The sequence below is a fragment of the Enterococcus sp. AZ129 genome (assembly GCF_051714505.1).
GTDB lineage: Bacteria > Bacillota > Bacilli > Lactobacillales > Enterococcaceae > Enterococcus > Enterococcus faecalis.
Genome location: NZ_JBIORY010000001.1, coordinates 2,425,001 through 2,482,671, shown reverse-complemented (window position 1 = coordinate 2,482,671; position 57,671 = coordinate 2,425,001). Strand labels below are relative to the sequence as shown.

Annotated in this window: 64 protein-coding genes, 1 rRNA gene and 1 other annotated feature (2 of these 66 running past the window's edge); of the genes, 55 read left to right on the top strand and 10 right to left on the bottom strand. The window is 37.1% G+C overall.

The annotated features are described in order from the left end of the window. A protein-coding gene (locus IGJ90_RS12280) for an SDR family oxidoreductase (RefSeq protein WP_002359155.1) crosses the window boundary here: on the top strand, positions 1-728 show its 3' portion. The gene continues 10 nt to the left of window position 1, outside the view; only the last 728 of its 738 coding nucleotides appear in the window; its start codon lies beyond the left edge, outside the window; its stop codon occupies positions 726-728. Between the two features lie 225 nt (positions 729-953). Here the strand turns inward: IGJ90_RS12280 and IGJ90_RS12275 are convergent, their stop codons facing one another. Both IGJ90_RS12275 and IGJ90_RS12270 read right to left on the bottom strand, forming a co-directional pair. Beyond that, a complete protein-coding gene (locus tag IGJ90_RS12275) occupies positions 954-2,099 on the bottom strand; it encodes a tyrosine-type recombinase/integrase (protein ID WP_438760804.1) in 1,146 nt (381 codons plus the stop codon). A gap of 59 nt (positions 2,100-2,158) precedes the next feature. After that, the gene (locus IGJ90_RS12270) at positions 2,159-2,698 is read right to left on the bottom strand and encodes a helix-turn-helix domain-containing protein (RefSeq protein ID WP_289854384.1); all 540 of its coding nucleotides are present in this window, start codon (positions 2,696-2,698) and stop codon (positions 2,159-2,161) included. A 151-nt stretch (positions 2,699-2,849) separates the two neighbouring features. Here IGJ90_RS12270 and IGJ90_RS12265 point away from each other — a divergent pair, with 151 nt between their 5' ends. The 25 genes from IGJ90_RS12265 (at position 2,850) to IGJ90_RS12145 (ending at position 20,266) form a co-directional block, all read left to right on the top strand. Then, on the top strand, positions 2,850-3,038 hold the full coding sequence (locus IGJ90_RS12265) for a hypothetical protein (protein ID WP_325847804.1): 189 nt from the start codon (positions 2,850-2,852) through the stop codon (positions 3,036-3,038). Positions 3,039-3,119: 81 nt separating this feature from the next. After that, the gene (locus IGJ90_RS12260; RefSeq protein WP_325847803.1) at positions 3,120-3,431 is read left to right on the top strand and encodes a hypothetical protein; all 312 of its coding nucleotides are present in this window, start codon (positions 3,120-3,122) and stop codon (positions 3,429-3,431) included. A 97-nt stretch (positions 3,432-3,528) separates the two neighbouring features. Next, the gene (locus IGJ90_RS12255) at positions 3,529-3,822 is read left to right on the top strand and encodes a hypothetical protein (protein ID WP_438760801.1); all 294 of its coding nucleotides are present in this window, start codon (positions 3,529-3,531) and stop codon (positions 3,820-3,822) included. Between the two features lie 90 nt (positions 3,823-3,912). Continuing rightward, entirely contained in the window at positions 3,913-4,581 is a 669-nt protein-coding gene (locus tag IGJ90_RS12250) for a Rha family transcriptional regulator (protein WP_438760799.1), read from the top strand. 226 nt (positions 4,582-4,807) lie between these two features. Beyond that, positions 4,808-4,981, top strand: coding sequence for a ribbon-helix-helix protein, CopG family (locus IGJ90_RS12245; protein ID WP_438760797.1), 174 nt, complete (start codon positions 4,808-4,810; stop codon positions 4,979-4,981). Positions 4,982-5,199: 218 nt separating this feature from the next. Then, the gene (locus IGJ90_RS12240; RefSeq protein WP_438760795.1) at positions 5,200-5,358 is read left to right on the top strand and encodes a hypothetical protein; all 159 of its coding nucleotides are present in this window, start codon (positions 5,200-5,202) and stop codon (positions 5,356-5,358) included. Beyond that, on the top strand, positions 5,358-5,732 hold the full coding sequence (locus IGJ90_RS12235) for a hypothetical protein (protein WP_438760793.1): 375 nt from the start codon (positions 5,358-5,360) through the stop codon (positions 5,730-5,732). The genes IGJ90_RS12240 and IGJ90_RS12235 overlap by 1 nt, the downstream gene beginning before the upstream one ends. After that, the gene (locus IGJ90_RS12230; RefSeq protein WP_438760791.1) at positions 5,732-5,929 is read left to right on the top strand and encodes a hypothetical protein; all 198 of its coding nucleotides are present in this window, start codon (positions 5,732-5,734) and stop codon (positions 5,927-5,929) included. The genes IGJ90_RS12235 and IGJ90_RS12230 overlap by 1 nt, the downstream gene beginning before the upstream one ends. A gap of 2 nt (positions 5,930-5,931) precedes the next feature. After that, complete coding sequence (locus tag IGJ90_RS12225; protein WP_438760789.1) at positions 5,932-6,285, top strand: phage replisome organizer N-terminal domain-containing protein; 354 nt, start codon at positions 5,932-5,934, stop codon at positions 6,283-6,285. Further along, positions 6,275-7,069 carry a DnaD domain protein gene (locus IGJ90_RS12220; RefSeq protein WP_438760787.1) on the top strand — a complete coding sequence of 265 codons (795 nt, stop codon included), beginning with the start codon at positions 6,275-6,277 and terminating at the stop codon, positions 7,067-7,069. Before IGJ90_RS12225 ends, IGJ90_RS12220 begins: the two co-directional genes overlap by 11 nt. Before the next feature lie 20 nt (positions 7,070-7,089). Then, positions 7,090-7,923, top strand: coding sequence for an ATP-binding protein (locus IGJ90_RS12215; protein ID WP_438760785.1), 834 nt, complete (start codon positions 7,090-7,092; stop codon positions 7,921-7,923). A 572-nt stretch (positions 7,924-8,495) separates the two neighbouring features. Next, positions 8,496-8,828 carry an HTH domain-containing protein gene (locus tag IGJ90_RS12210; protein WP_438760783.1) on the top strand — a complete coding sequence of 111 codons (333 nt, stop codon included), beginning with the start codon at positions 8,496-8,498 and terminating at the stop codon, positions 8,826-8,828. After that, a complete protein-coding gene (locus IGJ90_RS12205; protein ID WP_438760781.1) occupies positions 8,828-8,977 on the top strand; it encodes a hypothetical protein in 150 nt (49 codons plus the stop codon). Before IGJ90_RS12210 ends, IGJ90_RS12205 begins: the two co-directional genes overlap by 1 nt. A 154-nt stretch (positions 8,978-9,131) precedes the next feature. Further along, positions 9,132-9,455, top strand: a complete 324-nt coding sequence (locus tag IGJ90_RS12200) for a phage replication protein (RefSeq protein WP_438760779.1) — start codon at positions 9,132-9,134, stop codon at positions 9,453-9,455. A 15-nt stretch (positions 9,456-9,470) separates the two neighbouring features. Continuing rightward, a complete protein-coding gene (locus tag IGJ90_RS12195) occupies positions 9,471-10,061 on the top strand; it encodes a hypothetical protein (protein ID WP_438760777.1) in 591 nt (196 codons plus the stop codon). After that, positions 10,051-10,389, top strand: a complete 339-nt coding sequence (locus tag IGJ90_RS12190) for a hypothetical protein (protein WP_438760775.1) — start codon at positions 10,051-10,053, stop codon at positions 10,387-10,389. The genes IGJ90_RS12195 and IGJ90_RS12190 overlap by 11 nt, the downstream gene beginning before the upstream one ends. 187 nt (positions 10,390-10,576) lie before the next feature. Next, the gene (locus IGJ90_RS12185) at positions 10,577-10,780 is read left to right on the top strand and encodes a cold-shock protein (RefSeq protein ID WP_438760773.1); all 204 of its coding nucleotides are present in this window, start codon (positions 10,577-10,579) and stop codon (positions 10,778-10,780) included. Positions 10,781-11,096: 316 nt separating this feature from the next. After that, positions 11,097-11,153, top strand: a complete 57-nt coding sequence (locus IGJ90_RS12180) for a hypothetical protein (protein ID WP_229065712.1) — start codon at positions 11,097-11,099, stop codon at positions 11,151-11,153. Between the two features lie 650 nt (positions 11,154-11,803). Continuing rightward, positions 11,804-12,193 carry an ArpU family phage packaging/lysis transcriptional regulator gene (locus IGJ90_RS12175; protein WP_438760771.1) on the top strand — a complete coding sequence of 130 codons (390 nt, stop codon included), beginning with the start codon at positions 11,804-11,806 and terminating at the stop codon, positions 12,191-12,193. Between the two features lie 133 nt (positions 12,194-12,326). Next, positions 12,327-12,842, top strand: a complete 516-nt coding sequence (locus IGJ90_RS12170; protein WP_325847827.1) for a DUF6933 domain-containing protein — start codon at positions 12,327-12,329, stop codon at positions 12,840-12,842. A 374-nt stretch (positions 12,843-13,216) separates the two neighbouring features. After that, on the top strand, positions 13,217-14,530 hold the full coding sequence (locus IGJ90_RS12165) for an NCS2 family permease (RefSeq protein ID WP_002355107.1): 1,314 nt from the start codon (positions 13,217-13,219) through the stop codon (positions 14,528-14,530). Between the two features lie 158 nt (positions 14,531-14,688). Continuing rightward, on the top strand, positions 14,689-15,903 hold the full coding sequence (thiI, locus tag IGJ90_RS12160; protein ID WP_002367322.1) for a tRNA uracil 4-sulfurtransferase ThiI: 1,215 nt from the start codon (positions 14,689-14,691) through the stop codon (positions 15,901-15,903). A 129-nt stretch (positions 15,904-16,032) separates the two neighbouring features. Next, complete coding sequence (locus IGJ90_RS12155; RefSeq protein WP_002365189.1) at positions 16,033-16,680, top strand: redox-sensing transcriptional repressor Rex; 648 nt, start codon at positions 16,033-16,035, stop codon at positions 16,678-16,680. Positions 16,681-16,743: 63 nt separating this feature from the next. Then, complete coding sequence (gene tpx / locus IGJ90_RS12150) at positions 16,744-17,232, top strand: thiol peroxidase (RefSeq protein ID WP_002367321.1); 489 nt, start codon at positions 16,744-16,746, stop codon at positions 17,230-17,232. Between the two features lie 49 nt (positions 17,233-17,281). Continuing rightward, positions 17,282-17,521: a binding site (T-box leader), on the top strand. Between the two features lie 102 nt (positions 17,522-17,623). Further along, complete coding sequence (locus IGJ90_RS12145) at positions 17,624-20,266, top strand: valine--tRNA ligase (protein WP_002372973.1); 2,643 nt, start codon at positions 17,624-17,626, stop codon at positions 20,264-20,266. Between the two features lie 46 nt (positions 20,267-20,312). On the opposite strand, the gene IGJ90_RS12140 is transcribed toward IGJ90_RS12145, so the two are convergent. Together IGJ90_RS12140 and IGJ90_RS12135 are read right to left on the bottom strand one after the other, a co-directional pair. Further along, a complete protein-coding gene (locus tag IGJ90_RS12140; RefSeq protein ID WP_002355114.1) occupies positions 20,313-20,912 on the bottom strand; it encodes a TVP38/TMEM64 family protein in 600 nt (199 codons plus the stop codon). After that, positions 20,905-23,469 carry a YfhO family protein gene (locus tag IGJ90_RS12135; protein WP_025186688.1) on the bottom strand — a complete coding sequence of 855 codons (2,565 nt, stop codon included), beginning with the start codon at positions 23,467-23,469 and terminating at the stop codon, positions 20,905-20,907. The genes IGJ90_RS12140 and IGJ90_RS12135 overlap by 8 nt, the downstream gene beginning before the upstream one ends. 248 nt (positions 23,470-23,717) lie before the next feature. Here IGJ90_RS12135 and IGJ90_RS12130 point away from each other — a divergent pair, with 248 nt between their 5' ends. From IGJ90_RS12130 to IGJ90_RS12115, 4 genes are all read left to right on the top strand, one after another. Continuing rightward, positions 23,718-25,040 (top strand): bifunctional folylpolyglutamate synthase/dihydrofolate synthase, encoded by a 1,323-nt coding sequence (locus tag IGJ90_RS12130; protein WP_002355117.1) that lies wholly within the window; start codon positions 23,718-23,720, stop codon positions 25,038-25,040. Beyond that, positions 25,024-25,683, top strand: a complete 660-nt coding sequence (locus IGJ90_RS12125; RefSeq protein WP_002398690.1) for an HAD family hydrolase — start codon at positions 25,024-25,026, stop codon at positions 25,681-25,683. Before IGJ90_RS12130 ends, IGJ90_RS12125 begins: the two co-directional genes overlap by 17 nt. A 55-nt stretch (positions 25,684-25,738) precedes the next feature. After that, positions 25,739-26,437 (top strand): RadC family protein, encoded by a 699-nt coding sequence (gene radC / locus IGJ90_RS12120; protein ID WP_002365188.1) that lies wholly within the window; start codon positions 25,739-25,741, stop codon positions 26,435-26,437. Between the two features lie 153 nt (positions 26,438-26,590). Further along, positions 26,591-26,791 (top strand): cold-shock protein, encoded by a 201-nt coding sequence (locus IGJ90_RS12115; protein ID WP_002355121.1) that lies wholly within the window; start codon positions 26,591-26,593, stop codon positions 26,789-26,791. A 105-nt stretch (positions 26,792-26,896) separates the two neighbouring features. Here the strand turns inward: IGJ90_RS12115 and rnjA are convergent, their stop codons facing one another. The 3 genes from rnjA to IGJ90_RS12100 form a co-directional block, all read right to left on the bottom strand. Then, entirely contained in the window at positions 26,897-28,582 is a 1,686-nt protein-coding gene (gene rnjA, locus IGJ90_RS12110) for a ribonuclease J1 (protein WP_002355122.1), read from the bottom strand. Between the two features lies 1 nt (position 28,583). Then, positions 28,584-28,796 carry a DNA-directed RNA polymerase subunit epsilon gene (locus IGJ90_RS12105; protein ID WP_002355123.1) on the bottom strand — a complete coding sequence of 71 codons (213 nt, stop codon included), beginning with the start codon at positions 28,794-28,796 and terminating at the stop codon, positions 28,584-28,586. A gap of 304 nt (positions 28,797-29,100) precedes the next feature. Then, on the bottom strand, positions 29,101-29,487 hold the full coding sequence (locus IGJ90_RS12100) for a YbaN family protein (protein ID WP_002355126.1): 387 nt from the start codon (positions 29,485-29,487) through the stop codon (positions 29,101-29,103). A gap of 228 nt (positions 29,488-29,715) precedes the next feature. Between IGJ90_RS12100 and efrA the strand changes: the two genes are divergently transcribed. From efrA to IGJ90_RS12005, 19 genes are all read left to right on the top strand, one after another. After that, a complete protein-coding gene (gene efrA / locus IGJ90_RS12095) occupies positions 29,716-31,443 on the top strand; it encodes a multidrug efflux ABC transporter subunit EfrA (protein WP_010783609.1) in 1,728 nt (575 codons plus the stop codon). Further along, on the top strand, positions 31,440-33,209 hold the full coding sequence (efrB, locus tag IGJ90_RS12090) for a multidrug efflux ABC transporter subunit EfrB (RefSeq protein WP_016633963.1): 1,770 nt from the start codon (positions 31,440-31,442) through the stop codon (positions 33,207-33,209). The genes efrA and efrB overlap by 4 nt, the downstream gene beginning before the upstream one ends. 242 nt (positions 33,210-33,451) lie before the next feature. Next, positions 33,452-33,943 (top strand): gamma carbonic anhydrase family protein, encoded by a 492-nt coding sequence (locus IGJ90_RS12085; protein WP_002367316.1) that lies wholly within the window; start codon positions 33,452-33,454, stop codon positions 33,941-33,943. Between the two features lie 13 nt (positions 33,944-33,956). Then, positions 33,957-35,108: a non-hydrolyzing UDP-N-acetylglucosamine 2-epimerase gene (wecB, locus tag IGJ90_RS12080; RefSeq protein ID WP_002385282.1), complete on the top strand. Its 1,152-nt coding sequence runs from the start codon at positions 33,957-33,959 to the stop codon at positions 35,106-35,108. 73 nt (positions 35,109-35,181) lie between these two features. Further along, entirely contained in the window at positions 35,182-35,859 is a 678-nt protein-coding gene (locus IGJ90_RS12075; protein ID WP_438768198.1) for an HAD family hydrolase, read from the top strand. 207 nt (positions 35,860-36,066) lie between these two features. Continuing rightward, positions 36,067-37,452, top strand: a complete 1,386-nt coding sequence (gene mltG / locus IGJ90_RS12070; RefSeq protein ID WP_002375722.1) for an endolytic transglycosylase MltG — start codon at positions 36,067-36,069, stop codon at positions 37,450-37,452. Between the two features lie 260 nt (positions 37,453-37,712). Further along, complete coding sequence (gene greA, locus IGJ90_RS12065) at positions 37,713-38,192, top strand: transcription elongation factor GreA (RefSeq protein ID WP_002355133.1); 480 nt, start codon at positions 37,713-37,715, stop codon at positions 38,190-38,192. A 150-nt stretch (positions 38,193-38,342) separates the two neighbouring features. After that, positions 38,343-39,074 (top strand): cell wall-active antibiotics response protein LiaF, encoded by a 732-nt coding sequence (liaF, locus tag IGJ90_RS12060; RefSeq protein WP_002381168.1) that lies wholly within the window; start codon positions 38,343-38,345, stop codon positions 39,072-39,074. Beyond that, complete coding sequence (locus IGJ90_RS12055) at positions 39,071-40,174, top strand: sensor histidine kinase (protein WP_002365182.1); 1,104 nt, start codon at positions 39,071-39,073, stop codon at positions 40,172-40,174. The genes liaF and IGJ90_RS12055 overlap by 4 nt, the downstream gene beginning before the upstream one ends. Then, positions 40,149-40,781 carry a response regulator gene (locus IGJ90_RS12050; protein WP_002355137.1) on the top strand — a complete coding sequence of 211 codons (633 nt, stop codon included), beginning with the start codon at positions 40,149-40,151 and terminating at the stop codon, positions 40,779-40,781. The genes IGJ90_RS12055 and IGJ90_RS12050 overlap by 26 nt, the downstream gene beginning before the upstream one ends. Positions 40,782-40,884: 103 nt before the next feature. Continuing rightward, positions 40,885-41,550 (top strand): potassium channel family protein, encoded by a 666-nt coding sequence (locus tag IGJ90_RS12045; RefSeq protein ID WP_002355139.1) that lies wholly within the window; start codon positions 40,885-40,887, stop codon positions 41,548-41,550. Positions 41,551-41,604: 54 nt separating this feature from the next. Beyond that, positions 41,605-41,934, top strand: a complete 330-nt coding sequence (locus tag IGJ90_RS12040; protein WP_002355140.1) for a HesB/YadR/YfhF family protein — start codon at positions 41,605-41,607, stop codon at positions 41,932-41,934. A 207-nt stretch (positions 41,935-42,141) separates the two neighbouring features. Continuing rightward, entirely contained in the window at positions 42,142-43,080 is a 939-nt protein-coding gene (locus IGJ90_RS12035) for a glycosyltransferase family 2 protein (protein WP_002373102.1), read from the top strand. A 146-nt stretch (positions 43,081-43,226) separates the two neighbouring features. Beyond that, positions 43,227-44,360 carry an ABC transporter ATP-binding protein gene (locus IGJ90_RS12030; protein WP_002385276.1) on the top strand — a complete coding sequence of 378 codons (1,134 nt, stop codon included), beginning with the start codon at positions 43,227-43,229 and terminating at the stop codon, positions 44,358-44,360. Further along, positions 44,360-45,235, top strand: coding sequence for a carbohydrate ABC transporter permease (locus IGJ90_RS12025; RefSeq protein ID WP_002355143.1), 876 nt, complete (start codon positions 44,360-44,362; stop codon positions 45,233-45,235). The genes IGJ90_RS12030 and IGJ90_RS12025 overlap by 1 nt, the downstream gene beginning before the upstream one ends. 4 nt (positions 45,236-45,239) lie before the next feature. Then, the gene (locus tag IGJ90_RS12020; RefSeq protein WP_002355144.1) at positions 45,240-46,058 is read left to right on the top strand and encodes a carbohydrate ABC transporter permease; all 819 of its coding nucleotides are present in this window, start codon (positions 45,240-45,242) and stop codon (positions 46,056-46,058) included. Then, positions 46,042-47,331 (top strand): MBL fold metallo-hydrolase, encoded by a 1,290-nt coding sequence (locus IGJ90_RS12015; RefSeq protein WP_002367311.1) that lies wholly within the window; start codon positions 46,042-46,044, stop codon positions 47,329-47,331. Before IGJ90_RS12020 ends, IGJ90_RS12015 begins: the two co-directional genes overlap by 17 nt. A 23-nt stretch (positions 47,332-47,354) precedes the next feature. Beyond that, positions 47,355-48,635, top strand: coding sequence for an extracellular solute-binding protein (locus IGJ90_RS12010; RefSeq protein WP_002359172.1), 1,281 nt, complete (start codon positions 47,355-47,357; stop codon positions 48,633-48,635). A gap of 97 nt (positions 48,636-48,732) precedes the next feature. Beyond that, the gene (locus IGJ90_RS12005) at positions 48,733-50,286 is read left to right on the top strand and encodes a bifunctional metallophosphatase/5'-nucleotidase (protein WP_252654258.1); all 1,554 of its coding nucleotides are present in this window, start codon (positions 48,733-48,735) and stop codon (positions 50,284-50,286) included. A 64-nt stretch (positions 50,287-50,350) separates the two neighbouring features. On the opposite strand, the gene IGJ90_RS12000 is transcribed toward IGJ90_RS12005, so the two are convergent. Together IGJ90_RS12000 and IGJ90_RS11995 are read right to left on the bottom strand one after the other, a co-directional pair. Further along, entirely contained in the window at positions 50,351-51,313 is a 963-nt protein-coding gene (locus IGJ90_RS12000) for a phosphoglycerate dehydrogenase (RefSeq protein ID WP_252654259.1), read from the bottom strand. A 148-nt stretch (positions 51,314-51,461) separates the two neighbouring features. Further along, on the bottom strand, positions 51,462-52,472 hold the full coding sequence (locus IGJ90_RS11995) for an NAD(P)/FAD-dependent oxidoreductase (protein ID WP_002367309.1): 1,011 nt from the start codon (positions 52,470-52,472) through the stop codon (positions 51,462-51,464). A 204-nt stretch (positions 52,473-52,676) separates the two neighbouring features. Between IGJ90_RS11995 and IGJ90_RS11990 the strand changes: the two genes are divergently transcribed. Both IGJ90_RS11990 and IGJ90_RS11985 read left to right on the top strand, forming a co-directional pair. Then, positions 52,677-53,267 (top strand): peptidylprolyl isomerase, encoded by a 591-nt coding sequence (locus IGJ90_RS11990; protein ID WP_002361120.1) that lies wholly within the window; start codon positions 52,677-52,679, stop codon positions 53,265-53,267. 164 nt (positions 53,268-53,431) lie between these two features. Then, positions 53,432-53,638 (top strand): DUF3955 domain-containing protein, encoded by a 207-nt coding sequence (locus tag IGJ90_RS11985; protein ID WP_002355151.1) that lies wholly within the window; start codon positions 53,432-53,434, stop codon positions 53,636-53,638. 33 nt (positions 53,639-53,671) lie between these two features. Here IGJ90_RS11985 and IGJ90_RS11980 read toward each other — a convergent pair whose 3' ends face one another. Next, positions 53,672-54,838, bottom strand: a complete 1,167-nt coding sequence (locus IGJ90_RS11980; protein ID WP_002367308.1) for a MalY/PatB family protein — start codon at positions 54,836-54,838, stop codon at positions 53,672-53,674. 183 nt (positions 54,839-55,021) lie between these two features. Between IGJ90_RS11980 and IGJ90_RS11975 the strand changes: the two genes are divergently transcribed. The 4 genes from IGJ90_RS11975 to IGJ90_RS11960 form a co-directional block, all read left to right on the top strand. Further along, the gene (locus tag IGJ90_RS11975; RefSeq protein WP_002365178.1) at positions 55,022-55,390 is read left to right on the top strand and encodes a CvfD/Ygs/GSP13 family RNA-binding post-transcriptional regulator; all 369 of its coding nucleotides are present in this window, start codon (positions 55,022-55,024) and stop codon (positions 55,388-55,390) included. 64 nt (positions 55,391-55,454) lie between these two features. Continuing rightward, positions 55,455-55,826 (top strand): hypothetical protein, encoded by a 372-nt coding sequence (locus IGJ90_RS11970; protein ID WP_002385270.1) that lies wholly within the window; start codon positions 55,455-55,457, stop codon positions 55,824-55,826. After that, the gene (locus IGJ90_RS11965) at positions 55,810-56,058 is read left to right on the top strand and encodes a hypothetical protein (RefSeq protein WP_025186685.1); all 249 of its coding nucleotides are present in this window, start codon (positions 55,810-55,812) and stop codon (positions 56,056-56,058) included. The genes IGJ90_RS11970 and IGJ90_RS11965 overlap by 17 nt, the downstream gene beginning before the upstream one ends. Before the next feature lie 433 nt (positions 56,059-56,491). Then, a 16S ribosomal RNA gene (locus tag IGJ90_RS11960) occupies positions 56,492-57,671 on the top strand (it continues 381 nt past the right edge of the window).

The window sequence follows — 57,671 nt, the reverse complement described above, 5'->3', positions numbered from 1 at the left end:
TATCAGAAAAAGTTATTGTTATCATGGGCGCTTCCAGTGGAATCGGTGAGGCAACAGCCCGTTTACTTGCCAGAAAAGGAGCGAAGTTAGTCATTGCAGCACGTCGACAAGAACGTTTAATTGCTATAAAAAAAGAACTTCCTGAAGCAACGATTCTCGTGCAACAAGCAGATGTAACGAAAGAAGAAGAAGTTCAGCGTGTAATCAAGCTTACAATGGAAAAATATGGACGAATTGATGTTCTTTTTAACAATGCAGGAGTTATGCCAACGGCGCCTCTTATTGAAGCACCAAAAGGAGAATGGCGTCAAATGCTAGATATTAATATTATGGGTGTTTTAAATGGCATTGCGGCAGTTCTTCCAATTATGGTTGAACAAAAATCAGGGCAGATTATTGCTACTGATTCTGTGGCAGGACATGTCGTTTATCCAGATTCGGCTGTCTACTGTGGAACAAAGTTTGCTGTTCGAGCAATTATGGAAGGATTGCGACAAGAACAAAGAGAGAATAACATTAAATCAACGATTATTTCACCAGGTGCTGTACAAACAGAACTTTATCAAACAATTTCTAATCGAGTAGTAGCTGAAACGTTACATCTAGAACAGTTAAGTTGGGGCTTAAAGGCGGAAGACATTGCGCAAGCAGTGGTCTTTGCCATAGACACGCCAGATCGTATGTCAATCAGTGAAATGGTTGTTCGCCCGACCACACAAACGATTTAATTTAAAAAGTATTCCTAGAAAGGAATACTTTTTTTAATCGTGATTGTTCGTTTTTTACAGAATTTAGAATTTGATATTTACTTATTTGTTGGTTTATTATATGATTAAACACGTTGTTTCATTAATAGTGTTGCTAATTCCGGTTAGAAACCTTTATTTATAAGGATTCTAACTTTTTTTGTTTCCTCTGAATTAGTAAAGGTCTGTGCTTTTGTCTGTGCGTTGTTAAAATCCGACAAATTGAGCGAATTTATCCGCAGTTTTTTCTTTTTCTTCTGGCATAACATGCGAGTAGATACGATCAGTAATTGAAGTGCTAGTATGTCCTAAGCGTTCGGCAACTTCTTTAATAGGTACGCCTGATTGAAGGAGTAAGCTTGCGTGTGTATGTCTAAAATGATGTGGTGTGATTTTAGGCAAATCATATTTTTTTATTAAACAGTTTAGCCATATATTAACTACGTTTGGAGCAAGTAATTCGTTATGCTTACTCGTGAAAATGTATTGTTCTTCGCTAGATGTATTAAAACCCATTTGGAAATAGTCGCTCCTTTGGATTGTGCGCCATTTAGCCATTATTTGAAGTGTTTCATTGTCTAAGCTGATAGAACGTGTACTAGAAGCTGTTTTAGGCGTTTGAATGAGTATATTATTAAATTCATCTTTCGCTACGGTCTTGCCTATATACACGGTCTTATTTGTAGTATCTAGGTCTTTCCATTGCAAAGCTAAAATTTCACTTTTACGGCAACCAGTAAAGGCTAGTAGTCTAAAAAAGGCTAGTTGTTTAAAATTGCCATATTGTTTTAGACAATCAAAAAAATGATTCAATTCGTCTTTAGTATAATATTCCAATTTTGTTTCTTCCTCTTTTCGCTTAGGAAGGATTGTTTTTCGCATAGGATTGCTGTTCATTAGCTCCATGGATTCACCATATCGCATAATTTGAGCAGTGAGTTTTCTATAGAATGAGTATTGCTTGTGTCCTTGATTAAACCATTTATTAACCAAGTCCTGGCATTGTATAACTGTTATCTTATCAAGTTTACAATTACCGAGATAAGGCATTATGTGCTTTTCTGCAAAACGCTTATTCACAGCGACTGATGAGGGTTTAATCGTCAAGCGTTGCTGTGCTAACCATTTCTCGTAAAGTTGTTTAAACGTCAAAACAGAAGGCTTGTTATCCAGTCCATTCTCTTCTATATCTTTCAGAATTTCAGCAAGCGCAATTTGTGCTTGTTTTTTTGTTTTAAATCCTTGTCGCTTACGATAAACGTTTTTACCAGTTTTTGGATGGCGCCCTACATAAGCATTAAACATATAGGCGGTTGTACCGTCTTTTTTTGTATATTTTTTTATTTGTGTCATTGTTTTTCTCCTATCTACCACCACGCCAATAGTATGTAGATGTTAAGGGGAGAGGGATGTTATTTGTTTTTTCGTTTTTCTATTAAACCGAGCGAGACAATCTTTAACACCTCTTTTTCTTCATCGTTAAGAGGTTCACCAGCTAGGGTTAATTCTTTATTTTTCGAATTTAGCATGTTTTCCAAAGAGATATATTTGTTTTTTCGTTCTTCCAAAATATTCTTCATGGTAGATTCCAATATATATTTTTTCATATCAATTTTTGTAAAATTAGTATTTAAGTGAAAGCTAAAAGCATTGTGGTGTTTATCATCGTTGAAATTTTTTAAAATCATTTCGACTTTATCAAGTGAATCATTTAAACAGTCAATATAATAAGCCTCGAAAAATGCTTTTGATAATTCATCATAGAGTTTTTTATTTCCCTTGGATGCGATGCCTTCTGCTAAATGATGAATAATTTCTTCGTTAGGAAGACGTTTACCATTTTCTAATTGAGAGATATGTGATTGTGAAATTCCAGTTAGTTGACTTAATTCAACCATTGTTTTACCACTATCTGTTCTTTTTAGACGTAAAGTTTCTCCAAATTTTGTCATTTTATCACCCCCTCGGTTACTATATTACCATTTTTTGAATTAAATAAAAATATTTTTGTTGTTGAAATATTCATTTTATTGTGATATATTCCTTTTGTAAATATTACAGTTTTTGGAATATTTATTTTTATGAATATAAGGAGGTGAGAAAATGAAAGCAAATCAGGAAATACGCGACCGCATCTTCATGAATCGCCTACGTAACTGGGAAGTAGCAGAAAAAATTGGAATTTCTGATAGCCGTTTTTGTGTTTGGTTACGTACAGAATTAACTTCTGATCGTAAAGCACGAGTAGAAAAAGCGATTGATGAATTATTAGCAGCGCAGAAAGAAAGCTAATGGGGGTTGCGTAAAAAAGCGCAAGCTCCCCCTAACATGAGGGGCATAAAAATATGCAGACCTAAAAAGGAGGGCTAACCAATGGAGCAAGTCGAAACATCACCTTTTGTCGTTGAGGTGTGCCATACGCTTGATAAAAAGCAACTGAATGAAATCAGTAAGCAAGTGTATGAGACTACCTTAGAAGCGATTGAGCGAGCTAGAAAAGATAGCGAGCTCGACAATGACCTCATCTATACGAGAGTAGGTGTAAGGCGGTTTTTAAACAACTGTTCCGAAGCTTATTTAGATGAATTGATAGCAAAAGGATTACCAACAGGAAGGCGTTTATCTGATCGTAAAACCTGCTGGAGTAAGCGTCAACTAAGATCTTGGCTTCTCGAAAATGAATAATAAAAAAACATCACGCCAATAGAAGAGAAGCCGAGATAAGCACATATTTTAGCCAAGTGTCAGTCGCAAATGATTTTTAATTTATAGGAGGTGCAAGATGAGCAATTTAACATTAGCAAGGAAAGAACTGTTTCAGGGGATCAATTGCGATTTATGGATGGACAACAAAGGGAATCCGTACATGACCATTCAACAATTAGCGAATGCGTTGGAATATAAAAGTAAGGACGGTATCGAGAAAATACTCAAACGGAATCCGTATCTAAGAAATAAAGAGTTTTCAGGTACCTACAAATTGTCGGTACCTGGATCAAAAGGAGGAACGCAAGAAACAATCGTATTTACTCGTGATGGCATTATGAAAATTGGTTTCTTATCGCCTAAGCAGTGAGGCAATTAATTAGAAATTATGAAAAGGACCTAAACGAATTTGGAAAAACGACATTTGAAATGTCGAAAATAAATAAAGGGAGGTAGCGAGATGAAAGAGTTAGTATTTTTACATTCGCAATACATTGAGGAAGAACCATATACAACCGATGAGGTTATTGCGAAGTATTCAGAGAATAATTTAAAATCCGTAAAAAATTTAATTCGTGATAATAAAGCAGATTTAGAAGAGTTTGGAATTTTGCCTTTTGAAAAGGTTAAATTAAACGGTCGGGGACGACCAAAAAAGACTTATTTATTAAATGAGGAACAAGCGACCTTGCTTATCACCTATCTAGATAATACCGAACCAGTTCGACGATTTAAGAAAGCGTTAGTGCGACAGTTCTATGACATGAAGAACGAGCTTTATGCTATACGTATGGAACGACAAAAAGAAAAAAGTGTGCGTAAGTCAATGACAGATGTCATCAAAGAGTTGGAGCTTTCCCCGCATTACTACAAACACTATACAGATTTGGTTTATAAAACAGCATTAGGATTTAATGCTAAGCAATTAAGAGAAGCTCGAGAGGTAAGTAAAAAGTCAACGATATTAGATTTTTTAACGTCAGAAGAGATAGAAGCAGTGAACAAACGAGAGCAACAAGTAGCTACATTGCTTACTCTTAAAATGGATTATGACACGATTAAGAGCATTTTAAGTGGTCAAGGTGTTTTATATCAAACAACGCTTAAAATGCCAGCCAAAAAAAATTAAGGAGCAAATACAATGAATAGAGAAAAGAAAAAGCCTTTACTCGAAAAGTCTTGGCGGACAGAGTAAAAGGCACGAAAAAAGGCTTAATATAGCCATCTTTTCTCTAGTATAGCACATTGACAGTAGAATAAAAGCATGCAGTTTATATTTTTTTAGAAAAAGTGCTTGACTTTTTGGAACTCAAATATTAATATGTATTTGTGGAACACAAAAAGTAGGTGATGAAATGGGTCCACGCACTGGTAGACCTAAAAAAGAAAATCCTTTGAATATTGATGTAAAAGTCCGTATCGATAAAGAAATGGATAAAAAAATAAAAGCTTATGCTGAAAAGCACGGGCTTAGTCGAACTGAAGTCATCAGAAAAGGAATCAAACTTATTTTAGGGTCTGATAAATAAAAAGTACACCCCATAACTTCTCAACCGACCAAAGCGATAAGTTACGAGGTGCTATCACCGTATAAACGGCATGCAAATATAATACCACTGTATGCCTTTATACGTCAATGGCATGGCTTGTTTGCTGTGCAAAAAGTATAAGGGTATTTTGCTATACCCTTATTCAAACAAACGAATAAGGGCTTTTTTGTGCCCTCAAAACTGGAGGAAAATACAAAATGAAACGAAATTTAATAATTTTATGCCTTTTAATAGGCGGATTTTTCGGCTTATTACCATTAATCGCAAAATTAACTATTTTCACAGGTTTAGCGGTGTATTTATACATGGCTTATGACGAACATGCTTATCAAATGGAAAACGGAGGGCGCAAATAATGGAAATGAATAGATATGAATCTAGAATTTTGAGACAACTTGATAATTATAAATTAGAAGAAATCAATGTAGGGATAGAAGAATTAGAGGCTAGTATCGATAAAATTCGGTTTGGTAGACATTATAAAGATAAATTAGCTATTTTATATGTTTTAAGAGAACATGCTAAATATAAAGAAACGTGTACAGAAATTCACGATTTAAAAGAGCAGATTTTCAAAGAATGGTTACAAAAGACCGATTTAAAAGAGGCAAGGATCAAAACGTTTAATACATGGGTCAAATATCAAAATCAATTGAAAGGTGCCGAATTTGTTCGTGACAGTTTGAAATACGAACTTGAACAATTGCAATTAATGGAGGTGCTAGTTTGATGAATACAAAACAATTTTGCCCAGAAAAAATTATTGATGAAATAAAAGAAGTGATGATATGCGCGAAGCAATCAACGCCAGAAGAACGAGAGATTTTAATTGAGTGTTTACGTAAGGCAGCACAAAAACAAAAGAAAGAGGTTATCCGCATACCTCTTATAAAGTTAGCTGAGTGGGCTGAATCATTGGAGGGATAATTATGACAAAGTATAAAAATAATCCAAAGAAAAAGCGTTATTACTGGCTACAGTTAAAAGAAGATTTTTTTAATCAAAAGGAAATCAAGTTATTACGGCGTATAGCTGGAGGGGATACCTATATCATCATATATCTTAAAATGCTTTTATTAAGTCTTAGAGATGAAGGAAAGTTGTATTTTGAAGCTATTGGAGATGATTTAATACAAGAGCTTTCTTTAGATTTAAACGAAAAGCCCGGGGACGTTAGAACAACTGTTAATTTTTTAGAACAAAATAATATGCTTAAAGTTCTAAGCAAGTATGAGTATCAGTTAGTAAAAAATAAAGAAATAGGGTGTGAACATGGCGAATAGAAGAATGTTTTCGAAAGATGTTGTTGATTCTGATAAATTTTTAGATATGCCACCGACAGCACAAAACTTATATTTTCATTTAGGCATACATGCTGATGATGACGGTTTTGTTTCATCGCCGAAAAAAGTTCAACGTTCAGCAACTGCAAGTAATGACGATTTAACATCATTAATCAGTAAAGGTTTTATAATTCCTTTTGAAACGGGTGTTGTTGTTATAACCGACTGGCATTTGAATAACCAAATTAGAAAAGATCGATATAAAGAAACGATTTATCAAGAAGAAAAAGCAAACTTATTGCTAACAAATGGCGGTAAATACGACTTTGTAAATAATGCAAACCAAATGGCAACCAGTTGGCAACCAAATGACAACCAAATGGAAACCCAGTATAGGTTAGGTAAGGATAGGTTAGGTAAGGAAAGTATAGGTAAGGGTAGTAGAGAAGAAGGCCTGAAAAAAATCTACCACTACTACGAATCAAATGGATTTGGAACATTAGCACAAAAGACAATGCAAGATTTTGATTATTGGCTTACTGATTTTGAAAAAATAGGTGCTACGCAAGAGAATGCGGTGGAATTAGTTATTCATGCGTTAGGAATAGCAATAGACCGTAATAAACGTAACTACGGTTACGCCAATGCTATATTGAAAGATTGGGAACAAAACAAGTATTTATCAGTTAAAGATGTCGAAGCCAACGACAAGAAAAACAAAGAAGAGCAACAGACTAAAGACCAGTGGGGACAAGATAGTGATTATGCTGATTTAGGCTTTTAAACGAGCTGGGAGGTAAAAAAATGAAACCATTGAAGATTGACCTAAAAGAACATTTTGATATTGTAGGCAGTTGCCCACGGTGTAAAGAACCACTTTATGCTTGGAAATTACGTGATGGTGATTATGGAGTTCGTAGAAGTTTGCCTGCGTGTATGAATTGTCATTATGGTGAGATGCAAAAGAAAGAAGAGTATTTGATAGATACTAAACACAAAGAATCAATTAAACAATTGCATATTAATTACATGAAACAAAGTTCTATTGTTACAGACATCGGCACATGGGAATGTACATTTGATAATTACGAACCTGATAATCAAGAAACAACAATTGCTAAGCGAAAGAGCATAGAATTTTGTAGAAGTTATAAACAAGGCAATAACAAGCATTTATTGCTAGTTGGTGGTGTTGGGGTAGGAAAAACACATCTAGCTATGAGTGTCTTAAAAGAGATACTGGAACAATCAAACTATACAAAAAAATGCCTTTTTATCAATTATCAAGAGTTATTAAATCAATTGAGATACTCTATGAGTGATAATCAAGTGAAGAAACTTATAGTAGGTGGAACAATGAATGAAATAAAAAAGGCGGATGTGCTAGTTATTGATGATGTGGGAAGCAATTTGGGCCAAGTTGGGAAAGTAAAAAAAGCAAGTGATTACGATACCGAAATAATGACCTCAATAACAGAGGCTAGACAAAATATGGCAACTATCTATACAACTAATTTAAGTTCAGAACAGCTTAAGTTTTCCTATGGAAATAGAGTTTTATCAAGAATGTTGAGGAATAGTAAAGGTTACATCGTAACGTTTAAAGAAACAAGAGATAAAAGAAGTATGAAAAAATAGAGGCTCACATTCGATTTAAGGGGTTTTGGTTTGTTTTGAGTAAAATACCTTATCTATAGATTAGAACGCCTTAAATTGAATATATGAGCTGTTAAATGGTGTTTATCTAATTATGGTACACGATTTACGATTGGGAGAAAAGAAGAACTAAAAAATCTTCCGTTTCTTCCGCCCTAAAAAAGAGCTTTACAAAACCAAACATTAAATTTTAAATATAGAACCTCACAAAACCTTACTTTTTTACTTATTAGAGCTAAGTATCAAATAGCGACCTAGCTAAAAGATGGCCAAGAGATGATGTAGCGATTCGCTAGGTCGCTATCACTTTGAATGATAACGAGGTAACTATTAGTAACTCTGTTTTGAAATCAATAGCCAAGTCGAAAATTTCGACCTGGCGAGAAGTTGAAGTTTTGTTAATAAAAAGGGGAAGCAATTTGGGCCCTTCCAAAGTACTAAAACGGTCCTTTGGTTAACGAAAAAGTATACTAGCTTACAAAGATAGTATTTCATGGATTATGTAGCATGGCCGAAAATTCGGCTGCCAAAAAAAGATAAGGAGAGATAAGCGCATGAAGCTGTTAACAGTATTAGAAAGTGATGTCCTTGATCTTATACCTATAGGCGGAGGCAGAAGAATTTCAATTAAGGAAATCGGACAATTACTGAATGTGGAAGAACGGGTTATCTATGAAACAATCAATCGATTGCGTAAAAAAGGCGTACCAGTATGTGCAAAGAGAAATGGAGAAAAAAGAGGGTATTTTATCGCTACGAATGAAGAAGAGCGTAGAGAAGGTTTGTCGGCATATAAAGCACAGGTTAAAGACATGACAAAATTAATCAATCAAATAGAGAGAGCAAATTTAGAACATTGGCAAGAGAATATAGAGAGGGCGAAATAATGGGAAATACAATCATTTTTATTAATCACAGAGGCGAAAAACAAGAGATATCAACGAATATCCATTTTGGGGAGATAACGCTAAAAATTCAAGATGATGTAGTTACCTATAAAAGTGAGGTTTCAGGAGAAAGAATTATCAAAAAATAGCTATATTTTATCATGAATTTATACCGCAAACGAATTAATTATGTTATAATAATGACAAGTGAATGATATGTCTGACTGGATAACCCAGAGGGCTATATTTTCCCATTTAGTTGGGAAATATAGCCCTTTTTTTATTTGAATAAGGAGGGAAAGTATGCTTGATTTGAATGTTAGACAAAAGAAATTTTTACGAGCTTTGTTAGAAAGTGACACTGTTTCTCAAGCTTGTAAAAAAGCTAATATACAGGAAGCTACAGGGCATAAGTATTTGGAAGATAGATTATTTTTAGAAATTTATCAACGGTTAAAATGTAAACGAATGCGCCAAGTAACGAATCGTATACAAAGAGCCTCAGGAGATGCTTTAACCGTATTAGTGGAAATGATGAGTGATCCAGCGCAAGTACCAGAAATACGCATTGAATCTGCTAGAATTGTTCTTAAGTACGCATATCATGGACTAGAAGTAGATAAATAGAGAGGAGTAACACATATGAGTTTAAAAGAAGTAATTACAAAGTTAAGCGAGTTAGGAAAACAAGCAAAAACAATTCGTGAGAATTTGGCGAAAGAGATAGAATCTAATAAGCAAAAGTATGCACCAGAGTATTGCCATGAAGTAAATGAAAAAGTAAAAGCGGAAGTAAATAGCAAACTTGAGCGACTGAAAGCAGATGCTCAAAATTTGGTAGATAAAGAGATTGCTTTGCGCTATTCAGAATTAGATGCTAGTTATTTTAAAAATATCACACCAGAACAGTTTGCAGAGTTAGAAATGATTAGTAAAAGTGATGTAACTATTTTAGAAATGAAAAAATATTATGAAAAGTTTTCGGATAATTATGCTATTTTAAGACGCCTAGAAAAAATTGCAATAGATAAAGGGTATCGTGTTTTAGGGCGCTCTTATTTAGCCGATATTGAACAAGTCGAAGAATTGGAACGAGCTTTTCCACATTTTATTAATGCTATCCATTCAGGAGATGCTATGCGTTTATTGACATCAGAAAGTTTAGTTAATAATGCAGTAGAAGAGTATACAATGTATATGGATAAGTCAGTAGAGATAGTAAGTGGGCAATAAGGCTATTCATCCTAAAGAAAAAGCAAGACAAGTTCAGTATTTACTACGTGCGTTATTCACGGGAGATTATTACTTGAATCGTTCAAAAGGTGTTTTTTATATTCGTGTACCTAAAAAAAGAGGTGCACCATATGGAAATAAAAACGCGCTAGGAAACAAAGGCGGTGGTGCTCCTTTAGGTAATTTAAATGCTGAAAAGACAGGATTATATACTGATTTGAAGTATCGGCTACAAATGGCAGAAATTGAGAAACGATTGATTGAATCTGGATGCTGGAGTAAAGAAGCGATGATTACTTATGCAAAACAGATAAAGAATAAGAAATAATAAATCTTTTTTTTATTTCAGTTTTCAATTTTTTCAAAACAAACTCAATAAAAATAAAGCAAAGCACTAGAGGTTATCGCTTTATGGTTGCATTGGTTGCAACTATCCAAAGGTAACGTTGCAACCATCTGTTACCAAAAAAATACTACAAAATACTACAATCAATAAGAAAGTGGGATGTTCTAATATGAAAACAGGTATTGTAAAATGGTTTGATGCTAAAAAAGGATTTGGGTTTATTGTCGTAGAGGATGCAATGGACATCTTTGTTCATTACACAGCAATTCAAACGGAAGGATATAAAACACTAGAAGAAGGGCAAACAGTCCAGTATGAAGTAATGGAAGGCAAACGAGGCCCACAAGCCTATAATGTGGTAGTGGTTAAATAATAACCGATGTATGAGCTCATCTAACCAGATGGGCTTTTTTGCATATCTTGTTAAATATAATTGCTTATAATAAGCCAGATAACTAAAAAAGCCCAAGTCAAAAATAACTTGGGCTAACACAGAAATAAATAGGATTATGATACATTGACACTATAAAAATAGTATAGCACAAACGCTTAGTTCTTAGTATAATATCCATGTAGAAAAGTAAAAAGATGGTGGCAATCCAAAGTCTAGGAGGTGGTGCTTATGAAGGTAAGTATCAAATCTAGAGAAAGGAGAGCCTGATTTGTCAACTTATGAAGCTTTAAGTCTGATGATTGCATTTGCAATGTTAGTCTTAGCTATCAAAGATGACAATAACAAAAAATAAACCATCTTTTACTTTGGCGAGTAAGATGGTTTAAAAAAATTATCCAAAAGCTACCGTCTTTTTAACGGTTCTACATTGGGGCGTGTTTGTGGCACGTCCTTTTTTCTTAGTTCATTATATCATGAAATGAGATAAATTCAATCAATTAGTAGAACGTTTAAAGCTTTTGGTTAGGTATGGAAATCTTATCCCCCGTTCTAATTAAAAAAATAAAATTGGTTAGGGAACGGGAGGGGAACTCCGAAAAACGCACAGGCTAATCTCATATGACCCCCACCCCAAAAAAAATCATCGGAAAAGTTCAAATGACAAACCGGTGGATGGGGTCAACTGTCCAGAAAAATAGAAGTTCTCACGTACACCCCCCCCTTATTAAAAGAATAAAAAGAGACTAGCGAAAACGGTTATGGGAACTTTTTCCAATAGCGAGAGGATTTAAAAAAATTTTTTCTGAATGAAAAACGTTTAAATATCAATGATTAGCGTTATTTTTAGTCGTCAAAACCATGCAGAAAAAAGCCTTTTTTTTCGCAGTGATTTGAACGAATAAAAAAACTGACCTAAGAACATCTGGTCAGTTAAAAAGGAGAGTTTAGCAAATAGACTTATAGAATTATGGTACCTCAATTATAACATAAAAGGGTGATTTGATGGTATCAGAAAAAGAAATCAGGCAGCGAGCGAAAAAAGTTTTAAAGAACTATGACAAGTATAAAAGAATTGCTGGAAAAGATGACTCTTTAAAGTCTGTTGTGTTGTCAGATATGCCTAAAAACGTTTCTAGAGTTAATTATAACGAAAATAGACTAATTAACCGTATAGATGCCCAAAACATCTTACAAAGCATTTCAGAGGCGCTAGAGATGTTAGATAGTGAACACAAAGAATTATTAGAACGCATTTACATTTATCAAAAACACAAAACTCAGTTATATATAGCAGATATGATGGGATGGAGTATAAAATCTTTAGAACGCCATCACGCGTTAGCGTTAGTAGAATTTGCTGAGGCATATCATTATGAAAATCTTTTGTTTTAGTTGGCTCTCTGTATAAAAAAAGAGAGTATAATTATATGTAATGAACAGCTTATTTTTTCTATAAAAGAACTAGATAGTACAAGAAACTTTGGTTAGAATAGAAGTGAAAGAAGCAAACACTGGAGGTAGGATTATGAATATTATTCCAACAAAAAAAGCGTTACCTTTATTTTCATTTTTTGATTATTCTCAAAATAAAATCGAAAACAATGAATGTTCTTTTTATTCATGGCATGCGAACTATTTTACTGTGAACAGAAAAAAAGTTTTAGTATTAGTCAATGAGCTATCTAATTCATCTATAGTTTTAGCTGATATCAATGCGAAAAATAAAAAGTGGCTAGAGGAATATGTTAAGCAAGGGATAGAGGAAACATTTAGTTATAGTGGAATTTCTTCGGTTCAAATAAAAAAGTACTTTCTAATGGCAGGTAAAGTTGAATTGTTATCAAACTACAATCCTTCTATGATTAGCGTAACAAATAACATGATTCAAATTATTAAATCAAATCCTGAAGATATTGACTTTAATACTGTCTTACAACCAAAAATTATGGAAAAGTTAGCTAATATTCCTTATAAGAGATTAACTCCTAGCTTTTCATTTAGTAAAGATATAGCTAAAAGAGAACTAGATAAATTAATTTAATGTTGACACTAGAGAAATAAAACAATACACTTAAGTTACAGATAGGTATCATACCTAGACTGATTACATGATGAAACTGATACTAAGTATTAAGCGTAGTCTAAATACGCCAGCCATCATGGGACCTGCTACAGGTCTTTTTTTTATGTAAAAAACATCTATCAGCGTGGTGGTTTTGTCTGTGCAAAGGTCTGTGCCTGTAGTCAAAACTATGTGTATTTAATAGAATAGGCTAGTTTGCAAAGTCCCATTATATCAAGTAAAATGGAACTATTCGTGCTTAATAATATTCGCTCAACTAAGCACGTTGTTTCATTAATAAATTGAATATTTTACGAACATTGTAAAATATTTAGATTTTAGGAGGACGGAACATGAAAGAAAAAATAAGTTCATATTTTGAACTTGAACAATTGAATACGAATATGAAACGAGAAATGTTAGCTGGTTTCACCACATTTATCTCAATGGCGTATATTTTGTTCGTTAATCCAACCGTACTTGGTGCTTCTGGCATGGACGAAGGCGCTGTTTTTACTGCCACCGCTTTAGCGAGTGCCTTAGGTTGTATTTTAATGGGTGTGTTGGCGAAATATCCGATTGCGACAGCACCAGCTTTAGGAATTAATGCATTCTTTGCTTATTCAGTCTCTGTTGGTATGGGGATTCCTTGGCAAACGACATTAGCAGGCGTTTTTGTGGCTTCATTGATATTTATTTTAATTACAATTTTTAAATTACGCGAGCTAATTATTGATGCAATTCCTGCAGACTTGAAATTTGCCATTTCAGGTGGGATCGGGTTGTTTATTGCTTTTCTTGGTTTAAGCCAAGGTGGCTTAATTGTGGCTAATGATGCGACACTTGTTGGCTTAGGACCTTTGAACGTTGGCTCAACGTGGGTCACCATTGTCGGCTTAGTCGTAACTGCAATTTTGTTAGTTCGTCGAGTGCCTGGTGGTATTTTTATTGGGATGGCGATTTCAACGATTGTTGGTTTAGCGACAGGCGTTATTCCAATGCCTGATAAGATTATTTCAAGCGCGCCAAGTTTAGAACCAACATTTTTAGTGGCGTTAGGACATGTGAAAGATATCAATACGATTCAAATGTGGGTCGTGGTTTTAACGTTCCTATTAGTAACATTCTTTGATACCGCTGGTACGTTGGTGGGCTTAGCCAATCAAGCAGGTTTTATGAAGGACAATAAAATGCCGCGTGTGGGGAAAGCTTTAGCCGCTGATTCAACAGCGATGTTAGCTGGTTCTCTACTAGGGACATCGCCAGTTGGCGCATATGTAGAATCATCTGCGGGGATTGCTGTGGGTGGTCGTTCAGGAATCACAGCTATTACAACTGGGATTTTATTTATTTTCAGTTTGCTATTTTCTCCTTTGTTAGCAGTTGTCACTTCGCAAGTTACAGCACCAGCGTTGATTATTGTTGGTGTTTTGATGGCACAATCCTTAAGCAAAATTAAATGGAACGAGATGGAAATTGCGATTCCTTCCTTCTTAATCTTGTTAGGAATGCCATTGACATACAGCATTTCAGATGGGATTGCCTTAGGCTTTATCTTCTATCCAATTACAATGATTGCGGCAAAACGCGGGAAAGAAGTTTCGCCAATTATGTATGGCTTGTTCTTTGTTTTTGTCGGATTCATGTGGATCCTGAATGCGCAATAAGCAAGAGAGAAAGTTATCAAATAGTTGATTCATAAGACAATGAACTTATGAATCAACTATTTTTTTCGACTAAGCACTAGAAAAACGCCCCTTATTTGATGTATAATTTGCAAAGACATTGACCTGTGAAGATACAGGAACAGAGAGGAATTAATTGAGTGAAGTATACAGAAATTATGGTTCGCTATGGCGAATTATCAACTAAAGGAAAAAATCGTAAAACGTTTATCATGCAGTTAGCACAAAATGTGAAACGTGCGTTAGCTGATTTTCCAGCATTGAAAATCCATGCAGATCGAGATAGAATGCATATTTTATTAAATGGGGAAGATAGTGAAGAAGTGATTCCGAAACTAAGTAAAGTGTTTGGAATTCAAAATTTTTCGCCAAGTATTCGTATTGAAAAAGAAATGCCAGCGATTCGTGCAATGGTTCAAGAGGTTGTTCGGGAAGTTTATACGCCAGGTAAGACGTTTAAAATTACTGCTAAACGCTCGGACCATTCATTTGAACTTGATTCAAATGGCTTGAATCAAGAATTAGGTGGGGCCGTTATTGAAGCCATTCCGGAAATTCAAGTACAAATGAAAAAGCCTGATATTAACTTAAGAATTGAAATTCGTAAAGATGCGGCGTATTTATCTTATGAAACGATTCGCGGTGCGGGTGGATTGCCAGTGGGCACCAGTGGTCGTGGTATGTTGATGTTGTCAGGAGGCATTGATTCACCAGTTGCTGGTTATTTAGCTATGAAACGTGGCGTGGAAGTGGAAGCTGTCCATTTTGCTAGTCCACCTTATACAAGTGAACAAGCGTTACAAAAGGCTAAAGATTTAGCTGAAAAATTAGTCCCTTATGTAGGAACTATTCAATTTATTGAAGTGCCCTTTACAGAAATTCAAGAAGAAATAAAACGAGTTGTTCCCCAAGGCTACTTAATGACCATTACACGACGTTTAATGTTACGCTTAACAGATGCAATTCGTGAAATGCGGAAAGGTTTAGTCATTATTAATGGTGAATCGTTAGGACAAGTGGCTTCGCAAACACTTCAAAGTATGGTAGCAATTAATGAGGTTACCTCAACACCGATAATTCGACCCGTTGTTTCAATGGATAAGACAGAAATTATCGAAATTGCCGAAAAAATTGACACGTTTGAATTAGCCATCCAACCCTTCGAAGATTGTTGTACAATTTTTGCGCCACCGCAACCGAAAACACGACCTCGCTTGGATAAAGCGCAAGAGTATGAAGCGCGCTTAGACTTGGAAGGTTTAATGGCTCGGGCCTTAGAAGGACTCAAAATTACAGAGATTTCAGCAGAAACAGCGAAAGATAAACAAGAAGACGAATTTGCAGATTTCCTATAAGAAATAAATACAGTGACGGTCGCTTAGACGTCACTGTATTTATTTTGTACTTATTTCACAAACAAGTTGCTCGGAGAGGGGAACCGTGATAAACTGAATATGTGAAGTAGGTAACAAGGAGGACAGAGGATGGAGAAAAAAATGCCTAAAGCAACGGCAAAACGTTTGCCGGTTTATTTACGTTATTTAAAAATGTTAGGGGATTCTGGTGTTAAACGCATTAAATCACGAGAGTTTAGTGAAATGATCCAGATTCCTTCTGCAACGATTCGGCGTGATTTTTCCCACGTTGGTGAACTGGGCCGAAGCGGTTATGGTTACGATGTGCCGTATTTAATTGAGGTATTTAGTAATATTTTAAATACGCAAGAAGAAAAAAGAATTGCTCTGATTGGTTGTGGCAATTTAGGCAAGGCATTATTAAAAAATAATTTTAGACGCAACGAGAATTTGAATATTGTCTGTGCTTTTGATAATGATTCGGCTTTAGTTGGCACCACGATTAATGGATTATTAGTTCATGATATGTCTGAGTTAGAAGCATTCGTTCGACAAGAAGGGGTCACGGTAGCCATTTCTACAGTACCAAGTCACCATGCCCAAAAAGCCATCGACAAAATTGTTCAAGCGGGTGTGACTGCGATTTTAAATTTTGCGCCAGACCGTGTCAGTGTGCCAGCCAACGTTAGTGTGCAGTATATTGATTTAACAACGGAACTGCAAACACTGATTTATTTTAATGAAACTTTTTCACTAGCAAATAGCCCAAAGCAATAAAATTGTCTTCATAAAAATCCTCTACTATACTTATTATTGAAAGTGGAAAAGGAGGATTTCAGAATGAATGTTACAAGAAAAGGGCACGTATTAGAATTGACAGGTGAACAGCCCGAAGTTGGCACAAAAGCCCCCGTCTTTTCTTTGAAAAATTTAAACAACCAAGAAATCAACTTGGCAGATTATAAAGGTAAAACGGTTTTAATTAGTGTGGTTCCTGATATCGACACACGTGTTTGTTCACTGCAAACGAAACGTTTCAATCAAGAAGCGGCGAAATTAGACGGTGTTCAGATTATCACGATTTCCAATAACACAGTTGAAGAACAAGCAAATTGGTGTGCCGCTGAGGGTGTCGAAATGGAAATGCTTCATGATACTGAAGACTCATTTGGTGCAGCTTATGGTTTGTATATTCCAGAAATGGGCCGTTTAGCACGTGCTATTTTTGTGATTGACCCAGAAGGAACGTTAGTTTATGAAGAAATCGTCTCAGAAGTTTCGTCGGAACCCGATTATCAACAAGCGTTAGAAGCTGCAAAAAAAGTGTAATCCCTCTAGATTACAAATTGACTTTGCTTGCGCTTCATTGTAGAATGAAGCAAAGACAGCGAACAAGAGGAGTATCATTGGTGTCGTTTTAGAGAAAAAGTCGTTCAGGTGCAAGACTTTTACACAACCAGTGAGAAGGTAGCTTGTGAGTCAATGGTTTGAACACAGTACGTTAGTAGAACGATTCGTTTCGTGAACGTTATCTCACGAATGAGTGGCATTTGAATGAATTCAATTCAAATGCAATTTAGGTGGTACCGCGTAAATAAGATGAATCTACGCCCTAAAATACGAAAGTATTTTAGGGCGTATTTTAGTGTTTAGCCAAAAAAACTCATTTGTAAAATAATTACCGCTCCAAATCGCGTATTTTAAGAAAGAAGGGGAAAAAATGTCAGAAGAAAAAAACTTACCAACGAAATATCAACCGACAGAAATCGAAGCTGGCCGTTATCAAAAATGGCTAGATCAAGATTTATTTAAACCAAGTGGCGACAAAAAAGCGAAGCCCTATTCAATTGTTATTCCACCACCTAATGTAACAGGGAAGCTACACTTAGGGCATGCTTGGGATACAACATTACAAGATATGATTATCCGCCAAAAAAGAATGCAAGGCTTTGATACGTTATGGCTGCCAGGAATGGACCATGCCGGAATTGCCACGCAAGCAAAAGTAGAAGAGAAACTAGCACAACAAGGAATTTCACGTTACGACTTAGGTCGTGAAAAATTTGTTGATCAAGTGTGGGAATGGAAAGAAGAATATGCTTCTCACATTCGTGAACAGTGGGCAAAAATGGGTCTTTCTTTAGATTACAGCCGTGAACGTTTTACTTTAGATGAAGGGCTATCTGAGGCCGTTCGTAAAGTGTTTGTCTCTCTTTACGAGAAAGATTTGATTTACCGTGGTGAATATATCATTAACTGGGATCCAAAAGCGAAAACAGCATTGTCTGATATTGAAGTAATCCATAAAGATATTGAAGGAGCTTTTTACCACATGAGCTACCCATTATCAGATGGTTCTGGCGTTGTTGAAATTGCGACAACGCGTCCTGAAACAATGTTGGGAGATACGGCGATTGCGGTCCATCCAGAAGATGAACGGTATCAAGAACTTATTGGTAAGACAGTTGTCTTGCCATTAGTAGATAAAGAAATTCCAATTATTGCAGATGACTATGTAGATATGGAATTTGGAACAGGGGTTGTAAAAATCACACCTGCCCATGATCCAAATGACTTTGAAGTCGGTAATCGTCATGACTTACCTCGAGTAAATGTTATGAACGAAGACGGCACGATGAATGAACTGGCTGGAAAATACGAAGGAATGGATCGTTTTGCCGCACGTAAAGCGATTGTCTCTGACTTGAAAGAACTAGGTCGCTTAATTAAGATCGAAACAATGAATCACAGCGTGGGCCATTCAGAACGAACAGGCGTTGTCGTGGAACCTCGTTTATCGACCCAATGGTTTGTAAAAATGGGACCATTAGCTGAAAAAGCAATGAAAAATCAAGAAACAGAAGACGCTGTTGAATTTTATCCACCACGCTTCAATCAAACATTTTTACGTTGGATGGAAAATGTACATGACTGGGTTATTTCGCGACAATTATGGTGGGGCCATCAAATTCCTGCTTGGTATCACAAAGAAACGGGCGAGATGTATGTTGGGATGGAAGAGCCAGCCGACAGTGAAAACTGGGTTCAAGATAGTGACGTCTTAGATACATGGTTTAGTTCTGCATTATGGCCATTTTCAACGATGGGTTGGCCAGATGAAGCAAGCGAAGATTATCAACGTTACTTCCCAACAAGCACATTAGTTACTGGCTATGACATCATCTTCTTCTGGGTAAGTCGTATGATTTTCCAAAGCTTAGAGTTTACAGGTGAACGTCCCTTCCAAAATGTCTTAATTCACGGCTTAATTCGTGATGAGCAAGGACGCAAAATGAGTAAATCATTGGGGAATGGGATTGATCCAATGGATGTCATCGAAAAATATGGCGCAGATGCATTGCGTTGGTTCTTATCAAATGGTTCAGCTCCAGGTCAAGATGTTCGTTTTAGTTATGAAAAAATGGATGCTTCTTGGAACTTTATCAATAAGATCTGGAATGCAAGTCGCTTCGTTATCATGAATGTAGAAGGTATGACTGCTGCAGATATTGACTTTAGTGGTGAAAAGACTGTCGCTGATCGTTGGATTTTAACGCGCTTAAACGAAACGGTCGCCCGTGTGACAGAATTATTTGATCGTTTTGAATTCGGTGAAGCGGGTCGCCAATTATACAACTTCATCTGGGATGATTTCTGTGATTGGTATATTGAAATGAGTAAAGAAATTCTTTACGGAGACAATGAAGCAGCTAAACAAACAACACGGAGCATCTTGGTGTACACGTTAGATCAAATCTTACGCTTATTGCATCCAATTATGCCGTTTGTAACAGAAGAAATTTGGGAAAAAATTCCGCATCAAGGTGAGTCATTGGTTGTGGCAGAGTACCCAGTTGTGCATGAAGAATTTAACGATGAAGCAGCAGCTCGAGGAATGGAAGTTCTGAAAGAAGTTATTCGTTCGGTTCGGAATATTCGAGCAGAAGTGAATACACCACTTTCTAAACCAATTACTTTGTTAATTAAAACAAACGATACAGAAGTAGAAGAATTTTTAACAGCTAATACTAGCTACTTAGAACGCTTCTGTAATCCAGAGGAATTAGTCATCAGCCGTGAAATAGAAGCACCAGAATTAGCCATGTCCGCTGTTTTAACAGGCGCAGAACTATTCCTACCATTAGCTGGGTTGATTAATATCGAGGAAGAAATTGCTCGCTTAGAAAAAGAATTAGACAAATGGACAAAAGAAGTCAAACGTGTGCAAGGCAAACTTTCAAATGAACGTTTTGTGTCAAATGCACCAGATGAGGTCGTGGAAGCAGAACGTGCAAAAGAAAAAGACTACCTTGAAAAACAAGAGGCTGTCAAAGAACGGATTGCCCAATTACGTTCAATCTAAAAAAGAAAAGACAACAAAACCAAAAGTTGGTTTTGTTGTCTTTTTGTTATAATTTGCCAAATAATTGAAACAAATACAACATTAAGTAGCTGTAAGTAGCCACAGACCAGAATTTCAATAAAAGAACAATTTTCATGAATTCTTTTAAAGAAATATCTGTAATTCCCGCCACTAAACAAACAATATCATCTGGAGCGAAGGGGACTAACATAGTAAAGATTAAGAGCTTTTTGACATTGTGTTCATTTTTGTCCAAAATCTCTTCAAATTTTTTGTATTTATTGGGTGAAAGGATTATTTTTACAAAGCTACGTCCATAGTAACGAACCAGTAAAAAGCCAATAAACTCACCAATAATCAATCCAAGATAGCTATACAAAAGGCCTTGCAAATTGCCAAACATCAACATTCCTGCAACAGAAGAGATTCCTCCAGGTAGAATAGGAATAATCACTTGGACGATTTGTAAAAGAATAAAACACAGAACCGCATAGTTACCAAACTGTTTAATAAAAGCTTGCAAGGAAGCAACAGAATGAAAAATTCCTCTGGAATATCCCCATAAAATTAAGCCGAAGAAAAGCACCAGTCCAACTAGGGGTAACCACCGAATGAGTCCATTTAAAAATTTTTTCTGATTAGTCATGAGTGGCCTCCTGACGTTTTCGACGGTATTTTTTAAAGCCAAGATAACCAGCCGTTCCCAGTAAAATCGTTCCGCTGACGGCAGTGCCGAGATAAATCATTCTTGGATGATAGGCAAAGGTTAACTGCTGTTTGCCAGCTGGGACTTCAACAGCTAAAAAGCCACCTAGAATGCGTTGTGTTTTTAAGGGTTCTTTTTGTAGCGACGATTTGACTTGCCAATCTTGGTCATAAGGAATGGACGTATACAGTAACTGAGTATCATTTCCAGGTACATTCAGTGCGCCATTTAAATGGCCTTTTTTAGTTGCATTCACGTGAAGAGCTTGTTGGCGTAATTTGTCAACCGCACGATTAAAGGCTGTTTGGTCTAAAGTTTGAAGTTGCCAATTGCTTAAATCAACCACTTGTTCAGCAGTTAGTGACAGGGTCACGGTAGTTCCTTTTTCAAAATGCCCTAAATTGAACAGTTGATTGGTTGCAATATAAATCGGCGTCGAGATAACTTGTTGGTTTACCTTCAATTGTGTAACTTTTTTCCATTTTAAATTCGGAATATAAAGATGCAAGTCACCAGTACTATTCACTTTAAAGGTTGCTTCAATTGTTTCGTTGGTATGATGAGGTTCATTTATCAACGAAGCTGTTTTAAAGTAAGGTTTATCCGTCGGCACGAGCGTTTGCAGGAGTTCTTCTTGGGCATCTAAAGGATTATTTTTTGCTAATTTTAACTTGGTTAATGCGGTTGGCGCCAAAAAGCCCATACCGATCGCTTCATCATTTTCCATGATTTTCGTGGAACCAACTGTTTTTAGCAATTTTTCACTCGTAGGTTTTTCAATTGGTAAAAAGTCATATTTCACATTTAAAAGTAAATTGGTTAGTTGTGAATTATCCACATAGGCAATCCGGCGATCATTTTTTCGATATAAACCTAGCGCACTTAATGTGTCTTGGGTAGTGGCAGTTAAAGTCGAAGTATAGCTAGAAACGCCAGCATAGCCATAAAGTAAAGGATTATTGTAGCCGTTATTGATTTCACGGAACCCTGTTTCTTTGGAAGGAATGACTTGTTTCATGCGATAAAGTTCTGGTGCTGAGGCCATTTTTTCATCGATTAATTGGCTGTGTTTTCGGTAATCTTGGGCAAATGTTGCTTGGCTACCAAAGGGCATGTGTTTAAAAGAAATCCAGAAATTCGTTGTTAATTCTGTGCTGACCAGTAAGAATAAAGCCACGACTACATAATTTTTTAAGGCCTTTTTGTGTGCTAAACGCAAGCAAACGAAAATCAACCAAATAAAAAGTAAACTTAGCCATAAATAATTGATCGAAATTAAGAGATTCTTTTGTGGACCATAATACAAAGATCCGTAGCCAATGACTAACAGCAGACTAAAAATAATAGGTGCGGTCCAAGGAATGGTCACTTTTTTAAGCCAAACTTCATAGGCAAAGACAATCAATAAAAAGCTAAAGATAAAGACATTTCGGTAAGGGAACCCAGCTGGGCTTTGAAACATGTGCCACACAGTATTAAAGGCTTCTAACCAAAAGCTTAAAAAGAGAATGAATAAAAGAATTGCTGAAGCTATTCTTTCTTTTAACGCAATTTGTTTCGTTTGAAAATAGGCAACACAGAGGAGTGTCACAAATAATCCAGCAAAAACGGTTGGTAAATGGTCTAAACGCAACTCATAATTAATAGAACCTAAGCCTAATTGCGAGAAGAACGAAGTGTTGAACTTAGGCGTTAAAAAGAACGTCGAGACATCAAAATCTGCTTTTTTTGTATAGAGCATCCCTTCTGCTGCAGGTAATAATAAAAAACTAGTTGCGGTTCCTGTTAAAAAAGAAACGAGGATGAATAACGGACTTTGTTTAAAAAATTGCCGAATAGCATGGGCTTGGGTATTCTTTTTAAAGAACCAATAGATACTGTACAAAACAGCAAAGAGACAAATCATATAACCCATGTAGTAATTCGTCACAATCGCTAAAAATAGGGTGATACTGTATAAGCCCCATTTGCGTTGATCCCATAAACGTTGGAGTCCCAATAAGATAAGCGGGAATAGAATCAGTGCATCCAACCACATAAAGTTTTGGCTATAGACGGTGACAAAGCCACAGAAACTATAGGACGTTGAAAAAAGTAACGTGGTGCCATCAACTTTTTGATAGGTGTATTTTAAATAGCTAAACATCGTAGTGCCCATCAAGGCAAGTTTTAAGGTAATAATCCATAAAATTGCTATAGGTAATTGTTCATAAGGAAAAAAGAAAGCCAACACATTAAAAGGGCTCAGTAAGTAATAGGCTGCCAAAGGAACAATCGATTCACCAATCTCATTGGAAAAAGAGTAGAATGTAGTTATTCCCTCGTGAAAAGAGCGTTTTAAAAAACTCAAGAAAGGCATGTATTGTGTGCCTAAATCACTAACTAATAAGTTGTTGTCACCAAAAGGCGCAAGTTGTAATGTCATCCATACAAGCAACAGAAGTAAAAACGGCAAGAAAAAACTTCCTAACCATAAAAGCTTCGATTTGTTTTTCATCAAAATAAGTCCACCTTTATAAAAAAATCATGAATAAGCGTGTTGAACGCTCTAAAAATAGTTTTTAATTGGCTGGCTAGAATGAACCATCCAGAATGTTAGTTTACCATAAGTTCATTAATGTATCCGCTAATAACGCAAAATTATGAAAAATGCAAAAAGTTTTCAAGAAAAAGTTTCAATTGGTTATTAGTGAAAAAGTCACCTAACTTAGTTATAATGTAGAAGAAGACAAGGAGTTGGACAAGATGCAATTAACAATAGAAGAAGCCATTGAATGGATTCATAGCCGGTTACCCTTTGGTTCAAGACCTGGTTTGGATCGGATCAATGCGTTATTAGAAAAAATTGATCATCCAGAAAACAAAGTGCCAACGATTCATATCGCAGGAACCAATGGTAAAGGCTCAACCGTGACATATTTACGCTGTCTATTAGAAGAAATGGGCTTGAAAGTCGGAACCTTTACCTCTCCTTATATTGAATCATTTAATGAAAGAATTGCGATAAATGGTCAACCAATTTCAGACGAACAATTGATTACCTATGTGGAAAAGTATCAACCAATCATTAAAGAATTAGACCAAATCACTGAAGTGGCTGGAATTACAGAATTCGAAACATTGACAGGAATGGCCTTGGACTATTTCGTGAATGAACAAGTGGATATCGCAGTTGTTGAAGTTGGCTTAGGTGGATTACTTGATAGCACCAATGTCGTGAAGCCATTATTGACGGGAATTACGACAATTGGGAAGGATCACACAGAAATTTTAGGTGAAACAATTGCTGAAATTGCCTATCAAAAAGCGGGTATTATTAAAGAAAAAGTCCCAGTAGTAACAGGCAATATTTGTGCTGATGCGCTAGCAGTCATTGAAAAAGTCGCACAAGAAAAACAGAGTCCAATTTTTCGTTTTGGCAAAGAGTATCAAGTGGAATATCTACATCCTGATACACAATGGGGGGAAGTATTTAATTTCTATGGAGAAATGGGCAAACTGACAAAAATTAAAGTTCCCTTGTTGGGGCGTCACCAAGTAGAAAACGCGGCGGTAGCTATTCAATTATTTGACAAGTATTGCCAACTACAACATTTGCCGTTTAAAGAACGAGACATTACTCAAGGGTTAGCTAAAGCGCAATGGCCAGCTCGAATGGAACGTCTTAGTGATGAACCGTTGATTGTTTTAGATGGTGCCCACAATGATCATGCAGTAAAACGCTTAGTTGAAAACTTGCGCAAAGAGTTTCCACAACACACGATTCATATTTTATTTTCAGCTTTAGCAACTAAAGACGTGGATGAGATGATTCAGGACTTAAAGCAAGTACCGAATGCGCATCTTTACTTAACTAGCTTTGATTACCCTAAAGCTATTGCACTTACAGAAATGGAAAAATATGAAGACGATTTAACAGAAATTGTGTCTTTATGGCAATTTGGCTTAGGCGAAATTTTAGAAAAAATGTCGACAGATGATTTATTATTAGTAACAGGTTCATTATATTTTGTTTCTCAAGTAAGAGAATTACTTTTAACTATAGGAGGAAATGATGAAGAAATTTGATGGCGTAATTTTTGATATGGATGGGTTGCTTTTTGATACGGAGTTGATTTACTATACATCTACTCAAAAAGTAGCAGATGCAATGGGGTTACCATATAGTAAAGAAGTCTATTTAGACTATGTTGGGATTTCCGATGAAGAAGTACAAGAGAATTACCGACGTATTTATGCATCTTATGGTCACGACACAGTGGAAGAATTTATCCGCCGTTCTTATGATGATACCTTGCAAGAGTTTCAATCTGGTAACGTCCCTTTAAAACCAGGGGTGGTGGAATTCCTCGACTTTTTAGATGATCAAAAAATTCCTCGATTAGTTGCTTCAAGTAACGTCCGTCCAGCAATTGAAATGTTATTAAGCCATGCTGGGATTCAGGATCGTTTTGTAGGGATCGTTTCAGCAGAGGATGTTAAACGAGCAAAACCGGACCCAGAAATTTTTCAAAAAGCTCGTCAACTTTTAGGAACAGAAGCCCCGAAAACCTTGATTTTCGAAGACTCATTTCATGGGGTAAGTGCGGCTCATAGTGCGGGCATTCCAGTGATCATGGTACCTGATTTATTGCAACCAACTGAAGTTATCCAAGAGAAAACATTACATGTCTTGGAGAGTTTACATCAAGCGCCACATTATTTAAAATAATAAAAACAACACTCCTTTGCGTAGTTTATTAATGACTAGCAAAGGAGGTTTTTTTATGCAAGTATCGGATCTGTTTATTCGCGAGATGCCGAGTGATTGTTTACCACGAGAACGGCTCTTAGCGATAGGAGAAAAAGCATTATCGAATCAAGAGTTGTTGGCGATTCTGTTACGAACTGGCTCAAAAGAAGCAGACGTGATGACTGTTGCCGCAACGCTATTAAAACAGTTTAAGCAACTTTCTTATTTGCAGCAAGCTACGTTGAACGAGTTAATGGCTATTAAAGGCATTGGCCAAGTGAAAGCCATTGAATTACGTGCGGCCATTGAATTGGGGTGTCGAATTTATCAAAGTAGTCAAATCAAATTTGGCAAAGTTACGTCCAGTCAACAAGTCGCTCAACGATTACTCCAAGAGATGAAGGGGCTGCAACAAGAACATTTAATTTGTATTTACTTGAATACCAAGAATGACATTATCCAACAGAAAACGATTTTCAAAGGATCACTGAATCAAAGTATTGCTCATCCACGCGAAATTTTTCGGGAAGCGGTTAAATATTCTTCTGCTCGCATACTATTAGCTCATAATCATCCATCTGGCAATCCGACACCGTCACCACAAGATATTCAATTTACTAAACGAATGGAAGAATGTGGCGAAATGATGGGGATTCAATTGTTGGATCATATTATTGTTGGTGATAGCGGATACATTAGTTTGAGAGAAGAGAATTTTTTTGCTTCAGAATGAGGACAATTCTTGCAAAAATATTTTATCACGTGTAAAATGAAAGGGTAATCTTGTTTGGAATTATGTAGACTTTTTAAATTTTTTTAAATATTCTATTGGAAGCGAGCAAAGTTACGACTATTTATGTGCAAATGCACGAGGAGGAACAAAAGAATGGAACAAGGAACAGTAAAATGGTTTAACGCAGAAAAAGGTTTTGGGTTTATCTCACGCGAAGACGGAAGCGACGTATTCGTACACTTCTCAGCTATCCAAGGTGATGGTTTCAAAACTTTAGAAGAAGGTCAAGCAGTGACTTTTGATGTTGAAGATTCAGACCGTGGCCCTCAAGCAGTTAACGTAGAAAAAAACTAATAAAAAATAATCCAAAAACACCTAACGCATGTTAGGTGTTTTTTTGTTAGAAAAAATAGAGAAGAAAAATGGACAAACATTTTTCTTCTCTATTAAATGAGAGCTTTATTGATCACTAACTGTGGCAGTCATAATCATTGGCAGAATCATTGGATGACGTTCTGTTTGTTCAAACAAGAAAGGCTGTAAAGCGGTCGTCATGGCTTCGCCTAATTTTGCTTCGGTACAGTTTTTATCTTTCATTGCTTCACGTAGAGCATTGAATAAAAGACGTTGGCCTTCATGAATCATATCACCAGACTCACGCATGTAGACAAAACCACGGGAAAGAATGTCTGGACCAGCCATAATTTCTTTATTTTTAATATCAACCGTTGCTACCGCTAAAACTAAACCTTCTTCAGATAAGATACGACGATCCCGTAAAACAACATTCCCGATATCACCGACACCATTTCCATCAACGTACACGTCATTAGCGTTGAAGTGACCAGCAGGACGTGCGCTATCAGCCGTTAAAGCTAAGACATCGCCGTTGCCCATGATAAAGCAATTTTCTTCAGGAACCCCTGTATCTTGAGCGAGCGAAGCATGGATTTTTAACATTCTAAATTCACCATGAACAGGCATGAAATATTTAGGCTTCATCAAACGAAGCATTAATTTTTGCTCTTCTTGTCCACCGTGACCAGAAGTATGGATATTATTGATTTTTCCGTGGATAACTTCTGCACCGGCTTCAGATAATAAGTTGATTAAACGGTTAACGCTTGTCGTATTCCCAGGAATTGGTGAACTTGAGAAAACAACCGTATCGCCTGGTTGAATACTAATTTGGCGATGTGTACCGTTAGCAATCCGACTAAGCGCGGCCATAGGTTCTCCTTGAGAGCCAGTACATAAAATCATTGTTTCATTTGCTGGCAATTGATTCAGTTCCGCCGCATCGACAAACGTTCCTTTTGGCACTTTGATGTAGCCTAAGCGTTCGCCATTGACAATGGCATTTTCCATGCTACGACCAAAAACAGCAATTTTGCGACCGGTTTTCACGGCTGCATCAGCAGCTTGTTGTAAACGGAAAATGTTTGAAGCAAAACTGGCAAAGATAATCCGACCATCAATTTTTTCAAAGATTTTTAAAATAGAGGTCCCAATTGTTTTTTCGGATTTTGTAAAGGTGGGTATTTCAGCATTGGTACTGTCTGAAAGAAGACAAAGGACGCCTTCTTCACCTAATTTCGCCATTCTGTGTAAGTTGGCCGGCTCACCAACGGGTGTAAAGTCAAACTTAAAGTCACCTGTTGCGACAATGTTACCAGAAGGCGTTTTAACCACAACGCCCAAGGCATCAGGAATACTGTGAGTCGTCCGGAAAAAGCTAATCGCTGTTTTTCTAAAACGAATCACCGTATCTTCATTAATTTCGTGTAATTCCGCTTCTCGCAATAAACCATGTTCATCTAGTTTGTTGGTAATTAAAGCCAAGGCTAGTGGTCCTGCATAGATTGGGATATTCGCTTGACGTAAAAGATAAGGGACGCCACCAATATGGTCTTCGTGACCGTGGGTAATAACGAGTGCTTTGACTTTATGCAAATTTTGAACGATGTAGCTATAATCTGGAATCACGTAGTCAATCCCAAGTAAATCATCTTCTGGGAATTTGATCCCAGCATCAATAATGATAATTTCATCTTGGAATTGTACCCCATATGTGTTTTTTCCAATTTCGCCTAAACCACCGATTGCAAAAACGCCAGTTTCGTTATTTTTTATGTTTACTTTCATGTTAAAACTCCGTTAGAGTGAAGTCCGCATGTTCTTGCTCGTAAGCAAGATGTTTTTCGTCTAATAATTGAACGTATTCAATATTGTATGGGGTATTTTCTTCAACTAATTGGCGCACGATTACATCGCTATCGGCTTCCATGTAAAGAGATTTTGTGTCTTCTCTTTTTGGGTTTCTGATTTTTGTTTCTTGATAGTATACTTTGTAAATCATCGATTCATTTCTCCTTCAGCTACTAATAGTAGCAATTTATAGTTTTTTTCATTTTAAGACAGAAAATTAAACACAACAAAACGAGGTGCTGATCACCTAAAAAAGAATGCTCATCAAAAACATCTGTTAATGATGAAATGAAGCCTCGACTTTGCTTCATTCTGGGTATTTGATTTTATGTGTTCTTTTTCAACCGTCCCGTGTGTTGTGAATAACAACAATTAAGCTTATTTTATCATAGAATGATAAGGAAGTATAGAAACACTCACTGGACTTTAAAAAAAAACAAATTTCTTGTTTCGCCTTATTCTTGATCAAGTTCGAGTGCCTTTTTTTTAGGACGCCAATACCAACTTAAGCCAATCACGTGGGCTAAATAAACAATCGCTAAAGTCGTAGTCATCAACGTATTTCGGACAATTAAACACGGAATGGCAAATAAAAGAAACATGGAAATAAATAGTTTCCATTTACCTTTACGAGTAATTTTTTTCTCAAAGAAGGCTTCTTGGATATATTTTTGATAATAAGAAGAAGCTAAAAATTTGTTATAAAGTTTATCTGAACTACGCATCCAAAAAAAGGCCGTTAATAAATAAAAACCAGTGGTGGGTAAAAGCGGCAAAAAGATTCCTAACGTGCCTAAAGCAAACGTACAGGAACCGAGAAAAATGAAGAATAATTTTTTCATTCAAAGGGTCCTTTCAGTTTTTCCCAATTATGGCACAATCAAAAGGAAGTAGCAATTTTAATCGTATAAGTAAATCATTAAAATTATCTATTTTTTAGAAAATCAAAAAGAGAAAGGATAGAAAGAGAAAGGCTGTTTTTTCTAGCCAGACAGCTTGTATTACCGATTTCTTTTTGATACAGTGGGAGTACTAGAAAATTTAAAGTAAGATAAGAAGGAGATGATTAATTGAAGTTAATGTGGCGTTACACAATGCGTTATAAAAAATTACTTTTTGCTGATTTTATTTGTGTGTTTGGTTTTATTTTGATTGAATTAGGCTTGCCGACCATTTTAGCACGAATGATTGACAAAGGAATTATTCCTAGAGATATGGACTATATTTATCAGCAAGGGATTTGGATGGTTGTAATTACGATTATTGGTGTCGCAATGAATATTTTGCTAGGGTACTTTGGTGCCAGAATTACAACAAACATTGTTCGTGATATTCGTGATGATTTATTTGAAAAGATTCAAACTTTCTCACACAGTGAATATGAAAGTATTGGGGTTTCTTCCTTAATTACGCGAACGACCAATGATGCATACCAAATTATGCTCTTCATGGGAAATATTTTACGTCTTGGCTTTATGACGCCAGTGATGTTTATTGCCAGTCTTTACATGGTGATGCGAACGAGTCCGTCGTTAGGAATGTACGTTTTAGGTGCCTTGCCTTTTCTGCTGCTAGCAGTTGTCGGGATTGCTCGTTTGTCAGAACCGTTATCTAAAAAGCAACAAAAGAACTTAGATGGAATCAACGGGATTTTAAGAGAAAATCTTTCTGGATTGCGGGTAATACGCGCATTTGTTAATGAAAAATTTGAAGAATCTCGTTTTAATAAAGTCAATGAAACTTATACTAAAAGTTCAAAAAGTCTGTTTCGTTTAATGGCAGCAGCCCAACCAGGCTTCTTTTTCTTATTTAATATTGTGATGGTCTTAATCATTTGGAGCGGGACTGTTCAAATCAGCCACGGGGATTTAGAAGTTGGGAATTTAATAGCTTTTATTGAATATATTTTCCATGCGCTGTTCTCGTTTATGTTATTTGCCAGTGTCTTTATGATGTATCCGCGGGCTGCGGTTTCGGCTTCACGGATTCAAGAAGCCTTAGACATGGAACCAGCTATTCGTGAAGAAAAAGGCGTAACAGAAACAGCTACTAAAGGCTATCTAGAGTTTAAAAATGTAACCTTTGCCTATCCTGGACATGCGGAAAGCCCAGTCATCCGCAATGTAAGTTTTAAGGCGTCACCTGGTGAAACAGTGGCCTTTATTGGGAGCACAGGTAGTGGGAAATCAACATTAATTCAATTGATTCCACGGTTTTATGATGTATCAGAAGGTGAAATTTTAATCGATGGAGTGAACGTAAAAGAGTACCAACTTAGTGCATTACGCAATAAGATTGGCTATATTCCACAAAAAGCGTTACTTTTTACTGGTACAATTGCTGATAATCTTCGCTACGGTAAGGAAGATGCGACGTTAGAAGAAATGGAACGAGCAATTGACATTGCTCAAGCTACAGAATTTGTTTCACAAAAACCGCAAGGCTATGATGAACCTCTTTCAGAAGGTGGCACGAACTTTTCTGGTGGTCAAAAACAACGTTTAGCTATCGCACGGGCGATTATTCGCAATCCGGAAATTTATATATTTGATGATAGTTTCTCTGCGTTAGATTATCAAACAGATGCAAATTTACGAGCGCGTCTGAAAAAAGAAACAACAGAATCCACTGTTTTAATTGTGGCACAACGTGTTGGAACAATTATGCATGCGGACCGCATTGTTGTTTTAAACGAAGGCGACGTGGTCGGAATTGGCACACATCGTGAATTACTTGAGACTTGTCCAATTTACTATGATATTGCGGCTTCTCAATTGTCAGAGGAGGAATTAGCATGAAACACGCCTTTTCTTCTATGAAACGAATCGGTCGCTATATTAAACCGTACCGAATGACGTTTTATTTAGTTATTTTATTTACAATATTAACCGTTGCCTTTAATGCAGCGTTGCCTTATTTGACTGGATTACCAACGACAGAAATTAGCCGTAATATTGCGGCTGGCGAATCCATTAATTTTGATTATGTAATCCAATGTTTAATTTGGATTTTAGTTGTGGGAACAGGTTATTGTGTGGCACAATTTTTGTCAGGCTTTTTAATGACGAATGTCGTTCAACAATCCATGCGCGATTTACGTCGCGATATTGAAGAAAAAATCAATCGTTTGCCAGTTTCTTATTTTGATAAGAACCAACAAGGAAATATTTTGTCACGGGTGACGAACGATGTGGATGCTGTCAGCAATGCGATGCAACAAAGTTTTATTAATATTGTTTCGGCAGTCCTAGGTATTGTGATGGCGGTAGTGATGATGTTCTTAATCAATCCGCTGATGGCGATTTTTTCAGTAATTATGATTCCGTTGTCTCTGATTATTTCAAGAACAATTGTTAAAATCTCCCAGAAATATTTCCAAGGAATGCAAAATTCTTTAGGAGACTTAAATGGTTATGTTCAAGAAAATATGACTGGGTTCAGTGTTTTAAAACTATATGGTCGGGAAAAAGAAACCCTTGAAGGCTTTAAACAAGTTAATCATCGTTTAAATGGTTTTGGTTTCAAAGCATCCTTTATCTCAGGATTAATGTTGCCATTGGTTCAGATGACCGCTTATGGGACCTATATCGGGGTAGCTGTCCTTGGTAGTTACTATGTGGTTGCTGGTGTGATCGTAGTGGGGCAATTACAAGCGTTTATTCAATATATTTGGCAAATTAGCCAACCAATGGGGAATATTACGCAGTTGTCTGCAGCTTTACAAAGCGCTTCAGCTTCGACCATGCGGATTTTTGAAATCCTAGATGAACCAGAAGAAGAACTTAACGAACAAGATGTTCCTTTGCCAGAACCTATTTTAGGCTCTGTTGAATTTGAAAATGTCAGCTTTAGTTATGACCCAGAAAAACCGTTAATTCGTAATTTGAACTTTAAAGTTGATGCGGGCCAAATGGTTGCGATTGTGGGACCAACTGGCGCTGGGAAAACAACCTTAATCAACTTACTGATGCGTTTTTATGATGTAACAGAAGGCGCCATTAAAATTGATGGCATTGACACGAAAAAAATGAATCGTAGTGATGTCCGTTCTGTATTTGGAATGGTATTGCAAGATGCTTGGTTGTATAAAGGTACCATTGCAGATAACATTCGTTTTGGGAAGTTAGATGCCACGGATTATGAAGTTGTCGATGCAGCGAAAACGGCCAATGTGGATCACTTCATTCGGACAATGCCAGACGGGTATGAAATGGAAATCAATTCTGAGGGAGATAACGTTTCCCTTGGTCAAAAACAATTGTTGACCATTGCCCGAGCGGTAATTTCTGATCCAAAAATTTTGATTTTAGATGAGGCGACTAGTTCAGTCGATACACGCTTGGAAGCCTTAATTCAAAAAGCAATGGATCGTGTTATGGAAGGACGAACGAGTTTCGTTATTGCCCACCGTCTATCAACTATTCGTGAAGCTGATTTAATTCTTGTTATGAAACAAGGAGAAATCATTGAAAAAGGTACGCATCATGAGTTGCTGGAACAAGGTGGCTTCTATGAAAAACTATACAATAGTCAATTTGCTGAAGAAGGCGACTATGAGGAATAAAAAGAGGTCGGGACAGAAGCGTTTAACTCCGAGAAATAAGAAGGAATTTCCGAAAATTGTTCTGTAATTTTTGGAGAATTCCGGCTTATTTCCTAAGGAGTTGCTTTTGTTCCCGCCGTTTATCAGTTTTTGAGCGTGGAGCAAAAATCCAAAGTGATTTTTGTCCCACGCTCTTTTCTTGTCTTTTTTACTATGAAAGTGAGGAATTCTTGTCTATACTTAATGAAAAGAGGTGACAGAGTTTGAAAAAAGAATATTTTATTGCTGCTAGTGCAGATGTCTATGGAAACGTACAACTAGCAAAGGATAGTAATATTTGGTTTCAGTCGGTCTTAAGAGGTGACAGTAACACAATTACCATTGGTGAAGGTAGTAATATTCAAGATGGCACGATTATTCATGTTGATGAAGATGCCCCGACAATTGTAGGCAAGTATGTAACGGTGGGCCATCAATGCATGTTACACGGTTGTAAAATCGGTGATGGTGCTTTGATTGGCATGGGGTCAACGATTCTGAATAATGCTATTATTGGAGAAAACAGCCTGATTGGTGCGGGCTCTTTAGTGACGGAAGGCAAAATTATCCCGCCAAATGTTTTAGCATTTGGTCGACCTGCGAAGGTTATCCGTCCGTTAACGGCAGCAGAAATAGCCAGTAATCATACGAACGCCTTACATTATGTTCAACGAGCAGAAGAATTTCGCCAACAAAAATACCCGAAACTAACATAGAATTAGGAGGAAAATGATGAAGAAAATTAAAGTAATGACAGTTTTTGGAACACGGCCAGAAGCAATCAAAATGGCCCCTTTAATCAAAGTTTTAGAAGAGCAAAGTCAAGGGTTTGACTCTGTAGTAGTTGTAACAGCGCAACATCGCCAAATGTTGGATCAAGTGTTAGAAGATTTTCAAATTACACCGAATCATGATTTAAATATCATGAAAGATGGGCAAACCTTAACAGATATTACAAGTCGTGTTTTGAATTTATTAACTGAGGTTCTTGTGACAGAACAGCCGGATATTGTCTTGGTTCATGGCGATACAACCACGTCATTTGCGGCTGCATTGGCTGCTTTTTATCAACAGATTCCAGTGGGACATGTGGAAGCAGGATTGCGGACCTGGCAAAAATATTCTCCGTTTCCGGAAGAAATGAATCGTCAACTGGTAGACGTGTTAACTGATATTTATTTTGCCCCAACCACTCAAAGTAAGGACAATTTAATCAAAGAAAATCATCCAGAAGAACATATTTATGTGACTGGCAATACAGCGATTGACGCGATGGCGTACACCGTTGATGCCCACTATCAAAATGATTTATTGGAGAAAATCCCTACAGACCAACGCATTGTACTAATCACAATGCATCGTCGTGAAAATTTAGGCCTACCAATGGCAAATGTGTTTAAAGCTGTTCGTCGACTTGTAATGGAACATCCAGAAATTGAAGTCATTTTCCCTATGCACAAAAATCCCAAAGTCCGTGAAATAGTAGCGGAACATTTAGGTGAATTAGCTCGTGTGCATTTAATTGAACCATTGGACGTCAAAGATTTTCAAAATTTTGCAGCAAAAAGTTCTTTAATTTTAACTGATTCTGGCGGTGTGCAAGAAGAAGCCCCTTCCTTAGGTGTGCCAGTTTTAGTTTTACGAGATACAACGGAACGTCCAGAAGGCGTAGCGGCAGGAACATTGAAATTGGTTGGTACAGACGAACAAGTAGTCTATCAAGAGGCGAAAACATTATTGACTGATTCTGATGCTTACCACGCGATGGCGCATGCACAAAATCCGTATGGGGATGGTCAAGCTAGCCGCCGAATCGTTGAAGCCATTGCCTATGAAATGCAGCAATCAGATAAAAAACCAGATACGTTTACAGCAAAATAAATAAAAAGGCAGAGAAGCGCTGAAAAGGTGCTTCTTTTGCGTATCTTATTTTGAAGAATCAATTAGACAAAAAATGCTAGAAAGTAGTGAAGTGAAGATGTATCAAACGATTTTATTTGATTTAGATGGCACAATTACGGATTCTGGTAGCGGCATTATGCGTTCTATTTTATACGCAACAGAACAATTAGGCTGGCCAGCTCCTAGCGAGGAGACGTTACGTTCTTTCATAGGGCCGCCTCTATATGAGTCGTTTTTGCACATGGCGCCTTCAGCTGAAGCAGCGCAACAAGCCGTGGGTCATTATCGAGTGTATTATCAGAGAAAAGGTATGTTTGAAAACCATGTGTATCCAGGGATTCCAGAAGTGTTAACAAGGTTAAAGGAAGCGGGAGCAAAGTTATACATTGCGACTTCCAAGCCAGAAGAATTTGCTAAAAAGATTATTACTCATTTTGATTTAGATCGTTATTTTACAGGCATCTATGGAGCGAGTATGGACGGTCATCGTTCTAAAAAAGCAGATGTGATTCAGTATGCATTAACGGAAGCTCAATTAGACCCAACCAAAGAAGCGATTATCATGGTTGGTGATCGTAATCATGACATTCTTGGTGCTCAACAAAATGGCTTAGATAGTATAGGTGTCTTGTATGGATTTGGTGAAGAAACAGAATTACAAGAGGCGGGAGCGACATTCCTAGTACAATCGCCTAAAGACTTAGGTGCTATTTTGCTACAAAATTCTTAATAAAAAATGGATTTTCGATAAATTTAGGAGGATTTTAAGATTTATTATCGTTTCAATAGAAAAGCGCCATCATAGGCTTTAAACGTTGTCAATGATGAATTTTTTATCGGGGAATGACGGTCTTTTTATTAAAAACATTTAATTTTAAAGAGGTTTCATGTATAATAGTTTCAGTCATAAACGATAGAATAGTAAGGAGGGTTAGTTTTGGCTAATGATAACCAAAATAACCAAGATCCCAAATCTTCGCTTAGAGACCAAGTAACTGGGTCTTTAAAAGGTAGAAATGATGGCGATCAACCTGATTCCTCTGAAAAAAATGATAGGTCTCCCCAACCTTCATCTGATGAATCACAAGAAACAGCGAGCCGCACAACACAAACACGTGCAGGTTCTAGAGCTGCTCGAAGACGTGGGAAAGACAAGACAACACAGACAGTCGAAGAGCCAACCCCGATTGAAACAGACGAAAAGCCAACAAATACAAAAAAACAAACACGTAAAAAAGAAGATCGTTTAGTCGGTCGTATCGTGTTAATTGTAGTTTCTGTATTGGTTTTAATGATGGCAATCTTTGGGTTTACTTTTTATAAATATGTAGACGCTGGGCTACAACCACTAGATAAGAACAATAAGAAGCTTGTTCAAGTGCATATCCCAGAAGGATCTTCTAATAAGCAAATTGCTGCGGTTTTAGAAGAAAGCAACGTCATTAAAAGCGGAATGGTTTTTAACTACTACGTAAAATTTAAAAACTTAACAGATTTTCAAGCGGGCTATTATCAAATGTCTCCAAGCATGACACTCGATGAAATTGGTGAAATGCTAAAAGAAGGAGGCACGCCAGAACCAACTAAAATCGCAGATGGCAAAGTAACGATTCCTGAAGGCTACGATATAGATAAAATTGGCGAAGCCATTGAAAAAAATACGGATTTCAAGAAAGCAGATTTCATTGCATTAATGAAAAACGAAGACTTCTTCAATCAAATGAAGGCTAAGTATCCTGATTTACTTGAAAGTGCTGCAACCGCAGAAGGTGTTCGTTATCGCTTAGAAGGCTATTTATTCCCGGCAACTTATGATTACTACAAAAAAGCAACACTTCCTGAATTTGTCGAACAAATGATTGCTAAAATGAACACAGTAATGGAACAATATACGCCGACAATTCATGCAAAGAATTTAACCAATCAGCAAGTCTTAACGTTAGCTTCATTGGTTGAAAAAGAAGGAGTCAAAGAAGCAGACCGCAAACAAATTGCGCAAGTATTCTTTAACCGCTTGGCTGCCGATATGCCGATCCAATCAGATATTTCTATTTTGTATGCTCTAGGAGAACACAAAGAAACTGTAACGTATGCTGACTTGGAAGTGGACTCGTCTTATAACTTGTATAAAAATACTGGTTATGGACCAGGACCATTAGATAGCCCAAGTGAGGAGTCAATTAAAGCAGTCTTGAATCCGACACCAAGTGACTATTTATACTTTGTAGCAGATATTTCTACAGGAAAAGTATACTTCTCAAAAACATATGAAGAACATCAAGTATTAGTAGATCAGTATGTCAATAATTCAAGTAGTGAATAAAATGAAAACATAAAAGAGCTTGGTGAATCAATTTTGTATGATTCACCAAGCTTTTAGATACTCAAAAAGTAATCTGTTTAAGAGAGGGAAAGCGTAGCAACTAGAAATTTATATAAATAAAATTTAGCAAAATCACAAAAATTCAATAATTATATTTACAATTTAGAAAAAGCGTGGTACTCTTTTGTGGATTGAAAGCGGAATTTTTTTCAATAACCAACCAAGAACTACGTATCGTTAAGCGAAAAAGGAGAATTAACATGGTAGAAAAAGTATATCCAATGACTCTTGAAGGAAAAGAAAAATTAGAACAAGAGCTAGAAGAATTAAAAACAATTAAACGTAAAGAAATCGTAGAGCGTATTAAAATCGCTCGTAGCTTTGGGGATCTTTCAGAGAACTCAGAGTATGAATCAGCTAAAGATGAACAAGCTTTCGTTGAAGGACGTATTACAACGTTAGAAAATATGATTCGTTTTGCAGAAATCATCGATAATGATGGCGTGGACCAAGACGAAGTTTCCATCGGTAAAACAGTTACTTTCCAAGAATTGCCTGATGGAGAAGAAGAGGAATACACAATCGTAGGAAGTGCCGAAGCCGATCCATTTTCTGGTAAAATTTCTAACGATTCACCGATTGCGCAAGCCTTAATTGGTAAACAATTAGGTGACCAAGTGATTATTGCAACACCTGGTGGCGACATGACAGTTAAAATTACAAAAGTTGAAGCAAACTAAATAATTGAGTAGGGCAGGCAGCTTCCAAGGCCTGTCCTTTCGCAATCTAAGACATTTAGGGCTAAAGTCCTATGGTAACCTGAGGCGCAAACCACTATGATTAAATAAAATAAACGAGTAAAATAAATGACAGAGGGAGGAGGCAAATCTATGAATAACCCTTGGCGCTTTTTTATCGTCGCAGAAGCATTACTTTTTATTCTGGCGTTATGGCAAATTGTACATAATCCTGGATTAGCTGTTTTATTAACAATTGGCGTTTTACTTGTGGCCTATGTTTCCAGGAAAGCATCTAAAACACATTTTAACAACTTTCAATTCGTCCTCGGCGTTGTTTTTATTGTCATTGGTGCAATGAACAGTACAGCTGTTTGGTTTATGTTGATTTTTGGCGTACTCTTTATCGGCTTAAAAGGCTTTGAGATTTCAGGCGTGGATATAGCTGAGCGAGCACCTTGGCGAAAAAAACAAATGATTATGGTGGAGACGGCGGCAAAAGAACCTAAAAATGGCAAACGATTTAAACGCCGTTGGTTTGCCAACGAACGCATTGGTAACAATATCTATGAATGGGATGATATCAATATTGATTTAATTTCTGGGGACACCATTATTGATTTAGGTAATACGCTACTACCGAAAGAAGACAATATTATTATTATTCGTAAAGGTTTTGGCCGCACGCGAATTCTAGTACCGTTAGGTGTAGCTATTTTGTTAGAACATTCAACTTTTTACGGAACGGTACGTTTTGAAGAAGAAAAATATCAATTGAAAAACGAATCATTAAAAATTTACAGCAATGATTATGATACCAATCTTCGTCGTTTGAAAATTATGACGAACACTTTAGTAGGAGATGTTGAGGTGATCCGTGTATGACCGATCGGATTTCAAGACGCATGATTTCATTATATGCGTCCCTTAGCACCTTTATTGTTATCTTAATTACATTGTTTTCATATTTTCATTCGATTAAACAAAACCGGTGGCTATTAGAGCTTCTTCAGAGAAAAGTCTTTTATCTACCACTAATTGTGCACATTGTTCTCATATCCTTACTAATAGGCTTATTGACCTTTTTACTGATTTCCTTGGTTCAAAAAGGGCAATATGGACGGATTGAAGAAAAACTTCGGTTATTGGCCAACGGTAATTATGAAAGTCCAGTCTTAAACAAACCAACGACCAGTGAAAATCAAGATCATTATCTAACCGAAGTCGAACAAGATATTTGGTCGATTAAAAATAAATTATTAGAGATGTCTAAAGAATTGCAATTATTAAACAGTCGACCGCAATTAATGGATGGGCAAACAAAAGAAGAAATTTTAGAGAACGAGCGGCATCGTTTGGCGCGGGAGTTGCATGATTCAGTCAGTCAACAACTTTTTGCAGCCATGATGATGTTGTCTGCCTTAAATGAACAAGCACAACGAACAGAAACCCCGGAACCATATCGTAAACAACTAGCCATGGTGGCAGAAATCATTAATGCCTCCCAATCGGAAATGCGCGCGTTATTATTGCACTTGCGTCCTATCAGTCTAGAAGGAAAAAGTTTGCGTAAAGGTATTGAACAATTACTGAAAGAACTACAAACAAAAATTAAAATTGAATTGATTTGGGATGTTGAAGATGTTCATTTAAATAGCAGTATTGAGGATCATCTTTTCCGAATTGTGCAGGAATTACTTTCAAATACCTTAAGACATGCCAAAGCAAAGGAATTAGAGGTATATTTACACCAAGTCGATAAAAACGTGTTATTGCGTATTGTTGATGATGGTGTCGGCTTTGATATGAAGGAACAAAGTAATAAAGCCGGTAGTTATGGCTTAAATAATATTCGAGAACGTGTTGTCGGCATGGGCGGTACAGTTAAAATTATTAGTTTTAAAGGGCAGGGAACCAGCGTTGAAATTAAAGTTCCTGTCATAAAGGAGGAAACTGCAAGTGATCAAAGTAATGTTAGTGGATGACCATGAAATGGTCCGTTTAGGCGTTTCATCATATTTATCTATTCAAGAGGATATAGAAGTCGTAGGCGAAGCAGAAAACGGTAAGATTGGCTATGAAAAAGCATTGGAACTACGTCCAGATGTTATTTTGATGGATTTGGTAATGGAAGAAATGGACGGCATTGATTCAACCAAAGCGATCTTGAAAGATTGGCCAGAAGCCAAGATTATTATTGTGACGAGTTTTATTGATGATGAAAAAGTGTATCCGGCGATTGAAGCTGGTGCAGCGGGCTACCTATTAAAAACATCAACAGCACATGAGATTGCCGATGCAATTCGGGCGACTTATCGCGGAGAGCGTGTGTTGGAACCTGAAGTGACGCATAAGATGATGGAACGGTTAACAAAAAAACAAGAGCCGGTGTTGCACGAAGATTTGACAAACCGAGAACACGAAATTTTAATGTTGATTGCACAAGGTAAAAGTAATCAGGAAATTGCTGATGAACTCTTTATCACTTTGAAAACAGTTAAAACACATGTTTCAAACATTTTAGCAAAACTAGATGTGGATGATCGGACCCAAGCGGCGATTTATGCTTTTCAACATGGTTTAGCCAAATAAATATCAGATAAATCCATAAATAAATTCTAGGAAATCCTTCTAGGAATTTATTTATGGATTTGTTATACTAATTTTAACGAACAGACAGGAGCGGTCAGAAGAAATGAAACAAAATTTTGCAATTATTGGTTTAGGACGTTTTGGCGGCAGCATATGCCAAACTTTGGTGGAAGCTGGTCAAGAAGTTTTGGCCATTGACAGCAGTGAAGACCGTGTCAATGAATATATGAATATTGCAACGCATGCAGTGGTGGCTAACGCCCAAGATGAAATGACGTTGCGTTCTTTAGGAATTCGGAATTTTGATCACGTAGTGGTGGCAATTGGTGAAGATATTCAAGCGAGTATTTTAGTGACACTAATGGTTAAAGAGATGGGGGTTCCCAATGTCTTGGCCAAAGCAGTCAATGAATATCATGCCCGTGTCTTAGATAAAATTGGGGCAGACATGGTCGTTCACCCAGAGCGAGATATGGGTATTCGAATTGCCCATAAACTTGTTTCACGCAATATTTTAGATTATATTGAATTATCTAGCGAATTTTCATTAGCTGAGGTTCGGGTCACCAATCCTAAATTTTACAATAAAACCTTAGCAGAATTAAATTTCCGTCAGCGATTTGGTTTAACTGTGGTAGCGATTCGCCGCTCGAAAACAGAAGTAATTGCTTCGCCAGATGCTTCTGAAATTGTTCGAGAAAACGACAATTTATTAGTTATCGGTGATACCGCAGATGTTGATTTATTAGATGAAAAAATGAATGGCTAAGCACTTTATTCTCTAAAAGCACTGCGCTGTGCTACAATAAATGGCGACAGAGATGTGAAGGAGGAACAAAGAATGAAATTAGAAGTGACACCGAAAGCCCAACAATGGTTTAAAGAAGAAACCGGGGTTCAGCCTGAGACAGGCATTCGTTTTTTCGGAAAAATTTACGGAAAAACACCTGTTCATGATGGTTTTTCCATTGCGATGTCTGTAGAAGCGCCAGATGAGCCAATGATTAAAGAGAACCTAGATGGGATTACCTATTTTATTGAAGAAACAGATGATTGGTTCTTTAAAGGGTATGATTTGATTGTTGATTATGATGAAAAGAATGATGAACCGCGTTATCAATTTGAAGCAAACCAAGAAGATTTAACAAAATAATTTTAGTGCTAAACAAAAGAGGCTGAAGTAGTGCGTAGGACTATTTCTATTGCTTTCGTTTAACCGCTAGTCAGCCTGAGAAAAAATCGTTTTGGATTTTTTCTCAGGTTCTTTCTATTTAATTAAGCTATTCTTAATTGGATATCGTTATTTAATAAGGCTATCATATGGTATAATGATAATTAACTGAAGTGTGGAGGAAATAAAATGCTATCAATTGTTGTCCCTTGTTATAATGAGGAAGCAGCGATTCCGCTGTTTTTTGAAGAAGTAGAAAAAATTAGCCAGCAACTGTCTCATTCAGTAGAATATATATTTGTGAATGATGGCTCAAAAGATAATACGTTAGCTGTTTTAAGACAGCTTTATCGCGAACATCCAGAGAAGGTCCGTTATCTTTCTTTTTCACGAAATTTTGGGAAAGAAGCAGGCTTATACGCTGGTTTAAAAGAAGCAACAGGTGACTTAGTGACAGTCATGGACGTTGATTTACAAGACCCGCCTGAGTTATTACCTCAAATGATTGAGATGATTGAAACCAGTACAGATTTAGATTGTGTTGGCACACGACGCATAACAAGAGACGGCGAACCGCCCATTCGTAGCTTTTTTGCACGGATGTTCTATAAACTCATTAATCGGATTGCTGAGACGGAAATGGTGGATGGTGCCCGTGACTTTCGTGTCATGACCCGACAAATGGTCGATGCGATTTTAGAGTTATCTGAGTATAATCGTTTCTCAAAAGGGATTTTTAGTTGGGTCGGCTTTAAAACAGAATATATTGAATTTAAAAATCGAGAACGAATTGCTGGAGAAACCTCTTGGTCTTTCTGGAGTCTATTAAGTTATTCAATTGACGGGATTGTCAATTTTTCAGAAACACCATTGAATATTGCTTCATACGTTGGCGCCTTTTCGTGTATTGGTTCTGCACTAGCAATGTTAGTGATTATCTTTCGAACATTAGTTAATGGTGATCCAACAAGCGGCTGGCCTTCAATGGTTTGTATTGTACTTTTTGTAGGTGGTTTGCAACTATTATGTTTAGGAATTATTGGCAAATATATCGGCAAAATTTTCTTAGAAACGAAAAAACGACCAATTTATATTGTAAAGGAATCAGAAAAAGATTCTAAAAAATAACCAAAAAAGCAGAGAAAAATTCTCTGTTTTTTTGTTGTGCATTAAAAAAAGTGTGAATAGACTTTTCAGAAAAACAACATTTTTTACATAAAAAATACATTAACTTTACCTATTTTTATCTTAATGAAACAGCTTTGCTCTCGCGGTTGCAAGAAATAAATGTTAAAATCAAAAGGTATGCTATTAAATGTTTTTTTGGAGGTTGGGTCATGATAGAAGTTATCGACTTGAAAAAAGTATTCGATAATGGGTTTGAAGCGTTAAAATCGGTCAATTTTACGATTGAGCAAGGGGACTTGGTTTGTTTGTTAGGACCAAGTGGGTGTGGGAAATCCACAATTTTAAACTTAATTGCAGGTTTATTACATCCAAGTGATGGAGATATTCAGTTTCGACAGCAATCGGTTGTCAAAACAGCACCAAAAGATCGGAACATCGGGTTCGTTTTTCAAAACTATGCCTTATATCCACATATGACTGTTCTAGAAAACGTAATGTTTCCTTTGACGGTAGGAAGTAAGAAAGTTCCCAAGGCAGAGGCACAAGCTATTGCCGAAGAATATATGAAACTAACGAATATTGAAGAGTTAAGCCATAAAAAGCCAGGCACACTTTCTGGTGGTCAACAACAGCGTGTTGCGATTACCCGGGCGTTAGTTCAAAAACCAGATGTTTTATTATTAGATGAGCCTTTAAGTAACTTGGATGCACGTTTGCGTTTGAAAATTCGTGAAGAAATCCGCCGCTTGGTGAAAGAAGTAGGCATTACAACAATCTTTGTAACGCACGACCAAGAGGAAGCGCTATCAATCAGTGATAAAATTATTTTATTAAACGAAGGGGTTATTCAACAAAATGATGAACCTCAAAACCTTTACTTAGAACCAAATAACTTATTTGTTGCTCAGTTCATAGGTAACCCAATTATTAATTTATTGTCTGTTGAAGTGAAAGACGGCAAAATGTACCATGAAAGTTTTGAAATTCCGCTTGAGCGTTTTGAGCAAGCACGCTTTAAAATGCCAATGACTGACGGGAAATATACGTTTGCTTCTCGTCCAGAAGATGTGGTACCAACTGAAACAGGTCTCTTTACCACAACGACAGATTTAGTGGAATTGATTGGTCGAGAACGTATTTTACGATTTACATTAGGAAATGAACAAGTGAAATCAATTGTAAGTGTAGAAGAAGCGATTGAAGAAGGAGACACTTTATCTTTTGATTTTTCATATAAAAAAGTATTTATCTTTAACGAAGCGGGAGACCGGGTTTACTAATGAAAAAATACAATCCAGAAAATCAACCAAAAGCATGGCTCTTCCTTCTGCCATCATTAGGAATCATTTTACTGTTTAGCGTTTATCCGCTGTTTCGTTCTTTGTGGATGAGCTTCCAAAAAGGTTCCTTAATTAACCAACGCTACGCTGGTTTAGAAAATTATCAACGTGTATTGAATGATCCAATCTTCTATAAAGCGTTAAAAAATACAGCGCTCTATGCATTTGCTGTGGTACCGATTGCCTTGATAATTTCCCTAGCAATTGCTTGGATTATCTTTGAAAAAGTTAAACATAAGAGTTTCTTTGAAACGATTTTCTTTATGCCTTATGTAACGAGTACGATTGCCATTGGGATTGTCTTCCGTTACTTCTTTAATGGCGATTATGGAATTGTCAATTACGTCTTAGGATTTTTCGGTATTCCTTCTGTCAACTGGCTAGATAATGTTCAAATGAGTATGCCAACATTGATTATTTTTGGGGTTTGGACGAGTTTAGCATTTAATATTATTATTTTGTTGGCGGGCTTGAGAAATATTGATGAAGAACACTTTAAAATAGCGAAAATGTTTGGTGCCTCAGACGGCGAAATTTTCCGACGTATTACGTTTCCGCAGCTAGTCCCGACCATTGCCTTTTTATTAACGGTCAATTTAATTGGCGCCTTTAAAGTTTATACACAAGTTTATGCTTTATTCGGTGGTCGTGCGGGGATTGCCAACAGTGCCACAACCGCAGTGTACTATATTTATGACAAATTCCACATTGCAGGGCGTCCCGGAATTGCGATGGCCGCCACAGTGATTTTATTTGTGATTATTTTAGTGGTCACTTTCTTACAAAATAAACTCTTAAAGAAAGTGGGGCAATAAGCCAATGAAAAAAGTTTTAACGATTATCGCATTTGTTTTCTTAGGCATTTTAGCCGTTATTACGTTATTTCCATTTGTCTATATGATTTTAGCTGGTTTAATGAGTTACTCTGAAGCGACCAGCATGCCGCCAACCATGTTTCCAAAACAACCACAATGGCAAAACTACACAGAGGTCTTTCAAAAAGCACCCTTTCTTCGGTATTTCTTGAACACAGTCTTTGTTTCAGGTGTTACAACGATTGCTACGGTAGTCACCGCCGTGTTAGCTTCATTCGCGTTAACGAGTTTGAAGTTCCGTTTTAAAAATGTGGTCATTGCTTTGATGATTTCGTTGTTAATGGTTCCGTATGAATCTATTATTTTTACCAATTATCAAACGATTGCGCAATTAGGTTTGTTAAATACTTACAGCGCCTTAATTATTCCATTTTTAACTAGTATTTTTTATATTTACTATTTAAACGGTTATTTAAAAGGTATTCCTGATACTTTTTACAAGGCTGCCAAGATTGATGGCGCTAGTGATTTAGAATATATTTGGCGTATTTTAGTACCAATGTCAAAACCAGCGTTGGTAACAGTAGGGATTTTAACATTTATTTCTAGTTGGAATTCTTTCTTGTGGCCATTGTTGGTGACGAACGAGAAAAAATACCGTCTATTGAATAATGGACTATCGGCCTTTGCGACAGAGAGCGGTAGTGACGTACATTTACAAATGGCTGCTGCAACATTAACCGTTATTCCAATTTTAATTATTTACTTGATTTTCAGAAAAGAAATTATCAGAGGAGTTGCAAAAAATGGAATCAAAGGCTAAAACAACTGTGACTTTTCACAGTGGCATTTTAACAATTGGAGGAACCGTGATTGAAGTGGCGTATAAAGATGCCCATATCTTCTTTGATTTTGGTACAGAATTTCGACCAGAATTAGATTTGCCCGATGATCACATTGAAACCTTAATTAATAACCGTTTAGTGCCAGAATTAAAAGACTTATATGATCCACGTTTAGGTTATGAATATCATGGTGCAGAAGACAAAGAGTATCAACACACAGCTGTTTTCTTATCTCATGCCCACTTAGATCATTCACGCATGATTAATTATTTAGACCCAGCTGTTCCGTTGTACACCCTAAAAGAAACGAAAATGATTCTAAATAGTTTAAATCGAAAAGGTGATTTTTTGATTCCATCACCGTTTGAAGAAAAGAATTTTACCCGAGAAATGATTGGTCTTAATAAAAACGATGTGATTAAAGTTGGCGAAATTTCAGTGGAAATCGTACCTGTTGATCATGATGCGTACGGTGCTTCGGCATTACTGATTCGCACGCCTGACCATTTCATCACATACACAGGTGATTTGCGCTTACATGGCCATAATCGTGAAGAGACTTTAGCTTTTTGTGAAAAAGCCAAACATACTGAATTATTAATGATGGAAGGCGTAAGCATTAGCTTCCCAGAACGTGAACCAGATCCAGCCCAAATAGCGGTTGTCAGTGAAGAAGATCTTGTTCAGCACTTGGTTCGTTTAGAACTAGAAAACCCGAATCGACAAATTACCTTTAATGGTTATCCAGCAAACGTAGAACGTTTTGCTAAGATTATTGAAAAGTCACCACGTACAGTCGTTTTAGAAGCAAATATGGCTGCGTTGTTACTTGAAGTATTTGGAATAGAAGTTCGTTATTATTATGCTGAATCTGGTAAAATACCAGAATTGAATCCAGCGTTAGAAATCCCGTATGACACGTTACTAAAGGACAAAACAGACTATTTGTGGCAAGTTGTGAACCAGTTTGACAACCTCCAAGAAGGTAGTTTATACATTCACAGTGATGCACAACCGTTAGGGGACTTTGATCCACAGTATCGCGTGTTTTTAGATTTGTTGGCTAATAAAGACATTACTTTTGTCCGTTTAGCTTGTTCAGGACATGCAATTCCAGAAGATCTGGATAAAATTATTGCATTGATTGAACCTCAAGTATTGGTTCCAATCCATACGTTAAAACCAGAAAAACTGGAAAACCCGTATGGTGAAAGAATATTGCCAGAACGTGGCGAGCAAATTGTTTTATAAATTTTTTTAAGGGAGAGAAAAAAATGAAGTTCAAAACTCTAGCAACAACAGTGTTAGCAACCGCAGCTATTTTCGCATTGGGGGCTTGTGGTAACGGTAATGGGGCCAAAGAATCAAACGATATTGTGAAAGAAGTGAAGGAAGATACGACAATCACTTTCTGGCATGCAATGAATGGGGTTCAAGAAGAAGCGTTAACAAAATTAACGAAAGACTTCATGAAAGAAAATCCAAAAATTAAAGTGGAATTACAAAATCAATCTGCTTACCCTGATTTACAAGCCAAAATCAATTCGACTTTAACTTCACCAAAAGATTTACCAACAATTACGCAAGCGTACCCAGGCTGGTTATGGAATGCTGCACAAGATGAAATGTTAGTGGACTTAAAACCATATATGGATGATGACACAATCGGCTGGAAAGATGCAGAACCAATTCGTGAAGTATTGTTAGACGGCGCCAAAATCGACGGCAAACAATACGGCATTCCATTTAATAAATCGACAGAAATGTTATTTTATAATGCTGATTTGTTGAAAGAATATGGTGTTGAAGTACCGAAAACATTAGAGGAATTAAAAGAAGCTTCTAAAACAATTTACGAAAAATCCAACAAAGAAGTCGTTGGTGCTGGTTTTGACTCGTTAAATAACTATTACGCAATTGGAATGAAAAACAAAGGCGTTGATTTTAATAAAGACTTAGATTTAACAAGCAAAGATTCACAAGAAGTCGTGGACTATTACCGTGATGGTATCGAAGCAGGTTACTTCCGCACAGCTGGTTCAGATAAATATTTATCTGGCCCATTTGCAAACAAAAAGGTAGCAATGTTTGTCGGTAGTATTGCTGGTGCTGGTTTTGTTCAAAAAGATGCTGAAGCTGGTGGCTATGAATACGGTGTTGCACCACGTCCTGAAAAAATCAACTTACAACAAGGAACAGATATTTATATGTTCGATAGTGCTACGCCAGAACAACGGACAGCGGCATTTGAATTCATGAAATTCTTAGCAACGCCTGATTCACAATTGTACTGGGCACAACAAACAGGTTATATGCCAATTTTAGAATCTGTTTTACACAGTGATGAGTACAAAAATTCTAAGACAACCAAAGTACCTGCACAACTTGAAAACGCAGTAAAAGATTTATTCGCTATCCCAGTAGAAGAAAATGCTGACTCAGCCTATAATGAAATGCGGACAATTATGGAAAGTATTTTTGCTTCATCAAATAAAGACACGAAAAAATTATTGAAAGATGCAACATCACAATTTGAACAAGCATGGAACCAATAATCAATAAATAAACAGACGTGGGAGGTTGGGATCTGAGTCGTTATGGCTCGTGTTCTAACCTTCCTGTTCTTTTGGGCGGAAGAAGGAGAGAAACAAAATGCAAATAAAAATTTTAGCAACAAGTGATATGCATGGGTATATTATGCCGACAAGTTATAGTGAAAAAAAGATGGATTTGCCTTTTGGAACCGCAAAAGCAGCAACCATGCTGAAAAAGTTACGGGCGTCTGCCAAAGGACCAGTTTTTCAAATTGAAAATGGGGATTTTATTCAAGGTTCGCCGCTTAGTTACTACGTAAGAAAAGCAGAAACACATTCAGTGGAAGCCATCACTAAAATCATTAATCAAATGAATTATGATGTTAGCATTTTAGGCAACCATGAATTTAATTACGGTTTAGATTATTTAAAGGAAACTATTGCCAGTTATCAACAGCCAGTTTTAGCTGCCAATATTCTTGGTAAAGATGGACAACCTTATTTCGGTCAGCCGTATGTCATCATAGAAAAACAAGGGGTTAAAGTAGCCATCCTTGGCGTGACGACCCAATATATTCCTCATTGGGAACAGCCGGCAACAGTCAAAGATTTAACGTTTAAAAGTGTCGTTGAAACAGCGGCGGAATACGTGCCAAAACTGCGGGAAGAAGCAGACCTAGTTGTTGTCGCTTACCATGGCGGTTTTGAAAAAGATTTAGAAACAGGGGAACCCACGGAATTACTAACAGGAGAAAATGAAGGCTACGATTTATTGGAAAAAGTTCCTGGGATTGATGCCTTAGTCACGGGTCACCAACATCGAGAAATTGCTACAAAACTGAATGGAATACCTGTGATTCAACCAGGTTTTCGAGGAGCTTTTGTTGGAGAAATTACTTTAGAAATTGAACCTATGGCTAAAGGCTATCGCGTTATTGAAAGTGACGCAGCTATTCATCCTGTTGGAAACGAACAACCAGATGCAGAAGTTTTAGCTTTGACAACAGCGTTACATGACGAGGTAGAAGAGTGGCTTGATCAACCAGTGGGAAATGTGGAAGGGGATATGACGATTCAAAATCCGAATGCCGTACGCCTCAAAGAACATCCATATATAGAATTTATTAATAACGTCCAAATGGCTTCAAGCGGAACGGATATTTCAGGGACTGCACTTTTTAACAATGAAGGCAAAGGGTTTAATAACCAAATTACGATGCGCGATATCATTACCAACTATATTTATCCAAATACCTTGGCTGTATTGCGTGTCACTGGACAAGACCTCCGTGAAGCGTTAGAACAAAGCGCTACTTATTTTGTGTTAGAAAAAGGCCAACCAATTTTTAACCCGAAATATGTCGATCCAAAACCACAATACTATAATTATGATATGTATGAAGGCATTGAGTATACGCTTGATTTAAGACAACCGTTTGGTGAAAGAGTGACGAAACTTAATTATCATGGCAAAGCAGTGCAAGCAGAAGATGTTTTGGAAATCGTGACAAATCAATACCGTGCAGTCGGTGGCGGAAACTATCAAATGTTCCAACCTGAAAAAATTATTCGAGAAATCCAAATTGATATGACGGAACTGATTGCAGAATATTTAAAAAAACATCCAATCATTCAAGCGTCGACAAATGATAACTTCAAGGTTATCTGGTAAAAAATAGCAAAAAAAGCCTTCAACCATGCAATTACTTGAAAGATGGTTGAAGGCCTTTTTTGAGTTAATAGCCTTTTTTTAAGGAAACTTGGTTTTTGACGAGGGTCTGATCCGTCACAAATTGATTTAAGTTTGGAATAAAAATCGCCAGTAATTTTGATTTGAACTTCGGTGTCATGCCAGAAATATGAGGTGTTAATAAAACATTCTGCATCTCCCATAAAGGGCTATCTTCGGGAAGAGGTTCTTCTTCAAAGACATCTAAGGCAGCAAAAGCAATGGTTTTATTGTTTAAGGCAGTTATCAAATCGTTCGTTGCTACTGAGGCGCCGCGACCAACATTTACGAAAATTGTTTCAGGAGCCATTTTTTCAAAAAGTGCCTGATTGTATAAATGTTTTGTTGTTTCAGTCAAAGGAAGAATGTTCACAACAATGGACATTTCATGGATAATTTTACTCATATTCTTCTGTGAATAGCATTCAATGAAGCCTTTCGTCACATGTCCAGAGGTATTCACGCCATAAACTTGAAGATTTAAACCTTTAGCAAATTTAGCTAATTGTTGTCCGATTTGCCCAGTGCCTACGATTAACATTTTTTGCCCAGAAAGTTGTTGATAGGAAGGGGCTGTTTGATTCCATGTGTGTTGCATTTGTTGTTGGATACTTTCTTGCAGTCCGCGGGTATGTGCTAATAAAACGCCTAAAACATGTTCTGAGATAGAAACACTATGGATTCCGCTACCATTAGACAACAGAATGCCTTTTTCTCTTAATTTATCAAAATCCATATAATCAGCACCAGCAGAAATGAGCTGAATCCATTTTAGGTGACTAGTATCAGAGGCTAATAAACGCGGACCAATTTCTTTATGCCAGCCTAACATAATTTCGATTGCCTCTTCTTCAGCAGAGGATAAATGATCGGTAGATGTTTTAACTAGATAATTGGGCGCCACAGCTTTCACTTGTTCCAGTTGTTCTTCGTTGAATACTTCATTTAAATAAATAATTGGTTGGTTCATCTTTCTTCCTCCTAGCACTTTTTATTGTATCAAAAATAAATTTAAAAGAGAAAAAGAAAGGCTTTTCAGTAAAGCAGAAAGCCAAGGACAAAAATCCGATTTAGATTTTTGTCCTTGGCTTAAAAACTGCTAAAGTCCAGTGCTAACCTTATTTAGGTACGCCGTTTTCAAATAAACTTGTACTATGAACTGGTTGACGTCGAGCATCGGGCCGTAAGTAATGTAAAGCATTATTTACGGCAGTAGGTGCCTCACCAAAGCCTGTAGCGATTAATTTCACTTTTCCCTCATAGGAACAGATATCCCCTACAGCGTATACACCAGGAATGTTAGTTGACATATCGGAATGAACATTAATAGCATTTCTAGAAACGTCTAATCCCCATTCTTTGAGGTGTGTTAAAGAAGAAGTGAAGCCATAATTGATAATTAAATCATCCAGATGGAGATCCAATGTTTGGTCACCTTTTGTCTCCGTTAATTGGATGCCTGTGAACGTTTCGTTTTCCTTTAAAATATCACTAATGATATAAGGAGTTCTGATAGAAACGCTAGATTTTTCCAGTTGTTCCACGCTATGTTCGTGGCCGCGAAATTGTGGGCGACGATGGATAATAGATACTTCTTCTGCAACGTTTTCTAGCATTAAAGCCCAGTCAATTGCGGAATCGCCGCCACCAGCAATCGCAACTTTTTTGCCAGCGAATTTTTTCATGTCAGTCACATAATAATGGATTGACTCACCTTCAAAGGCTTCAACATTTTCGATAGCTAAACGTCGAGGTTGGAAAGCACCGTTACCAATCGCAAAGATAACCGTTTTAGAATAATGTGTGCCTTTAGTTGTGTCTAAGCGCAAAAGTCCATCTGCTTCCTGTGCAAGGTGTGTGACCTCTTCTTCCAAGCAAACATCGTGCTGAAATGGCTGCATCTGTTTTTCCAAATTGGCAATTAACTCACCGGCTTTAATAGCAGGGAATCCAGGAATATCATAAATATATTTTTCGGGATACAGCATTGTTAGCTGACCACCTAATTGCGGCAGGCTATCAATGATTTTCGTTTTCGCTTTACGAATTCCCGCATAAAAAGCGGCAAATAATCCAACAGGACCGCCGCCGATAATTGTTAAATCATAAATATCTTTTTCATCAGACATTTGAAAATTCCTCCTAATTCATTTAGGGTTGAGACAACTATTGATCGTTTTGCGAACACTTCACAAAATAGCACGGCTTTTCGAAAAAAGCAAGTTTGGCTAACGAATCAAAGCATTCTTTAATCATTGGAAAAAGATCATAGCAATTTTCAGCATTTTTCGATATGATGGAACTATAAAATAATTATCTAGGAGGACATTCTCATGTCACAATTTCCACAATTAGATTTAGAAAATGCTAAAGGCCCAAAAGCGGTCATTAAAACAAACCGCGGCGACATCACTGTTCAATTATTCCCAGAACAAGCGCCTAAAACGGTTGAAAATTTTGTTGAATTAGCGAAAAAGGGCTACTATGATGGCGTTATTTTCCATCGTGTGATTCCTGATTTTATGATTCAAGGCGGTGACCCAACCGGAACAGGAATGGGCGGCGAAAGTATTTATGGAGAAGCATTTGAGGATGAATTTTCTCGGGATGTTTTCAATTTGCGTGGCGCATTGTCAATGGCAAATGCTGGTCCTAACACAAATGGCAGCCAATTCTTTGTTGTTACTAATCAAAATGTTCCAGCTCAAATGATGAGTCAGTTAGAAGATGCTGGTTTTCCAGAAGAAATTATTGAAGCTTACAAACAAGGCGGAACACCTTGGTTAGACTTCCGTCATACTGTTTTTGGTCATGTTGTTGATGGTATGGATGTAGTGGATGAAATTGGTGGAGTCCAACGGGATGCCCAAGACCGTCCAACATTTGACGTCGTGATGGACACAGTTGAAATCATTGGTGAATAAGTTTAATCAATTGAAAAAGAGAGTATCAACGAGGGACAAATTCGTTGGTACTCTTTATTTTTTTCTTAAAACGACTAACTTTTTTTTAAAAGCATCCAAATCGCTTCTTTTAATGAAGTCTTTATAGGATACTGAGTTAAAGAATAGAAGGAGAGGAAGCAAATTTGTTAGAAAAATACAGATATCCAATGGCCTTGGCTTTGTTTGCGGTAATACTCCCATTTATAGGAACGTTTTTTACGTATGTAGATCAGCAAGGAATCGTTCATGAACCAGGATTTTATACAATCATAATTGGAGAAATTTTGCTTCTATTTTCAGGTATCTGGTTCGTCAGAGTTTATTTAGCTAAACGCAAAAGAAAGAATTAAAAACAGCTGTCCTAAAAACTAGGACAGCTGTTTTTAATTAAAGGCTTTTTTGATACGTAAAAGGCCTTCTTCGAGAGTTTCTTTTGAACAAGCTAAGTTTAAACGCATGTGTTGAGAACCTTGGGGACCAAAACTAATTCCTGGATTTAAAACCACTTTCCCCTTATGAATTAAGGTATCGCGAAGTTCCCGATCCGTTAGCGAATAAGAACTAAAGTCTAACCATAAAAGATAGGTTCCTTCAGGCTCCATTACACGAACGCTAGGCAGCTCTTCACGGAAAAAGGAAAGGGCAAAATCAATATTTTCTTTTAAATAATCCAGTAACGCCGTTAGCCATTCTTCCCCTGTTTGATAGGCAGCTGCCGTTCCCACGTAGCCAAAAGTATTGATACCGCCTTGATGATTTTTGTCTTGTAAAGATACGAAAGATTGCCGTAGTTTTTCATTAGGAATGAACAGCATTGAATTTTTAATCCCCGCTAAATTAAAGGTTTTCGTTGCCGCGGTTAAGGTAACAGTGAATTCCTTAAATGCTTCATCAGCGACAGTGAAGGAAGTGAAGGTATGCGGTTTGAAAATCAAATCCTGATGGATTTCATCGCTAACTACAGTTACTTGGTGTTTTTGGCACAAACGGCCAATTGCTAGCAATTCTTCTTTTGTCCAAACACGTCCACCAGGATTATGGGGATTACAAAAAAGTAACAGTTTCACCTTTTCTTCGATTATCTGTTGTTCCATTTTAACCAAATCAACTTCATAATGTCCGTTAACTTCTAGTAAAGAATGGCGCACAAGTCTACGCTCATTTTGTTTTACCAAATCTGCAAAAGGGGGGTAGACTGGATCACAAATCATGACAGAATCAGCAGGTGCTGTATACGCTTGAACGGCTGTGGCCAAACTGGGTACCACGCCACTATTAAACAAAATTTCTTCTTTTTCAACAATCAATTGATGGTGTTGCCGTTGCCAATCTTGAATTGCTTGATACAGTTCATTAGGTGCCACCGCATATCCTAGAATGCCCTGTTCAATAACTTGTGACAAGGCATCAAGAATAGGCTGATGTACTTTGAAATCCATATCAGCAACCCATAAAGGTAGTAAATCTTTTTCGTGGTAACTCGTTTCAACGGTGTCCCATTTAACACAATTCGTGTGGCGACGCTCAATGGTTTCATTAAAATTAAACATAAGATAACTCCTTTTCTTCTATATAAAGTCTTACTTCCTATAGTATAGTAGATTTTGCTTAAAAGATGAAACAATAGTTTTAACAACTAGGGAAGAAATAATGCACAAACGTTGAAAAAATGCTATTATTTTAAATGAGTAGAAACGGAAAAAGAAATTTATCGTATGAAAAGAGGAAATTTGATGAAGTACAAAATTGGTATGGTACTTTCTGGCACAATTACCGGACTTCAACCATATGGCGCATTTGTTTCTTTAGACGAAGAAACACAAGGACTGATTCATGTTTCGGAAGTACAAGCTGGCTTTACCAAAAATATCCATGGACTCTTAACCGTTGGACAAAAAGTAACCGTTCAAGTTATTGATGTTGATGAATATTCTCAAAAGATTAGCTTATCTTTACGAACCCTTGAAGACAAAGTTCATTCAGTGAACCATCGACGCAAAAAATATTTTACAGATAAGAATAAAAAAATTGGCTTTGCAACCTTAGACAAAGAACTTCCAGAATGGATTGATGAAGCAATGGATAAGTTGCTTGAAAAATAATTCTGTATTTTTTCAGAAAGTGTGTTACAATTTCTTTTGTTAGTGAATCTAAAAATTAATTGAGGTGGATGTCGTGTCTAACAAAAAAGTCGCTGGAACAATCATACTGAACTTAAACGATGGTAGTAAAAAATTTTTGATGCATCCAATAGGTGAAGCGATTGAGTTTGCGATGGCAAAAGTTTCTGATGAGATGACGGGTTTAGCTAGTATGCTACAATGGTTCAAAGAAGAGGTTCAATTGGACGTTACTTCAATTAGCTTAGTAGAATTAACTAACGCGCATATCAATAAAGAAAATGTTCCGCTGTTTGTCTTCGAGATGGATGAACAAGCACTTAAAAATGAAATGGATAAAGACTATACATGGGTAGCACCTGCAGAATTAAAAACGATTTGGTCAAAATATCATATTGAAGGTGTCCCAATGTTTTAAACAAAAAAGAAAGAATCTGTCGATAATTGAACAGATTCTTTCTTTTTTTATGTTGGACGTAAAAAAGTTAATCGAACTATTTCAAATATATGATTCAAATTGTTCGATTTTTAATAAGGAATTAAACTGTTTTGATAGACAATTAGGATTTAAAAAGTTTAAAAACGAAATAATTGAAAAGAATGAAAACAGATTGAAAACTTCTTTTAATTTTTTTGAAAAAAAGTGTTGACCAAACATCAAAATCTTGATATATTATTACATGTCGCAAGGCGAGTCACACAGCTGAGCGATTCAGAAATCAATAATTAAATAACAATTCTTGATTTCAAATCTCTCGAAAAAAGTTTGAAAAAACAACAAAAAAGTTGTTGACAAATAACAAGCGAGATGATAAGATATAGAAGTTGTCACAACAGACAACAACAACCGAGCAAAACAACTTAAAAAACTTTTTTAAAAAAGTTCTTGACATTCAAACGAAAGTTTGTTATGATATAAAAGTTGCTGCGAGGTAACGTAGACCTTTGAAAACTGAACAAAGAATAGACGAACCAAATGTGTAGGGCGTCTTGATTCAATTCAAGACAACAAACATTTTTAACAAGCAAGCAATATGCTAGCAAACAAATTGAGCTTAACAATCGCAAGATTGTTCTAACTTTTATTATGAGAGTTTGATCCTGGCTCAGGACGAACGCTGGCGGCGTGCCTAATACATGCAAGTCGAACGCTTCTTTCCTCCCGAGTGCTTGCACTCAATTGGAAAGAGGAGTGGCGGACGGGTGAGTAACACGTGGGTAACCTACCCATCAGAGGGGGATAACACTTGGAAACAGGTGCTAATACCGCATAACAGTTTATGCCGCATGGCATAAGAGTGAAAGGCGCTTTCGGGTGTCGCTGATGGATGGACCCGCGGTGCATTAGCTAGTTGGTGAGGTAACGGCTCACCAAGGCCACGATGCATAGCCGACCTGAGAGGGTGATCGGCCACACTGGGACTGAGACACGGCCCAGACTCCTACGGGAGGCAGCAGTAGGGAATCTTCGGCAATGGACGAAAGTCTGACCGAGCAACGCCGCGTGAGTGAAGAAGGTTTTCGGATCGTAAAACTCTGTTGTTAGAGAAGAACAAGGACGTTAGTAACTGAACGTCCCCTGACGGTATCTAACCAGAAAGCCACGGCTAACTACGTGCCAGCAGCCGCGGTAATACGTAGGTGGCAAGCGTTGTCCGGATTTATTGGGCGTAAAGCGAGCGCAGGCGGTTTCTTAAGTCTGATGTGAAAGCCCCCGGCTCAACCGGGGAGGGTCATTGGAAACTGGGAGACTTGAGTGCAGAAGAGGAGAGTGGAATTCCATGTGTAGCGGTGAAATGCGTAGATATATGGAGGAACACCAGTGGCGAAGGCGGCTCTCTGGTCTGTAACTGACGCTGAGGCTCGAAAGCGTGGGGAGCAAACAGGATTAGATACCCTGGTAGTCCACGCCGTAAACGATGAGTGCTAAGTGTTGGAGGGTTTCCGCCCTTCAGTGCTGCAGCAAACGCATTAAGCACTCCGCCTGGGGAGTACGACCGCAAGGTTGAAACTCAAAGGAATTGACGGGGGCCCGCACAAGCGGTGGAGCATGTGGTTTAATTCGAAGCAACGCGAAGAACCTTACCAGGTCTTGACATCCTTTGACCACTCTAGAGATAGAGCTTTCCCTTCGGGGACAAAGTGACAGGTGGTGCATGGTTGTCGTCAGCTCGTGTCGTGAGATGTTGGGTTAAGTCCCGCAACGAGCGCAACCCTTATTGTTAGTTGCCATCATTTAGTTGGGCACTCTAGCGAGACTGCC

Coding starts and splice junctions, on each gene's coding strand:
- IGJ90_RS12035 (WP_002373102.1), top strand. CDS start 42,142: ATGCTATCAATTGTTGTCCCTTGTTATAATGAGGAAGCAGCGATTCCG.
- IGJ90_RS12270 (WP_289854384.1), bottom strand. CDS start 2,698: ATGACAAAATTTGGAGAAACTTTACGTCTAAAAAGAACAGATAGTGGT.
- IGJ90_RS12135 (WP_025186688.1), bottom strand. CDS start 23,469: ATGAAAAACAAATCGAAGCTTTTATGGTTAGGAAGTTTTTTCTTGCCG.
- IGJ90_RS12175 (WP_438760771.1), top strand. CDS start 11,804: ATGGTATCAGAAAAAGAAATCAGGCAGCGAGCGAAAAAAGTTTTAAAG.
- liaF (WP_002381168.1), top strand. CDS start 38,343: ATGAATAACCCTTGGCGCTTTTTTATCGTCGCAGAAGCATTACTTTTT.
- IGJ90_RS12010 (WP_002359172.1), top strand. CDS start 47,355: ATGAAGTTCAAAACTCTAGCAACAACAGTGTTAGCAACCGCAGCTATT.
- IGJ90_RS12215 (WP_438760785.1), top strand. CDS start 7,090: ATGAAACCATTGAAGATTGACCTAAAAGAACATTTTGATATTGTAGGC.
- IGJ90_RS12260 (WP_325847803.1), top strand. CDS start 3,120: ATGGAGCAAGTCGAAACATCACCTTTTGTCGTTGAGGTGTGCCATACG.
- IGJ90_RS12130 (WP_002355117.1), top strand. CDS start 23,718: ATGCAATTAACAATAGAAGAAGCCATTGAATGGATTCATAGCCGGTTA.
- IGJ90_RS12200 (WP_438760779.1), top strand. CDS start 9,132: ATGCTTGATTTGAATGTTAGACAAAAGAAATTTTTACGAGCTTTGTTA.
- IGJ90_RS11980 (WP_002367308.1), bottom strand. CDS start 54,838: ATGTTTAATTTTAATGAAACCATTGAGCGTCGCCACACGAATTGTGTT.
- IGJ90_RS12145 (WP_002372973.1), top strand. CDS start 17,624: ATGTCAGAAGAAAAAAACTTACCAACGAAATATCAACCGACAGAAATC.
- efrB (WP_016633963.1), top strand. CDS start 31,440: ATGAAACACGCCTTTTCTTCTATGAAACGAATCGGTCGCTATATTAAA.
- IGJ90_RS12185 (WP_438760773.1), top strand. CDS start 10,577: ATGAAAACAGGTATTGTAAAATGGTTTGATGCTAAAAAAGGATTTGGG.
- IGJ90_RS11990 (WP_002361120.1), top strand. CDS start 52,677: ATGTCACAATTTCCACAATTAGATTTAGAAAATGCTAAAGGCCCAAAA.
- tpx (WP_002367321.1), top strand. CDS start 16,744: ATGAATGTTACAAGAAAAGGGCACGTATTAGAATTGACAGGTGAACAG.
- IGJ90_RS12105 (WP_002355123.1), bottom strand. CDS start 28,796: ATGATTTACAAAGTATACTATCAAGAAACAAAAATCAGAAACCCAAAA.
- IGJ90_RS12170 (WP_325847827.1), top strand. CDS start 12,327: ATGAATATTATTCCAACAAAAAAAGCGTTACCTTTATTTTCATTTTTT.
- IGJ90_RS12210 (WP_438760783.1), top strand. CDS start 8,496: ATGAAGCTGTTAACAGTATTAGAAAGTGATGTCCTTGATCTTATACCT.
- IGJ90_RS12195 (WP_438760777.1), top strand. CDS start 9,471: ATGAGTTTAAAAGAAGTAATTACAAAGTTAAGCGAGTTAGGAAAACAA.
- IGJ90_RS11995 (WP_002367309.1), bottom strand. CDS start 52,472: ATGTCTGATGAAAAAGATATTTATGATTTAACAATTATCGGCGGCGGT.
- IGJ90_RS12220 (WP_438760787.1), top strand. CDS start 6,275: ATGGCGAATAGAAGAATGTTTTCGAAAGATGTTGTTGATTCTGATAAA.
- IGJ90_RS12125 (WP_002398690.1), top strand. CDS start 25,024: ATGATGAAGAAATTTGATGGCGTAATTTTTGATATGGATGGGTTGCTT.
- wecB (WP_002385282.1), top strand. CDS start 33,957: ATGATGAAGAAAATTAAAGTAATGACAGTTTTTGGAACACGGCCAGAA.
- IGJ90_RS12115 (WP_002355121.1), top strand. CDS start 26,591: ATGGAACAAGGAACAGTAAAATGGTTTAACGCAGAAAAAGGTTTTGGG.
- IGJ90_RS12165 (WP_002355107.1), top strand. CDS start 13,217: ATGAAAGAAAAAATAAGTTCATATTTTGAACTTGAACAATTGAATACG.
- IGJ90_RS12155 (WP_002365189.1), top strand. CDS start 16,033: ATGGAGAAAAAAATGCCTAAAGCAACGGCAAAACGTTTGCCGGTTTAT.
- IGJ90_RS12255 (WP_438760801.1), top strand. CDS start 3,529: ATGAGCAATTTAACATTAGCAAGGAAAGAACTGTTTCAGGGGATCAAT.
- radC (WP_002365188.1), top strand. CDS start 25,739: ATGCAAGTATCGGATCTGTTTATTCGCGAGATGCCGAGTGATTGTTTA.
- IGJ90_RS12100 (WP_002355126.1), bottom strand. CDS start 29,487: ATGAAAAAATTATTCTTCATTTTTCTCGGTTCCTGTACGTTTGCTTTA.
- IGJ90_RS12235 (WP_438760793.1), top strand. CDS start 5,358: ATGGAAATGAATAGATATGAATCTAGAATTTTGAGACAACTTGATAAT.
- IGJ90_RS12230 (WP_438760791.1), top strand. CDS start 5,732: ATGAATACAAAACAATTTTGCCCAGAAAAAATTATTGATGAAATAAAA.
- IGJ90_RS12000 (WP_252654259.1), bottom strand. CDS start 51,313: ATGAACCAACCAATTATTTATTTAAATGAAGTATTCAACGAAGAACAA.
- IGJ90_RS12250 (WP_438760799.1), top strand. CDS start 3,913: ATGAAAGAGTTAGTATTTTTACATTCGCAATACATTGAGGAAGAACCA.
- IGJ90_RS12045 (WP_002355139.1), top strand. CDS start 40,885: ATGAAACAAAATTTTGCAATTATTGGTTTAGGACGTTTTGGCGGCAGC.
- IGJ90_RS11975 (WP_002365178.1), top strand. CDS start 55,022: ATGAAGTACAAAATTGGTATGGTACTTTCTGGCACAATTACCGGACTT.
- IGJ90_RS12205 (WP_438760781.1), top strand. CDS start 8,828: ATGGGAAATACAATCATTTTTATTAATCACAGAGGCGAAAAACAAGAG.
- IGJ90_RS12005 (WP_252654258.1), top strand. CDS start 48,733: ATGCAAATAAAAATTTTAGCAACAAGTGATATGCATGGGTATATTATG.
- rnjA (WP_002355122.1), bottom strand. CDS start 28,582: ATGAAAGTAAACATAAAAAATAACGAAACTGGCGTTTTTGCAATCGGT.
- IGJ90_RS12245 (WP_438760797.1), top strand. CDS start 4,808: ATGGGTCCACGCACTGGTAGACCTAAAAAAGAAAATCCTTTGAATATT.
- IGJ90_RS12140 (WP_002355114.1), bottom strand. CDS start 20,912: ATGACTAATCAGAAAAAATTTTTAAATGGACTCATTCGGTGGTTACCC.
- IGJ90_RS12075 (WP_438768198.1), top strand. CDS start 35,182: ATGCTAGAAAGTAGTGAAGTGAAGATGTATCAAACGATTTTATTTGAT.
- IGJ90_RS12225 (WP_438760789.1), top strand. CDS start 5,932: ATGACAAAGTATAAAAATAATCCAAAGAAAAAGCGTTATTACTGGCTA.
- IGJ90_RS12055 (WP_002365182.1), top strand. CDS start 39,071: ATGACCGATCGGATTTCAAGACGCATGATTTCATTATATGCGTCCCTT.
- IGJ90_RS12015 (WP_002367311.1), top strand. CDS start 46,042: ATGGAATCAAAGGCTAAAACAACTGTGACTTTTCACAGTGGCATTTTA.
- IGJ90_RS12275 (WP_438760804.1), bottom strand. CDS start 2,099: ATGACACAAATAAAAAAATATACAAAAAAAGACGGTACAACCGCCTAT.
- greA (WP_002355133.1), top strand. CDS start 37,713: ATGGTAGAAAAAGTATATCCAATGACTCTTGAAGGAAAAGAAAAATTA.
- IGJ90_RS12025 (WP_002355143.1), top strand. CDS start 44,360: ATGAAAAAATACAATCCAGAAAATCAACCAAAAGCATGGCTCTTCCTT.
- IGJ90_RS12265 (WP_325847804.1), top strand. CDS start 2,850: ATGAAAGCAAATCAGGAAATACGCGACCGCATCTTCATGAATCGCCTA.
- IGJ90_RS12020 (WP_002355144.1), top strand. CDS start 45,240: ATGAAAAAAGTTTTAACGATTATCGCATTTGTTTTCTTAGGCATTTTA.
- IGJ90_RS12240 (WP_438760795.1), top strand. CDS start 5,200: ATGAAACGAAATTTAATAATTTTATGCCTTTTAATAGGCGGATTTTTC.